Source organism: Herbidospora sp. NBRC 101105 (genome assembly GCF_030269205.1).
Classification (GTDB): Bacteria; Actinomycetota; Actinomycetes; order Streptosporangiales; family Streptosporangiaceae; genus Herbidospora; species Herbidospora solisilvae.
Map to the genome: position 1 here is coordinate 226,982 of NZ_BSSX01000010.1, position 57,671 is coordinate 284,652.

Here is a 57,671-nt window from a genome sequence, read left to right on the forward strand (position 1 = left end):
GGGCGACGGCTGGTCGCTGACGCCTCTCGGCCGGGACCTCTCGGCGGCGTACACCGCCCGGCTCGCGGGCCGCGCGCCCGAGTGGTCGCCACTGCCCGTCCAGTACGCCGACTACGCCCTCTGGCAGCGCGACCTGCTCGGTGAGGAACTGCTCGCGGAGCAGGTCGGCTACTGGCGCGAGACCCTGGCAGGGCTGCCCGAGGAGCTGGCGCTGCCCGTCGACCGGCCGCGCCCGGCCGCGCCCAGCCACCTGGGGCACGCCACCGACCTGCACGTTCCCGCCGAGGTCCACCAGCGGCTCCTGGACGTGGCACGGGCCGAGGGCGTGACGGTGTTCATGGCCCTGCAGGCGGCGCTGGCGGTGACGTTGTCCCGGCTCGGCGCCGGGATCGACGTCGCGATCGGGTCGGGGGTGGCGGGGCGGACCGACGAGGCGCTCGACGACCTGGTCGGGTTCTTCGTGAACACGCTGGTGATCCGGACCGATCTGTCGGGTGATCCGGAGTTCCGCGAGGTGCTGGCGCGGGTCCGTGAGGTGAGCCTGGGGGCGCTGGAGCATCAGGACGTGCCGTTCGAGCGGCTCGTGGAGGAGCTCGCGCCCGTCAGGTCGCTGGCCCGGCATCCCCTCGTCCAGGTGATCCTGACGCTGCACAACGTCGAGCGGGCGGGGATGGGCATGCCCGGCGTGCGGCCGGGCACCGCGCCCGCGGCGGACGGGGCGGGACTCGCGCCGGTCAAGTGCGACCTCGAGGTGATGATCGGGGAGACCTTCGACGAGCAGGGGCGTCCGGCCGGGCTGCGCGGCACGCTGACCGGCTCGGCCGACCTCTTCGAGGCCGCGACCGTGGCACGGGTCACGGGCTGGTTCGGGCGCGTGCTCGACCAGGTGACCGCGTCCCCGGCGACCCGCCTGCACGCCGTCGACCTGCTGGACGCCGGTGAACGCGAGCAGGTCGTCACCGGCTGGAACTCCACGGCGGCCGAGGTGCCGGCCTCGACGGTGGTCGAGTTGTTCGAGCGCCGGGTGGCCGAGGCTCCGGACGCGGTCGCGGTGGCCGGTTCGCTGACCTATGCCGAGCTGGACGCCCGTGCCAACCAGGTGGCGCATTATCTGCGCGGGGCGGGGGTGGGCGCGGAGTCGGTGGTCGGGTTGTGTTTCCCGCGTGGCGGCGATCTGGTGGCGGCGATTTTGGGGGTGTGGAAGGCGGGTGCGGCCTTCCTGCCGCTGGACGCGCGGCTGCCGGTGGAGCGGATCGCGTTCATGCTCGCCGACAGCCGCGCCCAACTGGTGCTGGGCACCGACGACTCTCTCGGCGATCTTCCGGCCGGGCGGGTCCGGATGGTGCCCATCGATCACCCCTTGCTGGCCATGAGCCCGGCGACCCGGGTCGAGCACGATCCGGTTCCCCATGGGCTGGCTTATGTGATCTACACCTCGGGCTCGACCGGGACGCCCAAGGGCGTCGCGGTTCAGCACGGGGGTCTGGTCAACCTGGCGGTCGCGCAGATGGCGCATTTCGCGGTGACGCCGGGTTCGCGGGTGTTGCAGTTCGCCTCGATCGGGTTCGACGCGGCGGTGTCGGAGATCGTGATGGCGTTGTGCTCGGGTGCGACGCTGGTCATGACGTCCACCGATGAGGTGCTGGCGGGTGAGCTGTCGGGGGTGACGCACGCGACCCTGCCGCCCGCCGTGCTCGGCACCCTCCGGGAGGAGGACCTCGCCTCGGTGACCACCCTCGTGTCGGCGGGTGAGGCGATCGACGCCGCTCTCGCGGCGAGGTGGTCGGCGGGGCGGCGGTTCGTCAACGCCTACGGTCCGACCGAGACGACGGTGTGCGCGTCGATGTCGCCGCCGCTCGAACCCGGCGCGGAGCCGGTCATCGGCACGCCGATCGCCAACGGCCGCGCCTACGTCCTGGGTGAGGACCTCCAGCCGCTCCCGCCCGGTGTGACCGGGGAACTGTACGTCGCCGGTCGGTGCCTGGCGCGGGGCTATCTCGGCCGGTCGGGTCTCACGGGTGAGCGGTTCGTGGCCTCGCCCTTCGACGCCGGTCAGCGCATGTACCGTACCGGCGACCTGGCCCGATGGACCCCCGACGGTCAGCTCGTCTTCCAGGGCCGGGCCGACGACCAGGTGAAGGTGCGTGGCTTCCGGGTGGAGCCCGGCGAGGTCGCGGCCGTTCTCGTGAAGTACCCGGATGTCGCCCAGGCCGCGGTGATCGCGCGGGACGATCGTCTGGTCGCCTATGTCGTCGGCGGGACCGAGGGCCTGCGGGAGTTCACGGCCGAGCGGTTGCCCGACTACATGGTCCCGGCCGTGTTCGTGCCGCTCGACGCGCTGCCGCTCACCCCCAACGGCAAGCTCGACCGCCGTGCCCTGCCCGCCCCCGAGTTCGCGGCCGGGACGGGCCGGGCGCCGGCGACGCTCACGGAGGAGCTGCTCTGCGCCGCGTTCGCGCACGTCCTCGGGCTGGAGAGCGTCGGGGTCGACGACGGGTTCTTCGATCTGGGCGGGCACTCGCTGCTCGCCGTGCGGCTCGTGTCGCGCATCCGCGCCACGCTCGGCGTGGAACTGCCGCTGCGCACCCTGTTCGAGTCGCCGACCGCGGCCGAGCTCGCCGTGCGGCTGCCGCGCGCCGGAGCGGCCCGCCCGCTGGTACGGGCGGGACACCGCCCCGAGCGGGTGCCGCTCTCGTTCGCGCAGCGGCGCCTGTGGTTCCTCGCCCAGCTCGACGGGCCGAACACGATGTACAACATCCCGATCCCGGTCCGCCTCCCCGCCGACGCCGACGTCACGGCGCTGAACGCGGCCCTGCGCGACGTGATCGGCCGGCACGAGTCGCTGCGCACCGTCTTCCCGTCGGTGGACGGCGAGCCGTACCAGCGGGTCCTGGACCTGGACGACCTCGACTGGGCCCTCGAAGTGGCGGATGCGGAGGACGTGGCGACCGCGTACACCTTCGACCTGGCGAACGAGGTCCCGATCCGGGCGTGGTTGTCCGGCGGCCGGAACCTGGTCGTGGTGATCCACCACATCGCGGGCGACGGCTGGTCGATGGGCCCGCTGAGCCGCGACGTCGCCACCGCCTACGCCGCCCGCCTCCAGGGCCGGGCCCCCGAATGGACCCCCCTCCCCGTCCAGTACGCCGACTACGCCCTCTGGCAGCGGGAACTCCTCGACGAGGACCTGCTGGCCGACCAGATCGGCTACTGGCGCGACGCGCTGTCGGGCGCGCCCGAGGAACTGACCCTGCCGGTCGACCGCCCGCGCCCGCCCGTCGCCACCCACGCCGGCTACGCGGCCCCCGTGCGGATCCCCGCCGAGGTGCACGAACGGCTGGCCGACCTGGCCCGGGCCGAGGGGGCGACGGTGTTCATGGTCGTCCAGGCGGCTCTGGCGGTGACACTGTCCCGGCTCGGCGCGGGCACCGACATCCCGATCGGCTCGGCCGTCGCGGGCCGGACCGACGAGGCGCTCGACGACCTGGTCGGCTTCTTCGTGAACACGCTGGTCATCCGGACCGACCTGTCGGGCGATCCGCTGTTCCGGGAGGCGCTCGACCGGGTCAGAGAGGCGAGCCTGGGGGCGCTCGCGCACCAGGACGTGCCGTTCGAACGCCTGGTGGAGACCCTGGCGCCGGTCCGGTCCCTCGCCCGGCACCCGCTGTTCCAGGTCATGCTGACCATGCAGAACATCGAACGCGCCGAACCGGCCGACGACCGCGCCGACGTGGGCGGCCCGTCAACCGCGAAGTTCGACCTCGACGTGGCCCTCGTGGAGACCTTCGACGAGCACGGCCGCCCGGCCGGGCTGCGCGGGGCGGTCAACGCGGCCGTGGACCTGTTCGACACCGACTCCGTCGAACTGCTCGCCCGCCGCTTCGCGGCGGTGCTCGCGCAGGTGGCGGCCGACCCTGACGTGCGGGTTCACGCGGTGGACGTGCTGGAGGAGGGGGAGCGGGAGCGGGTCCTGCGCGGCTGGAACGACACGGCCCGCGAGGTGGCCTCTTCGAGCATCGTGGACCTGATCACCCGGCAGGCCCCGGACGCTTTCGCGGTCGAGGGTGAGCTGACCTACGGGGAGTTGGATCGCCGGTCGGACGGGCTGGCGCGGCGCCTTCAGGCCTTGAATGTCGGTCCGGAGTCGATCGTGGGGGTCTGCCTGCCGCGTGGCGCGGAGATGATCACCGCGATCGTGGGTGTGTGGAAGGCGGGCGCGGCCTATCTGCCCGTCGACCCCGGCAACCCGGCTGAGCGGGTGGGTGCGGTGCTGGCCGATGCCGGGGTGGCGTGCGTGCTGGCCTGTGCGGAAACCCGGCAGCTGGTCCCCGCCGGGATGGAGATCGTCCTCGCGGGCATGTGGAATTCCGCGGTGCCGGCCTCTGCGGGGACCGAGGATGAGCCGGGCCTTGCGGCCGTGGAAGATTCGGCGGTGCCGGCCTCTGCGGGGACCGGGGCCGGGCCGGGCCTTTCGGGCATGGGGAATTCGGCGGTGCCGGCCTCTGCAGGGAGCGGGGATGAGCCGGACCTTTCGGGCATGCGGGATTCCGCGGCGTCGGCCTCTGCGGGGGATGGGTCGGGCCTGTCGTTCGCGGAGGGTCCGCTCGACGTTCGGGTGGAGCCGGATTCGCTGGCGTATGTGATCTACACCTCCGGGTCGACGGGCACTCCGAAGGGGGTCGCGGTCAGCCATCGCGGCTTGGTCAACCTCGTCGAGGTGTTCGGCCCTCTGCTGGGTGCGGGGCCGGGTGTGGGACTGTTGCAGTTCGCCTCGTTCGGGTTCGACGCCTCGGTGCTGGATGTGGTGGTCGCGCTGGCGACCGGGTCGACGTTGTGGGTGCCCGGCGAGCAGGAGCGGCTGCAGCCCCGGGCGCTGCGGGAGCTGACCGGGGTCGGGGCGGCCAGTGTGGTCCCCTCGCTGCTCAACGTGCTGGACCCGGCCGATTTCTCGCACATCGGGCCGATCGTGGTGGGTGCGGAGGGCATCACCGAGACCGTCGCCCGGCGGTGGGCTCAAGGCCGGCGGCTGGTCCACGCCTACGGCCCGACCGAGGCCACGGTCATCGTCGCCGCCGGGGAGGTCGACGCCGATGAGGAGGGGCCGATCTCGTTCGGGCGGCCCATCGCCAACTCGCGGATCTATCTGCTCGACGATCGGCTCGCGCCGGTCGCGCCCGGTGTCGCGGGAGAGGTCTATGTCGCCGGGCTCGGTCTGGCGCGGGGGTATCTCGGCCGTCCCGATCTCACCGGTGAGCGGTTCGTGGCCTCGCCCTTCGCGGCGGGGGAGCGCATGTACCGTACCGGCGACCTGGCGAAGTGGACCCCCGACGGCCGGCTGATCTTCCAGGGCCGCGCGGACGACCAGGTCAAGATCCGCGGGTTCCGCGTGGAGCCCGGTGAAGTCGCCGCCGTCCTGCTGAGGAATCCGGATGTCGCGCAGGCCGCCGTGGTCGCCCGCGACGGCCGTCTCGTCGCTTATGTGGTGGGCCAGGCGGAAGGCCTCAGGGAGTTCGCCGCCGAGCGGCTGCCCGACTACATGGTCCCCGCCGCCTTCGTCACCCTCGACGAACTCCCCCTCACCCCCAACGGCAAGCTCGACCGCCGCGCCCTGCCCGCCCCTGAGTTCGCCGCCGGTCAGGGCCGTCCCCCGGCCACGCTCAGGGAGGAGGTCCTCTGTGCGGCGTTCGCCGAGGTCCTGGGCCTGGAGCGGGTCGGCGTCGACGACGACTTCTTCCGCCTGGGCGGGCACTCCCTGCTGGCGGTCCGCCTCGTCGAACTCCTGCGGCGGCGCGGCGTCGAGGTCCTCGTACGGGCGCTCTTCGAAGCCCCCACCCCCGCCCGCCTGGCGCTGCCCACCGGCGGCGTCACGGTCGAGGTCCCCCCGAACCGCATCCCCGAGGGCGCGGAGCACATCACCCCGGACATGCTCCCGTTGGTCGACCTCACCGAGGCCGAACTCGCCCGGGTCGTCGCCTCGGTCGACGGCGGCGCGGCCAACGTCAAGGACGTCTACCCGCTGGCCCCCCTCCAGGAGGGCATGCTCTTCCACCACCTGCTGGCCGGAGACGGCGTCGACGCCTACGTCACCGTCCACGTCCTGGAGTTCGACTCCAGAACCAGGCTGGACGCCTTCGCCGCGGCGTTGCGCCAGGTCGTGGACCGGTACGACATCTACCGGACCGGCATCGTCTGGGACGGGCTGCGCGAACCCGTCCAGGTCGTGTGGCGGCGGGCCGACCTGCCGGTCGCCGAACACGCGCCCCAGGAGTCGGGCGAGGCGCTGGCCCAGGTCGTCGGCACCGCCATGAACCTGAGCCGGGCCCCGCTGACCGACCTGCACGTCGCCCCCGGCGCCGACGGCCGCTGGCTGGGCGTGTTGCGGATGCACCACATGGTCTCCGACCACCAGGGCATGGACGTGCTGGTCAGGGATCTGCGGACGGTTCTCCTGGGCGGGGAGCCGGCCCCCGCGCCGCCGTTCCGTGACTTCGTCGCGCAGGCGCGTGGCGGTGTCTCGCGGGCGGCGCACGAGGAGTTCTTCGCCGCCCTGCTCGACGGCGTGACCGAGCCGACCGCGCCGTTCGGGCTGATGAACGTGCACGGCGACGGCACCGGCATGACCACCTCGCTGGTCCCCGTGCCGCGTGAGACGGCCGCCGCGCTGCGGGAGGCCGCGCGGCGGCTCGGCGTGACGACGGCGACGATCATGCACGTCGTCTGGGCGCGGGTGCTGGCCGCCGTCTCCGGCCGCGACGACGTCGTCTTCGGCACGGTGCTCTTCGGGCGGATGAACGCGGGCGCGGGCTCCGACCGGGTGGTCGGCCCGTTCATCAACACCCTTCCGGTACGGGTGCGATCCGGCCGTACCAGAACGAAGCAGGCCGTGGAGGACATGCGGGCACAACTCGCGGCCCTGCTCGAACACGAGCACGCGCCCCTCGCCCTCGCGCAGCAGGCGGCCGGACTCGAGGGCGGAACGCCCCTCTTCACGTCGCTGTTCAACTACCGCCACACCGGCGGCGGGCGGGCCGAGCGCGCCGAGGGCGGGGAGGTCACCGGTGTCCGCACCCTCAGCACCCACGAGCACACCAACTATCCGCTGAGCGTGGCCGTCAACGACCCCGGCACCGGCGACCTGAGCGTCAACGTCAACGCTGGCGGCCACGTCGCGGCCGACATGGTCACCCGGCTGGTCCTCGTCACGCTGGAGAACCTCCTCGCCGCGCTGCCGGGCGACCGCGAACTCCGGACCGTGGACGTCCTCGACGACACCGACCGTGACCTGCTGCTGCGCGCCTGGAACGGCCCCGGGACCACGCTCCCGGCCGGGACCGTCCTCGACCTGTTCGCCCGGCGGGTGGCCGCCGGCCCCGAGGCGGTCGCGGTCGCCGCCGGAGACGCCACGCTGACCTACGCCGAACTCGACGCCGCGGCGGAACGCGTCGCCCGGCACCTGCGCGCCGCGGGCGCGGGCCCGGAAACGGTGGTGGGCCTGTGCCTGCCGCGCGGCCTCGACCTGGTCACCGCGATCCTGGGCGTGTGGAAGGCGGGCGCGGCCTACCTGCCGATCGCCCCGGATCTGCCGCCGGAGCGGATCGGGTTCATGCTGGCCGACAGCAGGGCGTCGCTGGTCGTCGCGGCCAGGGACACCGGCGCGGCCCTGACCGGCCCTGTCGTCTGGTTCGACGAGATCGGCGACGCCTCGGCGGAGCTGGTCGGGCCGCTGCCCGCGTCGGCGGCGTACGTGATCTACACCTCGGGCTCGACCGGGACGCCCAAGGGCGTGTCGGTCCAGCACTCCGGGCTGCTCAACCTGGCCGTCGCGCAGATGGACCATTTCGCGGTGACGCCGGGTTCGCGGGTGTTGCAGTTCGCGTCGATCGGGTTCGACGCGGCGGTCTCGGAGATCGTGATGGCGTTGTGCTCGGGTGCGACGCTGGTCATGACGTCCACCGATGAGGTCCTGGCAGGTGAGCTGTCGGGGGTGACACACGCGACCCTGCCCCCCGCCGTGCTCGGCACCCTCCGAGAGGAGGACCTCGCCTCGGTGACCACCCTCGTCTCGGCCGGAGAGGCGATCGACGCGGGCCTGGCGGCCAGATGGTCGGCGGGGCGGCGGTTCGTCAACGCCTACGGCCCGACCGAGACGACGGTGTGCGCGTCGATGTCGCCGCCGCTCGAACCCGGCGCCGAACCGGTCATCGGCACGCCGATCGCCAACAGCCGCTCCTACGTCCTGGACGAGAACCTGCGGCCGGTCCCGCCGGGCGTCGCGGGCGAGCTGTACGTCGCCGGCACGCCCCTCGCGCGGGGCTACGTCGGCCGCCCCGGGCTGACCGCGGAGCGGTTCACCGCCTCGCCCTTCGACGCCGGTCAGCGCATGTACCGTACCGGCGACCTGGCGAAGTGGACCCCCGACGGGAGGCTCGTGTTCGCCGGCCGGGTCGACGAGCAGGTCAAGATCCGCGGTTTCCGGGTGGAGCCCGGCGAGGTCGAGGCCGTGCTCCTGGCCTCGCCCGCGGTGGTGCAGGCCGCCGTGGCCGCCCACGGCGAGAGACTCGTCGCGTACGTCGTCGGCGAGACCGACGGCCTGCGCGAGTTCGCCGCACGGCGGCTGCCCGACTACATGATGCCCGCCGCCTTCGTCACCCTCGACGCGCTGCCGCTCACCCCGAACGGCAAGCTCGACCGCCGCGCGCTCCCCGTGCCCGGCACGGCGGCCGGGGAGGGCCGCCCGCCCGCCGACGTCAGGGAGGAGCTGCTCTGCGGCGCCTTCTGCCACGTCCTCGGGCTGGAGTCGGTCGGCGTCGACGACGACTTCTTCGCGCTCGGCGGCCACTCGCTGCTCGCCGTGCGGCTGGTGTCCCGCGTCCGGGTGGTCCTGGGCGCGGAGATCCCCCTCCACATGGTCTTCGAGGCCCCCACGGTGGCCGAACTGGCCGCCCACCTGGCCGAGGCCGAACCGGCCCGGGCGCCGCTGCGGGCGGAGACGCGGCCGGAGCGGGTGCCGCTGTCGTTCGCCCAGCGCCGGTTGTGGTTCCTCGCCCAGCTCGACGGGCCGAGCCCGACGTACAACATGCCCACGACCATCCCCATGGCCGGTGACCTGGACGTGGCCGCCCTGGACGCCGCCCTGCGCGACGTCGTCACCCGCCACGAGTCGCTCCGGACGGTCTTCCCCGCGGTCGACGGCGAGCCGTATCAGCACATCCTCGACCCGGCGGAGCTCGACTGGACGCTGCACGTGCAGCCTTTCGACCCCGCGGCGGTGGCGGCGGCCCGCGAGCACGCCTTCGACCTGTCGGCCGAGATCCCCATCCGGGCGTCGCTGTTCACCGGCGACGAGGAGCACACGCTGGTGCTGGTGCTGCACCACATCGCCGCCGACGGCTGGTCGATGCGCCCGCTGGCCCGCGATCTCTCCCACGCCTATGCCGCCCGTGTGGAGGGCCGCGCACCCGAATGGGAGCCGCTCCCGGTCCAGTACGCCGACTACGCCCTCTGGCAGGCCGATCTCCTCGGCGAGGAGCTGCTCTCGTCCCAGGTCGGCCACTGGCGGCGTGTCCTGGCGGGCTCCCCGGAAGAGCTCCGGCTGCCCGCCGACCGCCCGCGCCCGCCCGTGACCGGCCACCTGGGGCACCGCGTCCCCCTGCACCTCCCGGCCGAGGTGCACCGCCGGCTCGTGGACGTGGCCCGGGCCGAGGGGGCGACGGTCTTCATGGTCGTCCAGGCCGCGCTGGCCGTGACGCTGTCGCGTCTGGGCGCGGGCACGGACATCCCCATCGGCGCGGCCGTCGCCGGACGCACCGACGAGGCCGCCGACGACCTGATCGGCTTCTTCGTCAACACGCTCGTGATCCGCACCGACCTGTCCCGCGACCCCGAGTTCCGCAAGATCCTCGCCCGGGTACGGGCGGCGAGCCTCGACGCCCTCGCCCACCAGGAGGTGCCGTTCGAGCGGCTCGTGGAGGAACTGGCCCCGGAACGCTCGCTCTCCCGGCACCCCTTGTTCCAGGTGATGCTGACCCTGCAGAACATCGAACGGACGTCGTTGAGCATGCCGGGCGTGCGGGGCGGCGCGGCCCCGCCCGAGTCGCGGACGGCGACGGCCAAGTTCGACCTGGACCTGTCCCTGAGCGAACTCCTCGACGACCAGGGCCGCCCCGCGGGCCTGCGGGGCTCGCTCACCGCCTCGACGGACCTGTTCGACGCCGGCACGGCCACGACCTTGGCCGCCCGGTTCGCCCGCGTGCTCGACCAGGTCACGGCCGCGCCGGGCATCCGGCTCCACGAGGTCGACGTGCTCGACCCGGACGAGCGCCGCCAGGTCCTGCACGAGTGGAACGACACCGCTTCCGACGGGGTGGCGGAGCCGGTGCTGCGGTTGTTCGAGCGGCAGGTGGCACTGCGTCCGGACGCGGTGGCCGTGGTCGCCGACGGCCGCGAGCTGACCTATCGAGAACTCGACGAGTCGGCTCGGAGGGTCGCGGCGGCGGTCGTGGCCGGCGGTCGCGAGCTGACCTACCGGCAGGTCGACGAGTCGGCCCGGGTGGCGGGTGCGCCGGTGGTGGGGTTGCGGTTGCCGCGTGGCGCGGACATGATCGCGGCGATCCTGGGCGTGTGGAAGGCCGGTGCGGCCTATCTGCCGATCGATTCGGAACTGCCCGCTTCTCGGGTGGAGGCGATGCTGGCCGATGCCGGGGTGGAGATCGTGCTGGACGACCTGTCCGATCTTCCCGAAGCCGGAAACCTGACCGCAGTCGACGGTGATCTGGCTTATGTGATCTTCACTTCGGGTTCGACCGGGACTCCCAAGGGCGTGGCGGTCACCCAGACAGGACTGGCCAACTATGTCGCCTCGGTGTCGGCCCGGCTGGGCTGGACGGAGCCGGGCACCCGGTATGCGCTGCTTCAGCCGCAGGTGACCGACCTGGGCAACACGGTGGTGTTCATCAGCCTGGCCACCGGCGGCATGTTGCACATCCTGGATGAGGAAGCTGTCACCGATCCCGAGGCGGTGGCGGCGTATCTGGCTGAGCATCGGATCGACGCGTTCAAGGCGGTGCCCTCCCACCTGGCCGCGCTGACCTCGGTGGCCGGGGTCGAGCCTTTGATGCCGGCCGATTCCCTCGTCTTGGGCGGGGAGGCGGCCTCGGCGGAGTGGGTGGCCGAACTGGTCGCGACGGGCCGGCGGGTGTTCAACCACTACGGGCCCACCGAGACCACGGTCGGTGTCACCACTGCCGAACTGACCACCGGCGTCGAGCTTGGCACCCCGATCGCCAACATCCGCCTGTATGTGCTGGATGACACCCTTAGCCTGCTTCCGCCCGGCGTGGCCGGGGAGCTCTACGTGGCAGGGGCAGGTCTGGCGCGGGGGTATGTCTCCCGGCCCGCTCTGACCGCCGAACGGTTCGTGGCCTCGCCCTTCGATGCCGGGGAGCGCATGTACCGTACCGGCGACCTGGCGAAGTGGACCCCCGACGGGCGGTTGATCTTCCAGGGCCGCGCAGACGACCAGGTCAAGGTACGCGGCTTCCGCGTCGAGCCCGGTGAAATCGCGGCCGTTCTGGTGAAGAATCCGGACGTCTCCCAAGCGGCGGTGATCGCCCGGGACGACCGGCTGATCGCCTATGTGGTGGGCCAGACGGAGGGGCTGCGGGAGTTCGCCGCCGAACGCCTGCCCGCCTACATGGTCCCCACCGCCTTCGTCGCCTTGGACGAACTCCCGTTGACCGCTTCGGGCAAGCTCGACCGCCGGGCCCTCCCCGAGCCCGAGTTCGCGAGCGGCAGGGGACGCGCTCCCGCCACCGTCAGGGAAGAAGTGCTCTGCGCCGCGTTCGCCCAGGTCCTGGGCCTGGACCGGGTCGGTGTCGACGACGACTTCTTCCGCCTCGGCGGGCACTCCCTGCTGGCGGTCCGGCTCGTGGAGGTGCTCCGGCAGCGGGGTGTGCCGGTGTCGGTCAGGGCGCTGTTCGAGTCGCCGACCCCGGCGGGACTGGCGCGTGCGGCGGCCACGACCGCCGTCGAGGTCCCCGCCAACCGGATCCCCGAGAACGCCGTCCGCCTGACCCCCGACATGCTCCCCTTGGTCGACCTCACCGAGGCCGAGCTCGACCGCGTCGTCGCCTCGGCCGAGGGCGGCGCGGCCAACGTGAAGGACGTCTATCCGCTGGCCCCCCTCCAGGAGGGCATGCTCTTCCACCACCTCCTCGCCGGTGACGGTGTCGACGCCTATGTGCGCAAGCAGGTTCTGGAGTTCGACTCCCGCGACCGGCTCGACGCGTTCACCGACGCGTTGCGCCAGGTGGTGGCCCGGCACGACATCTACCGGACCGGCATCGTCTGGGACGGCCTGCGCGAACCCGTCCAGGTGGTGAGGCGGCACGCCGAGCTCCAGGTCGTCGAGCACGACCGCCAGGAGTCGGGCGTCACCCTCGTCGAGGCCGTGGGCTCGGCGATGGACCTTGGCCGCGCTCCCCTCATGGATCTCCACGTCGCCGAGACCGCCGACGGCCGCCTGCTCGGCCTGCTGCGCATGCATCACATGGTCTCCGACCACCAGGGCCTGGACGTGCTGGTCAGGGAGCTCCGCGCGGTCCTCTCCGGCGAGCCCGAGCGGCTGGCCGCGCCGTTGCCCTTCCGCAACTTCGTCGCCCAGGCCCGCGACGGCGTCTCCCGCGAGGAGCACGAACGCTTCTTCGCCACCCTTCTCGGCGGCGTGACCGGCACGACCGCCCCATATGGGGTGCTCGACGTGCACGGCGACGGGGCCGACGCGACGTCGTCGCTGGTCACCATCCCCGACGAGACCGTCACCGCCCTCCGCGCGGCGGCGCGGGACCTCGGTGTCAGCGTGGCGACGATCATGCATGTGGCATGGGCGCGGGTGTTGTCGGTGGTGTCGGGCCGCGACGACGTGGTCTTCGGCACGGTGTTGTTCGGGCGGATGAACGCGGGCGAGGGTTCCGACCGGGTGGTGGGGCCGTTCATCAACACCCTTCCGGTACGGGTGCGGTCGGGTCGCGCCGGGATCACGCAGGCCGTGGAGGAGATGCGGGCGCAACTGGCCGGGCTGCTCGAACACGAGCACGCGCCGCTGGCCCTGGCCCAGCAGGCCGCGGGCCTGGAGGGCAACACACCGCTGTTCACCTCCCTGCTCAACTACCGCTTCGCCGGGCAGGGCGGCGAACGGGACGAACGGCAGCCGGAAGTGCCGGGGATCCGCAACGTGCTGACCCGAGTCCAGAACAGCTATCCGCTGACCGTCTCGGTCAACGACCGGGGTGCGGAGGGACTCAGCCTGAGCATCCTCGCGGCCGCCGGAATCGACGGCGAGGCCGTCGGGTCGCTCATGCGGACCGCGACTGAAAACCTCACCGATGCCTTGTCGGCCTCTCCCGACCTGGCGTTGCGCGCCGTGGACGTGCTCGGCGAGGAGGTCCGCGGGCTCCTGGGCACCTGGAACGACACCGCGTCCGACGGGGTGGCGGAGCCGGTGCTGCGGTTGTTCGAGCGGCAGGTGGCACTGCGCCCGGACGCGGTGGCCGTGGTCGCCGACGGTCGCGAGCTGACCTATCGAGAACTCGACGAGTCGGCTCGGAGGGTCGCGGCGGCGGTCGTGGCCGGCGGTCACGAGCTGACCTATCGACAGCTCGACGAGACGGCCCGGGTGGCGGACGCGGCGGCGGTGGTCGCCGACGGCCGCGAGCTGACCTATCGAGAACTCGACGAGTCGGCCCGGAAGGTCGCGGCGGAGGTCGTGGCCGGTGGTCGCGAGCTGACCAAACGGCAGCTCGATGAGTCGGCCCGGGTGGCGGACGCGGCGGTGGTGGGGTTGCGGTTGCCGCGTGGCGCGGACATGATCGCGGCGATCCTGGGCGTGTGGAAGGCCGGCGCGGCCTATCTGCCGATCGATCCGCAACTGCCCGTCTCGCGGGTGGAGGCGATGCTGGCCGATGCCGGCGTGGAGATCGTGCTGGACGACCTGTCCGATCTTCCCGAAACCGGGGCCGGGGATCGTGAGGGTGACCTGGCGTATGTGATCTTCACTTCTGGGTCGACCGGGACTCCCAAGGGGGTGGCGGTCACCCAGGCGGGGCTGGCCAACTATGTCGCCTCGGTCTCCGCCCGGCTGGGCTGGACGGAGCCGGGAACCCGGTATGCGCTGCTTCAGCCGCAGGTGACCGACCTGGGCAACACGGTGGTGTTCATCAGCCTGGCCACCGGCGGCATGTTGCACATCCTGGATGAGGAAGCCGTCACCGATCCCGAAGCGGTGGCCGCGTATCTGGCCGAGCATCGCATCGATGCGTTCAAGGCGGTGCCCTCCCACCTGGCCGCCCTCACCTCGGTGGCCGGGGTCGAGCGGTTGATGCCGGCCGATTCGCTGGTCCTGGGCGGGGAGGCGGCCTCGGCCGACTGGGTGGCCGAACTGGTCGCCACGGGCCGGCGGGTGTTCAACCACTACGGGCCCACCGAGACCACGGTCGGTGTCACCACTGCCGAACTGACCACTGGCGTCGAGCTTGGCAGCCCGATCGCCAACACCCGCCTGTATGTGCTCGATGACACTCTCAGCCCGCTCCCGCCCGGCGTGGCCGGGGAGCTGTATGCGGCCGGGGCAGGTCTGGCTCGTGGTTACGTCGGCCGCCCCGGGCTGACCTCCGAACGGTTCGTGGCCTCGCCCTTCGATGGGGGAGAGCGCATGTACCGTACCGGCGACCTGGCCAAGTGGACCCCCGACGGGCGGCTGATCTTCCAGGGCCGGACCGACGACCAGGTCAAGGTGCGCGGTTTCCGGGTCGAGCCCGGCGAGGTCGAATCCGTTCTACTGAGATATCCGGATATTTCACAGGCCGCTGTCCTTGCCAGGGATGACCGCCTGATCGCCTATGTCGTCGGCCAGACGGAGGGACTGCAGGAGTTCGCCGCCGAGCGCCTTCCCGCCTACATGGTCCCCACCGCCTTCGTCGCGCTGCCCGCGCTGCCGCTGACCTCCAGCGGGAAGCTCGACCGGGCGGCGCTGCCCGACCCCGACCGGCCGGTTGTCCGCAGGGAGCCCGCCGACGAGCGGGAGGCGGCCCTGTGCGAGGTGTTCGCCCAGGTCCTCGGTCTGGAGTCGGTCGGGGTCGACGACGACTTCTTCCACCTCGGCGGGCACTCGCTGCTGGCGATCCGGCTGCTGTCGCGGATCCGGGCCCGGCTCGGCGCCGAGGTGCGCATCAGGATGTTGTTCGAGGCGCCCACCCCCGCCGGGCTGGCCGCGCTGCTGGCCGGGCCGGACACGCGGCCGGTTCTGGCGCGGCGGGCGCGTCCCGAGCGGGTGCCGCTCTCGTTCGGGCAGCGGCGCCTCTGGTTCCTCGCGCAGCTGGAGGGGCCGAGCCCGACGTACAACATCCCGGTCGCGATCCCCCTGAGGGGACACGTCGACGTCGGGGCTCTGGACGCCGCGCTGCGCGACGTGCTCGGCCGCCACGAGTCGCTGCGCACGGTCTTCCCGTCGCAGGACGGCGAGCCCTACCAGCAGGTCGTCGGCCTCGACGGGCTCGGCCGGCTGTTGGACGTCGTCCAGGTCGGCGCGGACGACCTCACCGACGCCGTCGACCGGGCCCGGTGGCATGCCTTCGACCTCGAACGCGAGCTCCCCATCAGGGCGACGCTGTTCCAGGCCTCAGACGGTGAACAGGTGCTCGTGCTCGCCATGCACCACATCGCCACCGACGGATGGTCCCTCGCCCCACTGGCGGCGGACCTGTCCGCCGCGTACGCCGCCCGGCTCCGGGGCGAGGCGCCGGTGTGGTCGCCGCTGCCGGTCCAGTACGCCGACTACGCCCTCTGGCAGCGCGACCTGCTCGGTGACGAGTCCGACTCGGCCAGTCCGCTGTCACGTCAGGTCGCCTACTGGCGGGAGGCGCTGGCCGGGGCGCCGGAGGAGCTGACCCTGCCCGCCGACCGGGTGCGGCCCGCCGTGTCGTCGCGCCGGGGGCACGCCCTGCCGATGCGGACCTCGGCCGACGTCCACCGGCGCCTCACGGAACTGGCCCAGGCCGAGGGCGCGACGGTGTTCATGGTCGTCCAGGCGGCGCTGGCGGTGACGCTGTCCCGGCTCGGCGCCGGGACCGACATCCCGATCGGCTCGGCCGTGGCCGGGCGGACCGACGAGGCGCTCGACGGCCTGGTCGGCTTCTTCATCAACACCCTGGTCATCCGGACCGACCTGTCGGGCGACCCGGTGTTCCGGGAGGTGCTCGGCCGGGTCAGAGAGGCCGGGCTGAACGCGCTGGAACACCAGGACGTGCCGTTCGAACGCCTGGTGGAGACCCTGGCGCCCGCCCGCTCCCTCTCCCGGCACCCGCTGTTCCAGGTGGCACTGCTGGTCCGCAACACGGAGCGGGCCTCGCTCGACCTGCCCGAGGTCCAGGCCGGTGGGAGGTCCGCACCGGCCGGTCCGGAGGGCCCGGCGCTGGTTCCCGCGAAGTTCGACCTCGACGTGGCGATCCGCGAGACCTTCGACGACCAGGGCCGCCCGGCCGGTCTCCAAGGCTCCATGATCGCCTCGATCGACCTGTTCGACGCCGCGACCACGGGACGCCTGATCGGCGCTTTCACCCGCGTGCTGGAACAGGTGACGGCGGAACCGGATGTCCGGGTTCACGCGGTGGACGTGCTGGAGGAGGGCGAGCGGGAGCGGATTCTGCACGGCTGGAACGACACGGCCCGCGAGGTGCCCTCTTCGAGCATCGTGGACCTGATCACCCGGCAGTCCCCGGACGGCTTCGCGGTCGAGGGTGAGCTGACCTACGGCGAGTTGAACCGCCGGTCGGACCGGCTGGCCCGGCGCCTGCAGGCCTTGAACGTCGGTCCGGAGTCGATCGTCGGGGTCTGTCTGCCGCGTGGCGCGGACATGATCACCGCGATCGTGGGCGTGTGGAAGGCGGGCGCGGCCTACCTGCCCGTCGACCCCGGCAATCCCGCTGAGCGGGTGGGGGCGGTGCTGGCCGATGCGGGGGTGGCATGTGTGCTGGCCTGTGCGGAAACCCGGCATCTGGTCCCCACCGGGATGGAGATCGTCCTCGCGGGCACGTGGGCTTCTGCGGTGCCGGACCCTGTGGGGGCCGGGGATGAGCCGGGCCTTTCGGGCAGGCGGGATTCGGCGGTGCCGGCCTCTGCGGTGGCCGGGGATGAGCCGGGCCTTGCGGCCATGGAGGATTCGGCGGTGCCGGTCTCTGCGGGGACCGGGGATGGGTCGGACCTTTCGGGCATGCGGGATTCGGCGATGCCGGTCTCTACGGCGACCGGGGATGAGCCGGGCCTTTCGGGCGAAGAGGGTCCGCTCAACGTTCGGGTGGAGCCGGATTCGCTGGCGTATGTGATCTACACGTCCGGGTCGACGGGCACGCCGAAGGGGGTGGCGGTCAGTCATCGCGGGCTGGTGAACCTGGTTGAGGTGTTCGGGCCTTTGCTGGGGGCGGGGCCGGGTGTGGGGGTGTTGCAGTTCGCCTCGTTCGGGTTCGACGCCTCGGTGCTGGATGTCGCGGTGGCTTTGGCGACCGGTTCGACGCTGGTCGTCGCGGATGAGGGCAGGCGGGCGCAGCCTGAGCGGTTGCGGGAACTGACCAGGGTGGGGGCGGCCAGTGTGGTTCCCTCGCTGCTCAACGTGCTCGATCCGGCTGACTTCTCGCACATCGGCCCGATCGTGGTGGGTGCGGAGGGCATCACCGAGACCGTCGCCCGCCGCTGGGCTCAAGGTCGGCGGCTGGTCCACGCCTACGGCCCCACTGAGGCCACGGTGATCGTCGCGGCGGGCGAGGTCGACGCTGATGAGGAGGGGCCGATCTCGTTCGGGCGGCCCATCCCGAACTCGCGGCTGTACCTGCTCGACGACCGGCTCGCGCCGGTCGCGCCCGGTGTCGCGGGGGAGGTCTATGTCGCCGGGCTCGGTCTGGCGCGGGGGTATCTCGGCCGTCCCGATCTCACCGGGGAGCGGTTCGTGGCCTCGCCCTTCGCGGCGGGGGAGCGCATGTACCGTACCGGCGACCTGGCGAAGTGGACCCCCGACGGCCGCCTGATCTTCCTGGGCCGGGCCGACGACCAGGTCAAGATCCGCGGGTTCCGCGTCGAACCGGGCGAGGTCGCCGCCGTCCTGCTGAAGAGTCCGGGTGTCTCGCAGGCCGCGGTCATCGCCCGCGACGACCGTCTCGTCGCTTATGTGGTGGGCCAGGCGGAAGGCCTCAGGGAGTTCGCCGCCGAGCGGCTCCCCGACTACATGGTCCCCGCGGCGTTCGTCACGCTGGACGAACTTCCCCTCACCCCGAACGGCAAGCTCGACCGCCGGGCCCTGCCCGAACCCCAGCAGGTCACCGGTTCCGGCCGGGCGCCCGCCACCGTCCAGGAGGACATGCTCTGCAACGCCTTCGCCGAGGTCCTGGGGCTGGAGAGAGTCGGCGTCGACGACGACTTCTTCGACCTGGGCGGGCACTCCCTGCTCGCCGCGCGGCTCGTCTCCCGCATCAGGACCGTCCTCGGGGCGGAGGTCCCGCTGTGGACCCTCTTCGACAACCCCACCCCCGCCGGAGTGGCCGCCCACCTGGTCGGGTCGGACGTGGGCCGCACCCGCCCCGCGCTGCGCAGGCGCACCAGGCCCGAACGGGTCCCCCTGTCGTTCGCGCAGCGACGGTTGTGGTTCCTCGGCCAGCTCGAAGGCCCCAGCCCGACCTACAACATCCCGATGACGATCGGCCTGAGCGGCGCCCCCGACGTCACCGCGCTGAACGCCGCCCTCCGCGACGTCCTGGAGCGCCATGAAGCGCTCCGCACGATCTTCCCGTCGGTCGACGGCGAGCCGTACCAGCACGTCGTCCCGATGGAGAACCTCGACTGGTCACTGGAGGTGGAGCAGGTCGAGCCGGACGGGATGGCGGCCGCCGCCGCGGCGGCGCGGCGGCACGCCTTCGACCTGTCGACCGACGTCCCGGTGAAGGCGTGGCTGTTCCAAGCGGGCCGGGACCAGACCCTCGTCGTGGTCATGCACCACATCGCCGGCGACGGCTGGTCGTCGGCCCCGCTGAGCCGCGACCTCACCACCGCCTACACCGCCCGGCTCCAAGGACGGGCCCCCGAGTGGACCCACCTTCCGGTCCAGTACGCCGACTACGCCCTCTGGCAGCACGACCTCCTCGACGAGACCCTGCTGGCCGAACAGGTCGGCTACTGGCGCGAGACCCTGGCCGCGCTCCCCGACGAGCTGGCGTTGCCGACGGACCGCCCGCGACCGGCCACCGCGACCCACTACGGCCACCACGTCCCGCTGCGCATCCCCGCCGACGTGCACCGCAGGCTGGTGCGGCTGGCGCGGGAAGAGGGGGTGACGGTCTTCATGGCCGTACAGGCGGCTCTCGCGGTGACCCTTTCCCGGCTCGGCGCGGGCTCGGACATCCCGATCGGCTCCGCCGTGGCGGGGCGGCTCGACGAGGCGCTGAACGACCTCGTCGGCTTCTTCGTCAACACCCTGGTCATCCGCACCGATCTGACCGGTGATCCGGCGTTCCGGCAGGTGCTGGGCCGGGTCAGGGAGGCGAGCCTGGGCGCGCTGGCCAACCAGGACGTGCCGTTCGAACGCCTGGTGGAGGAGCTCGCCCCGGCCCGGTCCCTGGCCCGCCACCCGCTGGTGCAGACGGTGCTGACCATGCAGAACCCCGAACGCGCCGGAGAGGAACGCCCGGAGGTGGGCGCGTCGGGTCCCGAGCTGGTCCCGGCCAAGTTCGACCTCTACTTCCCGATGGCCGAGACCTTCGACCGCGACGGGAACCCGGCCGGGCTGCGCGGCGCGGTCACCGCCTCGGCCGACCTGTTCGACGCCGCCACGGCGGGCCGGATCGGCGAATGGTTCGCCCGCGTGCTCGACGTCGTGACCACCGACCCCGACGTGCGCCTCCACGCGGTCGACCCGGTCGCCCCGGCGGAACGGGACCTGCTCCTCGGCGCCTGGACGGACACCGCCGCCCCCGGTGTCCCGCTTTCGCTCGTCGAGGCCTTCGCGCGTCAGGTGGCGACCGTTCCCGACGCGGTGGCGATCACCGCACCCGGCGCCCAGGTCGGGTACGCCGAACTCGACGCCCGCGCCAACCGGCTGGCCCGCCATCTGATCGGGCTCGGCGTGGGGCCGGAGTCGGTCGTGGGGCTGTGCTTCCCCGACGGGCTCGACATGATCACGGCCATCGTCGCGGTCTGGAAGGCGGGCGCCGCCTACCTGCCGCTCGACGGGACGCTGCCCGTCGAGCGGATCGCGTTCATGCTGGCCGACAGCGGGGTCAGGGTCGTGCTCGGCACCGAGGAGGTCCTCGGTGACCTCCCCGCGGGCCGGGTCCGCATGGTGGCCCTCGACGACCCGTTCACCGAGGTGATCCTCAGCACCCTCCCCGCCACGCCGCCCGACCACGACGCCGAGCCGGATTCGCTGGCGTACGTCATCTACACCTCGGGGTCGACCGGCCGGCCGAAGGGCGTGGCCGTCACCCAGGGTTCGCTGGCCAACTACGTCGCCTCGGTCTCGGCCCGGCTCGGCTGGACCACTCCGGGCACCCGCTACGCGCTGCTCCAGCCGCAGGTCACCGACCTGGGCAACACGGTCGTGTTCACCAGCCTGGCCACCGGCGGGCACCTCCACGTGCTCGACCCCGATTCGGTCACCGACCCCGAAGCGGTGGCCCGGTATCTGGCCGATCACCGCATCGACGCGCTGAAGGCGGTGCCCTCTCACCTGGCCGCGCTCGCCGCCGCGACCGGCGCCGAACGGCTGACGCCCGCCACCTCGCTCGTGCTGGGCGGCGAGGCCGCCCCGCCCGCGCTGGTCGCCGACCTCGTCGCCACCGGCCGCCGCATCTTCAACCACTACGGCCCCACCGAGACGACGATCGGCGTCACCACCGCCGAACTGACCGCCGGCGTCGAGCTCGGCACCCCGATCGCCAACACCCGCCTGTACGTGCTGAACGACGCCCTCCACCCACTCCCGGTCGGCGTGACGGGCGAGCTCTACGCGGCCGGCGCCCCGCTGGCCCGCGGCTACGTGGCCCGGCCCGGCCTGACCGCCGAACGCTTCGTCGCCTCGCCCTTCGACACCGGTCAGCGCATGTACCGCACCGGAGACCTGGCGAAATGGACCCCCCACGGCAGGTTGATCTTCCAGGGCAGGGCCGACGACCAGGTCAAGGTCCGCGGCTTCCGCGTCGAACCCGGCGAGGTGACCGCCGTCCTGCTGGCACATCCGGACGTCTCGCAGGCCGCCGTGGTCGCCCGCGACGACCGGCTCGTCGCCTATGTCGTCGGCGAGACCGGGAACCTCCGGGAGTACGCCGCCGAACGGCTGCCCGCCCACATGGTCCCGGCCGCGTTCGTGAGCCTCGACGCGCTCCCGCTCACCGGCAACGGCAAGCTCGACCGCCGCGCGCTGCCCGCCCCCGACTTCGCGGCGGCGGCCTGGGCGGCCGTGAGCCGGGGTCCCGCCACCGCCCTGGAGAACCTCGTCTCAGAGACGTTCGCCGAGGTGCTCGGGGTGCCGTCGGTGCAGGTCGACGACGACTTCTTCCACCTCGGCGGACATTCCCTGCTGGCCGTCACGCTCGTCACCCGCCTGGCCGAACGCGGGGTCTCGACGTCCGTCCGGGCGGTGTTCGCCGCGCCGACCGTCGCCGGGCTCATCGCCGGGCTCAGCCTGTCGTCCCTCGGCGACTCGCTGGGCGGCCTGCTGCCGATCCGCACCGGAGGCGGGCGTCCGCCCTTCTTCTGCGTCCACCCCGGCGCCGGCCTGAGCTGGTGCTATCGGCCGCTGACCCGGTTCGTCCCCGACGACATCCCCCTGTACGGGCTCCAGGCGGCCGGGCTCCAGGGTGGCGAGCCCGCCCGGGACGTGCGGGAGATGGCGGCCGACTACGTCCGGCGCATCCGGGAGGTCCAGCCGTCGGGGCCCTACCACCTGCTGGGGTTCTCGTTCGGCGGCATCCCCGTCCACGAGATCGCCGTGCAGCTCCAGGACGCGGGCGAGACGGTCGCCGCGCTGGTCATCATGGACGCGTACCCCTTCAAGCAGCGCCTGGCCGAACCGGCCGGGCCGCCGCCCGAGGAGACCGATCCCGAGGAGAGGCTCCGGCGGACCGCCGAGCGGTTCCGCGAGGAGGTGGGGGAGGTCCTCGGCGGGATCTCCGACGAGGAGCTGCTCCTCATCGCGAAGATCTTCACCAACAACACGGAGCTCAGGCGGGCCCACGAGCCGGGCGTGTTCCGTGGCGACGCGCTGCTGCTGACCGCCGTCGAGGGCAAGGACAACCCGGAGGCCGCCGCCCCCCGCTGGCAGCCCCACGTCGACGGCGCGGTCGCGGAGGTCGGCCTGCCGTGCCGCCACTCCGACCTGATGCGGCCCGACATGCTGGAGCTGGCCTGGCGGGCGATCGCAGAGTGGATGGCCCGGTGACACGCCCGGTGACACGAAAGAGCGGGCGCCGGTGCCGGCGCCCGCTCCCGTGTCCAACTGCTCGATCAGGCAGTTGGTCGAATCTTCAATCGCCTGACCATCGGGGCTCCCGCTTCTCGGCGAACGCCCTTACCCCCTCGGCCGCGTCGGCGCCGGCCCGGCGGCGCTCCTCCCACGTGTACGTGGTGGTGAACGCCTCCTCCAGCGGCAGGTCGAGCGAGCGCAGCACGCTCTCCTTGATCGCCCGGACCGACAGCGGCGCGCTCCTGAGCAGGTCGGAGACCCACTCGTCGACACACCGGTCGAGCTGCGAACGGGGCACCACCTCGTTGACCAGCCCGTGCCGGAGAGCCGTGGCGGCGTCCATGCGGCGGCCGGTCAGCAGGTGGCCCATGGCGACCTTCAGCGGGAGCTGCCTGGCCAGCCGGAACGCCCCGCCGGCGCCCGGCACCAGGCCGAGGCGGGCCTCCGGCAGGGCGAACACCGCGTCGTCGGCCGCGATGATCAGATCGCAGGCCAGCGCGAGTTCGAAGCCGCCGCCGAGCACGTGGCCGTGCACGCGGGCGACCACCGGTTTGGTCAGGGTGAAGCGCTCGGTCAGCCGGGGCCAGCCCGGCTGACCACGGCTGCCGAACGTCGTCGCGGGCGCGCCCGTCTCGTTGAGGCGGGCCCGTTCGCGCAGGTCCTGCCCGACGCAGAACGCCCGGTCGCCGGCCCCGCCGAGGACGGCCACCCGGACCGCGTCGTCGGCCTCGACGTCGTCCCAGATCGCGGCGAGCTCCTCGTGGGTGCGGGAGTCCATGGCGTTCAGGACCTCGGGACGGTCGAGCGTGACGCGGGCGACGTGGCCGGCCTTCTCGTAACGGACCCGGCTCATGCGAACCGGCGCACCTTCTCCAGGACGTCCGGTCCGTGCATCCGGAGCGCCTGCTGGAGGGCGAACTCGGCCATGTAGCGGCGGAACACGTCCTCGGGCTCCTCGGCGAGGTGAAGCATGCGCCGGTTCGCGACGACCGCCTCCCCGTCGAGCCGCCCCAGCGCGGCCTCGATCGCGTCGTCGAGCCGTTCGGGCTCCACGACCTCGTCGACGAACGCCCGCGCGTCGGGTTCGGTCGCCCAGACCCGGCGTCCCTGGAGGATGAGCTGGCGGGCCAGCCGTGCGCCGGTGGCCCTGGTCAGCCGCAGGTTGGCGGCCCCGGGGATGATGCCCTCGCGGGCGGCGGGCAGGCTGACGTAGGAGTCGGAGGCGGCCAGGACCTGGTCGAAGACGAGCAGCAGCTGGGCGCCGCCGCCGATCGCGAAGGTGTCGACGGCGGCCGTCCACGGCTTCTCGGCCGGGCGGCCGTCGTCGCCGCTCAGGCCGCGCACCAGCTTGGCGAGGTAGCCGAGCTCGCGCCGCAGCAGGAAGCCCACCAGGGTGATCTCCCCGGCGTGCAGCTTCTTGAGGTTGATCCCGGCGCTGAACACCCGCCTGCCCTTGTACCGCGGATGGGTCATCACGCCCCCGCGCAGCAGGCCCATCGTGACGCCCGGGTCGAGCAGCGCCAGGTCGACGGCGGTCTCCATGTCGTCGACCTGGCGTTCGTCCTCGGCGTTGAGGCAGTCGTCGCGGACCATGGTCAGCCGGGCCACCCCGTCGCGGCGCTCCAGGACGACCGACTCCATCTCGACCAGGCCGGTCCGGGTGAACTCCGGCAGCAGCGCCAGCGCGCGCTCGGTCGGGCGGCGCATGGTGTCGAGCAGGTGGGAGCCCGCGAAGGGACAGTCGAGGATGCCCCGCAGGAAGACGCCCTCGTCGATCTCGCGCCCCTCCTTGGCGGCCTGCGGCACGCCGCGCTCCTCGGGCGGGACGAGCGTGGGAAAGACCTGCCGGGCCGCGTCGACCAGCTCGCGCAGGCGAAGGCGGCGCGACCGGCCGCCGGTCAGCTCGTCGTAGACGTGGGTGGCGTGCTCGGCCATGAACCGGCCGCGCCCGTCGCGGCCGGTGACCCGCGCGGCGGCCCGCGCCAGGGTGGTCACGAGACCGCCGCCTTGCGCAGCGCGCGGTCGCAGGCGGCGAGGTGGGCGCCGAGCGCCTCCTCGAAGCTCGTCGTCGCGGCCTCCGACAGCAGCAGCCGCCGGACGGCCAGTTCCCGGTCCCCGGCCACGACGGGCGCCGGGTCGTCGGTCACCTCGTCGAGGAGCCGGGCGGCCACCGCCCGGTCGGCGTCGATCGGGGCGCCGAGCAGCACCGCCCGGCGGATCGCGCCCGCCCCCGCCTGCTGCACCAGCCGGTAGAGGGTCATGCCCGGCCACGTCGCCCCGCCGGCCATCGGCAGGATCAGCCTCGTGCCCGGTGCCGCGACCCTCACGTCGGCGGTGAGCAGCACGTCGAGGGCGGTGCCGCCGCAGTCGCCGGAGACCAGCGCGACGGTCGTCACGGGGAGCTGCTCCAGGCGGCGCACCGTGCGCTCCCACTTCGTCACCAGCCCGACCGACACCTCGCGGCTCCAGCCCTCGCCGGGCGTGCCCGACAGGGCGAACCGGGCGACGCCGGGCCCTCCGTGGTCGTGGACGCGGTCGCAGAACGCGGTCACCGTCTCGACGACGGAGGCCGACATCGGCGCCGTCCCGTCTATTTCCAGAGTCAATTCAATTGTGTTCACCATTGCACCAGCGCCGTTTCTATCGTGGACCCCGGGCCCATCGTCATGAGCACGCCGTAATCGCCGGGAAAGGTGACGTCCTCCTGCGTGAGGCGTTCATAGGAGAAAAGAAAAGAAGCGCTCGACACGTTGCCGAAGTCGCGCAGCACACCGGTCGTGTGCCGGACGTCGTGGCGGGTCAGCCCGAGATTCACCGAGACGGCGTCGATCACCTTCTTGCCGCCCGAGTGGACCAGCCAGTGGGAGATCTGGTCGCGGCGCAGCCCGTTGGCGCGCAGCAGCCGGTCGACGGCGGGCTCGGCGTGGGCGCCGACCACATAGGGGATCTGCGGGTCGAGGTAGAAGCTGAACCGGCCCAGGTCGCGGTCCCAGTCGTAGCGCATGGCGTCGACGGCGTCGGTGATGACGCAACTGGCGAAGTCGATCACCCGCGGCCCCGGCACGGACTCCCCGGCGACCAGCGCCACGGCCGCCGCGCCGTCGCCGAACAGGCTGTTCACCACGGCGGTCCGCATCGTCCCGTCGATCGCGTACGCCGCCGAGCACGCCTCCGTGCAGAGCACGACGGCGAGTTTGCCCGGGTGTGCCGACGCCCAGCCGGCCACCACGTTCAGCGCGTTCAGGCCGGCGTTGCAGCCCATGCCGACGATGTCGGTCCGGCCGCAGTGGCGGTCGATGCCCAGCTCGCGGATGAGCAGCGCGCTCAGCCCTGGGGTCAGGAAGCCGGTCGACGTCACGCAGCAGAGGTGGCCCAGATCGCCCAGGTCGGCGCCGGCGTTCTTCAGGCACGCCTCCAGCGCCTCGGCGCCCATCTGGACGGCCAGCCGTTTGTGCTTGTCGAGCAGGTCGCCCTGCGACTCGGGGAGGCGCGCGCCGGTCTCGTCGGCGGGCGGCAGCGTGAGGTGCCGGCGGTCGATGGCGCTGTTGAGGAAGACCGAGCGGGCCTTCGGGTCGTCGATCCGCAGGATGTCCAGGAGTTCGGCCTGCGCGTAGGACTCGGGCGTGACGGCGGTGCCGACGCCCGCGATCCTCGCTTCCGTCACCGTCATCGGAACGTCCACCCCCACATTCGGGGCTTACTTCTTATCAGTCGTTTCGCTGTGGACACCTTTTTCCTTTCTTATCGGAGCCACAGCAAAGTAACCCGGTGAATTCGGCGGCGGCAACGCCGTCCAAACGCGGAAAAGGGGCCGGTTTCCGCTGGGAAACCGGCCCCTCGCGAGGCGGGCGTCAGCTCGCGTACGCCTCCAGTTCGTAGATGCGGGCCGCCGTGTCGGAGTTACTCGTCGGCGCCAGCACGTTCACCCGGATATACCGGACATCGCGCGGCGTGAAGGTGTGCGTGGTGATGTTCGCCGTGTTCCCGCGCGGCTGAGCCACGTTGGTCCACGTCGTCCCGTTCGTGCTCACCTGGACGTCGAAGTCGCGGGTGTTCCAGACCGCCTGCTCGCCTCCGGCCCCGGAGTGCTTCAGCACGATCTTGCCCACGCTCTGGTTCGAGCCCAGGTCGACCCGGATCCACTTGCTCGATCCGAGCGAGCACCACTTGTCGGCGTTGCCGCCGGACACCGAGCCGTTCACGGCCTTGGCCGGGCCCTCGTTCGCGGCGCACGACGAGTCGGCGGTGGCGGTCTTGTTCAGCGCCAGGTTCGGGGTGCCGGTGGTCTGCGGCACGTACAGCCGGACGTCCGTCAGCGAGGCGCTGCCCTCGTACACGTTGGTGTAGAGGTCGCCGATCACGAAGTAGTCGGGGTAGGCGGAACCGGCCGGCCACTGGTTGGACCAGGTGGTCGAGCCGTTGTCGTCGTTCTGCACCAGGTTGCCGTTGAACTGCCCGTTGTACTCACTGGCCTTCACGTTGTAGTGCCAGATCGGGTTGTTGTTGACGACGAACGGGCGGTGCATGCGGATGGTGCGCTGGCCCGAACGGGCGAAGTTGCCGGTCACCTCCAAGACGTAACCGGTCTGGTCGCGTTCGATGGCGAAGGTGTAGAACTCGTTCGGCATCAGCTCCGGCTGGAGTTCGGCGGCCGAGGAGAGCTGCTGCTCGGCGACGCCGCCCGAGCAGGGGGTCATGAACCACTGCGAGTTGCCGGCCAGGCCGCCGGGGCCGGGGTTCCAGTTCGGCATCCCGCTGATCCACATGTTGACGGTGTTGAAGTTGCCGTCGCGGTAGTTGTAGTAGGTGTTGGTCGCGGCGTTGCAGACCCGGCCGCCGGTGCCGCTCCCCACACGGTCAGGGTGCTGGGAGAAGGCGTCCATCAACACCTTGCGGCGGTAGTGCCAGAAGTGGTTGTTGCGCGGCGCCGGGTTGGCGAAGTCGACGATCGACAGGAAGTGGAAGCCGTTGTAGCCGTAGGTGCCGCGCCGGACGTCCTGCCATTCGCAGTAGGGGGCCGAGGCGTTGCCCGACCAGCCGGGCGAGTTCTGGCCCTCGCCCCACGGGTGCTGCGTCTTGCAGCCGGTGTTGCTGTAGCCGTTGGTGCGGCCGTTGTACTCGATCGACCCGTTCCGCTTCCCGCCGAAGTCGAGGGTCTTGAGCTTGTACTCGACGCGGTAGTAGTCGGGGAGCTTCTGGGACGGCCGCAGGATGACGCCGCCCGTGTGGTCGGGCACGTTCATCACGGCGACCTTCTCGCTGCCGAGCGTCTGGGTCGTCAGGCTCGGCGGCGACTCGATGTTGCCGTCCTTGTTCCAGTCACGGGCCGACAGAGAGGCGGTCAGCCAGCCGTTCTGCCCGATCGGGAACTCCTTCCGGTACGTGTGGAAGGAGTTCAGCGCGGTCGTCCAGGCCGGGCCGTAGTCGTTGCGGTACCACTGACCCGGGTCGTCCATGATCGTGTCGAACGGCTGGGAGTAGTCGTCGCGCACCCACGGCGCGTTGCCGGTGTTGATCGGGTTGGCGAAGTTCTCGTTGTAGAGCAGCGTCCAGCCAGGCCGGGTCGGGTCGTCGGCCTGGGCGGGCGTGCTCGTCAGGGTCAGCGCCGAGCTGGTCAGCAGCAGCGCCAGCGCCGCTCGGCGTGCGGCTCTGCCTCTTCGTGTACGCAATGCGCAACCTCTCTGGGTGAGAAGGGGTGGCGTCGCCGCCCGCCACCCCGGCGGGTGAAAGGAGGAGGTCTAGAAGCTGCCGTCCGGGTTCTGGAACTGGGCGGCGTTGTCCTTGGTGACCATCGGGGAGGGCACGACCGTGTCCTTCTCGACGTTGGCCGCGCCGCCGAGGATCTCCACCGCGCGGTCCAGGCCCTTGGCGCCGATGATGTCGGCGTCGTTCAGGCCGGTCACCTTGTAGTTGGTGCCGTCGAGGATGGCCTTCAGCGCCTCGGCCTGGCCGTCGACGCCGGCGATGATGATGCCGTCCGACAGGCCGGCGTCCGCGATGGCGCGCTGGGCGCCCAGGCACATGGCGTCGTTCTCGCAGAACACCGCCTTGATGTCCTTGTTGGTGGCGAGCAGGCTCTCCATGACGGTCAGGCCGCCGTCGGAGCCCCAGTTGCCGAAGTCGGGCGCCTCGACCAGCGTGAACTTGGAGTTGGCCGACAGGACCGACTTGACGCCGTTGGTGCGGGCCAGGCCGATGCTGTTGTCGGCCGGGCCGCCCTTGATGATGGCGACCTTGCCGCCGTCGGGCAGCGCGGTCGACAGGTACTCGCCGTTCTGGCGGCCGATGGCCTCGTTGTCGGGGCCGATCCAGCTCGTGTACTCGCCGGTCTGGAACTTGCGGTCGACCAGCACGACCGGCTTGCCGGCCGCCTTGATGCTGTTCAGCACGGCGGGGGCCGACTCCAGCGGGCCGCCGGAGATGATGACGGCGTCGACGTTCTTGGTCAGCAGGTCCTCGACGTTGCTGGCGAGCTTGGCGGCGTCGCCGTTGGCGTCGGTGCTGATGATCTCGACGTTGCCCTTCTTCTGGGCCTGGGCGGCGATCGCCTTGTCCATGCCGCTGAAGTAGGGGCCGCTCAGCATGAAGTTGGCGACGCCGATCGTGTAGCCGCCGTCGCCCGACGCGGCGGCGCCGGTCGTCGGTTCCTCCGAACCCGAGGAGCAGGCGGTCAGCATCGCAAGGCAGAGGCCGGCACCGGCCAGGATCTTCTTGGAAATCACGGTGTTTCTCCTGGGGGGTTACGCGCGCACCCGGTTGGTGCGCTGGGCGAGGATGACGGCGATGATGATCAACCCCTTGAGGACCTGCTGCCAGAAGCTCTGCACGCCGTACAGGTTGAGCAGGTTGTTGATCAGGACCAGGACGAGCACGCCACCGAACGTGGCGCGGACGGAGCCCTTGCCGCCGGCGAGGCTGGCGCCGCCGATGACGCAGGCGGCGATGGCGTCGAGCTCGAACGCCACGCCCACGCTGGGCTGGGCGATGCCGACCCGGCTGGCCAGGATCACCCCGGCCAGACCGGCGCACAGGCCGGAGATCGTGTACGCCAGCACGACGTGCCGGCGCACGTTGATGCCGGCCAGGCGGACCGTCTCGGCGTTGCCGCCGATCGCGATGATCGACCGCCCGGCCGGGGTGCGGGTGAGGAAGACGCCGCCGACGAGGAAGACGGCGAACATGATGAGCGTGGAGACCGGGATCGGCCCGGCCATGGCCGACCCGAGCGTGAAGAACGCCGGGTCCTCCGGCGCGATCGGCACCTCGGAGTAGACGAACGCCAGACCCCGGATGGTGGTCAGCGACGCCAGCGTCACCACGAAGGGCGCCAGCCCGAACCGGGCCACCAGCAGGCCGTTGACCAGCCCGAAGCCGATGCCGGACACGACGCCGACGGCCATCGCGGCCGGGATCGGCAGGCTCGACACCATCCCGGCGGTCAGGATGCCGGAGAACGCCACCACCGACCCGACCGACAGGTCGATGCCGCCGGTGAGGATGACGACCAGCATCCCGTAGGCCAGCAGGCCGATGGTGACCATCTGCTTGAGCAGGTTCGTCAGGTTGGCCTGGGTGAGGAACGACTCGGTCGTCACCGCGGCCACCACGACCATCACCACGATCAGCAGGCCGAAGGCCGCCGTGACGAGCAGGTCGCGGGAGATCTTGGGCAGGGCGTTCACGCTCACGCGGCCACTCCGATCGCGTGCGCGAGCACCTCGTCCTCGGTGGTCCCCTCGGACCGCAGCTCACCGGCGAGCCGGCCCTCGCGCATGACGAGCACGCGGTCGGTGGCGCCGAGCACCTCGGTCAGGTCGGAGGAGATGAGCAGCACGGCCAGGCCCTCGCGGGCCAGCGCGTCGATCATCCGGTAGATGTCGACCCGGGTGGCCATGTCGACGCCCCGGGTCGGTTCGTCGAGGATGAGCACCCGCGGTTCGGCCAGCAGCCACTTGGCGAGCACGGCCTTCTGCTGGTTGCCGCCGCTGAGCGCGGCCACCGGCATGGTGGCGCACCGGGCGGGCTGGATGCTGAGCCGGTCGATCATCCCGGCGACCCTTTCCCTGCGCCCCGGCATGTCGATCAGCGGCCCCCTGGTGGTGGCCCGCATGGTCGCCAGGGCGATGTTGTCGAGCACGGTCATCCCGCCCACGAGACCGGTGCGTTTCCGGTCCTCGGTGACGAGGGCGAGTCCGTGCGAGATCGCGTCGGCGGGGGAGCGGAACGCCCCGCTGCCCGACGTGGGCGGTTCGGCCCCGAAGACGCACCGGGCCATCTCGCTGCGCCCGGAGCCGACCAGGCCGAACAGGCCGACGATCTCGCCGGCGCGCAGTTCGAAGGAGACGTCCGAGAACTCGCCCTGCCGCGAGAGCGAATCGATCTTCAGACGGGTTTCTCCCGGTTCGTCACGCCGGTCGGGATAGATCTGTTCGAGCCGGCGTCCGGCCATGAGCCGGATCAGCTCGTCCTCCGACGTGCGGGACGGCTCGGTCGTCTCGATGATCACGCCGTCCTTGATGACGACGATCGAGTCGGCCAGCTCCATGACCTCGGCGAGGCGGTGGGAGACGTACACGACGAGGACCCCGCGCGCCTTCAACCGGCGGATCAGGTCGAACAGCGCGTCCAGGTCGCTGCCGGCCAGGACCGCCGAGGGCTCGTCCAGGACCAGCACCCGCACCTCCCCGGCCAGCGCCTTGGCGATCTCCACCATCTGCTGCCGGGCCACCGTGAGGCGGCCGGCGACGGTGCGCGGCTCGATGGCGCCGAAACCGGCGGCGTCGAGCAGCTCCTTGGCCTTGCGGTGCGCGGCCGACCAGTCGATGAGGCCGCTCCTGCGCCTCGGGAACCGGCCCATCAGCAGGTTCTCGGTGACCGACAGGCCGGGCACGATCGACAACTCCTGGTAGACCGTGCGGATGCCGCGCTCGTGGGCGTCGTGCGGCGAGCGCAGGTGCACCGGCTCGTCGTCGATGCGCATCTCGCCGGACGACATCTCGTGCGCGCCGGAGAAGATCCGGATCAGCGTCGACTTGCCCGCGCCGTTGGCCCCGACGACGGCGAGGACCTCGCCGTCGCGCCCGACGAGGTCGACGCCGTGGAGCACCTCCACGTCGCCGTAGCTCTTCCGGACGTTCCGGAGCGAAAGGCTCATCCGAAGGCCTCCATGACCAGCACGGTCTTCTGCCGGGTGAAGTCGAGCACGGTCTCGTGCAGGCCCTCGCGGTAGCCGCCGGTGTCCTTGGTGCCGCCGAACGGCAGGTTCTCGGCCCGGATCGCGGTCGACCCGTTGACGATCACGCCGCCGACGTCGAGCAGCTTGGCCAGGGTGAACGCGCGCGAGACGTCGCGGGTGAACACCGAGGCGTGCAGCCCGTAGGGGGAGTCGGAGACCAGCGCCGCGGCCTCGCGCGGGTCGGAGAACCGGGCGATCGGCGCGACCGGCCCGAAGATCTCCTCGGCGAAGGTCGGGCTCTCGACCGGCACGTCGACGAGCACCACCGGGTCGACGAACGAGCCCCGGCGGCCACCGCCGACGACCAGCCGCGCGCCCTCGCCGACCAGCCGCCCGACGGCACTCTCGACCTCTTCGGCGGCCTGCTCGGTGATCAGCGGCCCGACGTCGGTGCCGTCGTCCATCTGGTCGCCCACGACCAGCTTGGCCGCCTGGGCCGACAGCTCCGCGACGAAGGCGTCGTGGACGCCGTCCTGGACGTACACCCGCTTGACCGCGCAGCAGATCTGGCCGTTGCCGCGGGCCAGCCGCCCGAGGGTGACGGCGGTGGCGGCGGCCTCCACGTCGGCGTCGTCGCAGACGATCATCGCGTCGTTGCCGCCGAGTTCGAGGAAGACCTTCTTCAGGGTGCCGGAGGCGAGCTTGGCGATCGCCCGGCCGGCGTTGGTGCTGCCGGTGAGGGAGATCGCGGCGACGCCCGGGGCCTCGGCCAGCGTGGTCGAGACCGCGACGCCGCCGGTGACGACCTGGTGGGCGAACTCGGGCGCGCCCGCCTCGGCGACCAGCTCGGCGACCCGGAGCAGCGCGAGCGGGCACTTGGCCGGCGGCTGCACGATCACCGCGTTCCCGGCGGCCAGCGCGGCGGCGGCCTTGTGGGAGTACAACTCGACCGGGTAGTTGAACGGCACCAGCGCGGCCACCACACCCAGCGGCTCGCGGATCGTCACCGCGAGGTGGCGCTCCATGCCCGGCACCGCGTCCATCGGCGTCTGCCGGCCGAACAACCGGGTCGCCTCGGCGGAGTAGCCGCGCCAGATGCGGATCGCGGCCTCGACCTCACCCCGGCACTGCATCAGGGGCTTGCCGTTCTCGCTCGCCAGCAGGCTCGCCAGCGACTCGGCCTCACCCTCGATCAGGTCGGCCACCCGCCGTAACAGGGCCGCCCGTTCGTGGCCGGGCATGGCCGCCATCGCGCGCTGCCCCTTCTGCGCGTCCGCGATGGCGGCCACGACCGCGTCGGCGTCCAGGTCGGGCACCTCGCCGAGAGGCTCACCGGTCCCCGGGTTCCGCACCACAATGCTCATCTGCTGCTCCTTCGATAGGGGGTTCGCCCGCCGATGCGTTTGCTGATGTCGGCGGCCATCGCGCGGGCCTTGGGGGCGAGGCGGTGGCAGTCGTCGCGGCTGAACCGCGCGGCCGGGGCCGACACGCTGAACGCGCCGACCGGCTCGCCGGAGGCGTTCATGATCGCCAGGCCGACGCAGCGCACCCCTTCCTCGTTCTCCTCGTCGTCGATCGCGAAGCCCTGGTCCCGCACCACGCCCAGCTCGGCGAGCAGGGCGTTCCCGGTGAGAGTCTTCGGCGTACGCACGTCGAGAGGCCCCGAGAGGATCTCGTCGCGACGGGTGGGGTCGAGCAGGGCGAGCATGGCCTTGCCCATGGCGGTGCAGTGGAGCGGCGCCCGCTTCCCGATGTGCGACACCAGGCGGATGGACTTGGCGCTCTCGACCTTGTCGACGTACACGATCTGCTCGCCGACCAGGACCCCGAGGTGCACGGTCTCCCCGCTCAGCTCCACCAGCTCGGCCAGGTAGGGCCGGGCGGCGGCGCGCAGGCCGTCCTCGTCGAGGTACTGCCCGGCCAGCACGATCAGGGTGACCCCGAGCCGGTAGGACCCGGCCGGGTCACGGTCGAGCACTCCGAGTTCGAGCAGGGACGTCACGTACCGGTGGGCGGTGCTGACGGCGATCCCGGCGCGGCTCGCGAGCGCGCCCAGGGTGATCCCGTCGCGCCCGGCGTCGGAGACGGCGTGCACCAGCTCGAATGCCTTGTCGACGCTTGCTGACTTACGACCACTCTGCATTCGAGTTACTCGAATCTATTTTCATATTCTTGTAACATGCTTGCGAGAGTTGCATTGCCCTTAAATCCTGTCAAGCCCCTGTTGTTTGGGGCTTATGTCGCTTATGGTGGGGTTTTCTTGCGATGACGTCCAAAACTTGCGTGTTAGTTTGTCGTTTTTGCAAACAGAGAAGGCCGGCCACGCGTGGTGACCGGCCTTCCTGGTGATCTAGTTAGGAGTGATCGAGTACGTCGCCCCCGCAACGGTGGAGAAAGTGATGACATCGTTGCTCAACGAGGGCGTCACCGAGCCGCCGCCGACCCGGACGACGGTCACGCCGCGCCCCGGCCACGGGTTCTGCAGCCGCAGCTGCGCCCCCACCGTGCTGGTGACGTCGACATAGGCCGCCTGCCCGCCGCTGCGTGCGGACGAGACGACGAAGCCGTCCTTGGCCCGCAACTTCACGAACGAGCCGTTCTTGCCCGACGGCCAGACCGGGAAGACACGCAGGATCCCGAGGTCGCTCTGCAGCAGCATGCTGTTGATCGCCTCGACGGCGCCCGACTTCTCCAGGCCGTGGTGCGGGTCGGTGACCCGCAGGTTGGCCGCCGACCGGTTGGTGATCTGCGTCTTCAGCCGGTCGATGAGCGACTGCGCCGGGTAGCCCACCCGGACCGCCTGGGCGAAGACCTTGGGGAAGGAGTTGTCCTGGCCCCAGGAGTTCATCGCGTCGAGCGTCTGGATCGCCACCTGGCGGTCGGCCGCCGGGCCGTTGATGCCGAGCGCCTCACCCGGGTGCACGAACTCCAGGTTGACGGTGTTGTCGCCGGGACGGATGGCCCGGCCGTCGCTGAGGGTGCCCGGGTCGCCGAGGGCGAACACCTGCACGCCGTTGTAGGTCGTCCGCGGGATCGGCGCGAGCCGGTTCAGCATGTCCTGCCAGGTGGCGCGCAGGCCCGAGTCGACGTTCAGCCGGGTGCTCGCGTCGATCGTGGTGGACAGCAGCGTCCTCAGCATGCCGAGGTCGGCGCTGGAGTTGCGGGCCCAGGTGCCCTCGTGCGGGCCGGAGTAGAGGTTGAACCGGTTGTTCTCCAGCTGCAGCCAGTGCTGGAAGAACGTGACGACCTCCTTCATGAAGGGGTAGCCGCGCTGCGAGAGCCACGTCTGGTCGCGGGTGTACTGCCAGTAGGCGACGTACTGGGTCGCGGTGAACAGGCTGTTGCCGACCTGCTGGTGGTAGTTGTCGTCGGCGGTGGAGCCGTTGGGCGCGATGCCGACCGGGAACAGCACGCCCGACGGCACGCCGCCGCTGGGGAAGCGGCCGTTCACGTAGCCCGTGTTCACCCGGCGCAGGTCCTGGGTCGCCCGGCGGCGGGCCTCCGGCAGGTAGGCGCTGACCAGGTCGAACACCGGCAGAGCCAGCTCGGGGCGGTTGGAGGAGTAGACGCCGTAGAAGTTGGCGATCCAGTTGTAGTTCAGGTGCATGTCCCCGCCCCACAACGGATAGTCCGTCGTGGCCCAGATGCCGAACAGGCCCGGCGCGGTCTTCCCGGCGCGGCTGGAGGAGCCGATGAAGTACTGGGCGGCGTAGTAGTAGCGCTCCAGCACGTCGTCGTCGAGGTCGACGTAGGACTTCAGCCAGTACTGCTTCCACCATTCGAGGTGGGCGTTGTACTGCGTGTCGAGGCTCGCGGCCGACTGGGCGTCGGCGAGGCTGCGCGCCGCCGGGACCGGGTCGCCCGTGCTCGTGCCGCCGCCCGCGACGCCCGTGACGACGTCGACGACGCCGCCGGCCGGGATCGAGACGGTGATCTGGTTGTTCGCGACCGACTGGGTGCCGCCGATCACCCGGGTGGCCAGCGCCGCGCGGGACGTCCACTGGCCCGAGGAGGTCTGCCGGGCGGCCCAGATCGTGCCGCCCGAGGTGCCCGACGTGCTGGTGAAGCCCGGCCGCCCGTTCTGGATCTGGGTCGTGTTCGAGACCCGGATGGTCGTGGCGGCGGCGGCCTGGACGCGGGTGACGACCAGGTTGTCGGTCGCGCCGACCCACGTCCGCATCGTGACGGGCGCGCCGCCGAGGCTCATCGTGGTGTCGACGTCGCCCTTGAGGATGTTCTGCTCCTCCAGGAACGAGGTGCTGCCGCCTCCGCCGCCGGTCCCGTTGTAGAGCTCGAACTGGCCGATGCGCGCCCGGGGGTTGTTGAGGCTGTCGGAGGTCGTGCCCTGGGTGGGCTCGCTGATGGCCAGCCGCACGTACCGGGCGGTGACGCTCCCGACGGTCCGGTCGGTCGTGGCGGCGGTGTTGTTGGTGACGGTGTCGCGGGTCGTCCAGGTCGCGTTGTCGGTGCTGGTCTGGAGCGTCCAGTTCTTGGTGGTGTTGGCCGTCTCGGCGGGCCGGGCGGCGGCGTCGTGACGCAGCAGGTAGCGCGTGAAGGTCTTCGCCGACCCGAGGTCGAGGGTGATCGTCTGCGGCTTGCCGATGTTGGAGACCCACCCCTCGTATCCGGCGCCCCAGGCGCCGTTGACGGCCCGGGAGGGCGGGAACGACGAGTGCGAACTGGACGCCGTCGCCGTCGACCCGAGCGCCAGGTTCGGCGACCCGGCGCTGCCGACCGGGTTGATGGAGACCGATCCGAGGGCGACGAGCGAGCGGTTGTCGCTGGCCGTCCAGAAGTCGCCCTTGGCGATCCGGAACGTCTTGAACCCGTCACCGCCGCCTGAGACGACCCCGACGTCCCCGTTCCCGAGGAGCGCGGTGTCCGGCATGGTGTCGGTCACCGACCCGGCGTAGGCCTGGTTGGTCCAGCGCCCCTTGACCGCCCCGACCAGCGACTGGACGGCGCTCCACTGCTGGTCGGGGGTGGGGGTGGCGGCCTGCGCGGACGTCGCCGTGGTCAGGCCGGCGAGCAGGGCGAGCGCGGAGGCCATGGCTAAGCCACGCGTTCTGATCATGGAGGTGCCTTTCCGTGGTGGCCCGGATGGCGAGATGGGATAACGTTATCCCGCACCGTAGATTGTTACCTGGAGGTTTCAAAGAGCGCCGAAAGCAACGACTTCATAACGTCGTTTAGGGTGAGACGTCGTGATCAGGCGAGTCTCAGGCGTTCTCTGGATCGACCACGGGTCGTTCTCGATCCTCGACCTCGACGGACTGTCCGATCGTCCCGACGCGCTGGATCCGTGGGATCTCTTCGAGCGCACCGACGAAGACGGCAACTGGCTGGCCGCCACTCCGAACATGGCGGCCGCGCGCAGCCGGACATATTGGCACAAGGCCGAATTCGCACTGGAACTGTGGGACGCGGAGCCTCCCGTCAGCGGAGAGAACCGCACCGTCGAACTCTTCAGCAGTTCGGGCAAGGTACGGCCGACCGGTTCCCAGGGCACTTCCGGGCCGTTGCTCGACCTCGGTGCGCCGGAACGCTCCTGGCTGATGCGTGCGTATCGCATCCCATTGCCGGGCCCCGTTCTCGGCGACGATGTCGACCCCGAGGACGACGACGCCTTCGAACTGGCGTGGCGCGACTTCGAGGAATGGCGATTCCAGTTCTGGCCGCCAGGCACAGGCCCCCGTGGCGGGCCGGTGGGAGGGGTCTGATGGGTGTGGACGTGATCGTCATGCACCTGGAAGGGGACTAATGGCGTCCGGGCTTGCCGAGAGCATGGATCGGCAGGCGCTGCGCCTGCGTGAGCGGCTGCTCTTCTGGGCAGCGGTGCTCGCCGGAGCGCCGTGCGTCTACCTCGGAGCGTTCGCGATCAGCCTCCGCGAGTACGACGAGGACCGGATCGCGGCCTTCCTCGGAACCGTGGTGACGGGCGGCGGTGTCGTGTTGTTGCTCGCCGGCATGTGGATCAGACGGAGGTCGAGGCGGTCCTGGATCGTGCCGATCGTCTACCTGGTGATGGCGGCCGTGCACCTCGTCTGGCTGGTTCTCGATCCCGCGGGAATATCCCAACTTTGAAAACGGTTTTCGATCCCGTGAAGCGAAGTGACCTCCGCCCGCTGGTCCGGCTCCGGTCCACCGCAGGTACCGGTGTGACCTATGTGACCAGGAAGAACCGTCGCAACGACCCAGACCGGATGGAGTTGCGCAAGTACGACCCCGTCGTCCGGCAGCACGTGACCTTCCGAGAGGAGCGCTAGCGCATGAAGAAGGGCATCCACCCCGAGTACCGTCCCGTGGTCTTCCGCGACCCGAGCGCGGGCTTCGCGATCCTGACCAGGTCGACGGTGCGGTCGAACAAGACGGTGGAGTGGGAGGACGGCCAGACCTACCCGGTCGTCGACGTCGACGTCAGCTCCGCCAGCCACCCGTTCTACACGGGCAAGAGCCGCGTGGTGGACTCGGCCGGGCGCGTCGAGCGCTTCCGCCGCCGCTACGCCAAGTGATCTCCGAGCCGGCCGCCCATGGCGGCCGGCTCTTTCGTTTCGCACAGTCTCCCGCCGCCGGTGATCTCGCCGAGGACCTGCTGGAGGTGGCGGATGCGGCGGTGGGCCTCGGCCACGAGGCTCTCGGCCAGGCGCCGCCAGTCGTCGGGCGACGGATCCGGGGGCAGGTCGTCCAGGACCTCTTTGATCTCCGCCACCGACAGGCCGACACGCTGGGCGACGCGGACGACCTTGGTCCGGCAGACGTCGGACTTCTGGAACCGCCGCTGGTTGCCCGCGGTCCGTTCGGCCGTGAGGAGGCCGTGGGTCTCGTAGAAACGGACCGCCGAAGGGGCCACGCCGCTCTCGCGGGCCAGCTCTCCCACCGTCAGCGTCATGCGGGCCTCCCGGGCTTGACTTCAACAAATGTTGAACTCCTAGTCTGCCGGACATGACGACACATGCGGTCATGGTGACCGGGTTCGGCGGCCCTGAGGTGCTGGAACTCGTGGAGACTGCCGATCCGGCCCCGGGTGACGGCGAGACCCTGGTCGAGGTCGGGGCCTCCGACACCCTCCTGCTGGAGACCGTCGTCCGGTCGGGGCTGGGGCGGGACTTCTGGCCGATCCGGCCGCCGTACGTCCCCGGTGGGGGAGTCGCCGGGTGGGATCCCGACGGGCGGAGGGTGGCCGGGTACACGAACGGCTACGGCGGTTACGCCTCCAAGGCCGTGGCCACCTCGGTCGTGGAGGTGCCCGGCGGGGTCTCCCTCCAGGCCGCCGCCGCCCTGCTGCACGACGCGACGACGGCACTGGCCCTGTTCGAGGCGACGAGGATCGGGCCGTCGGACACGGTGCTCGTCGTGGGAGCCAGTGGCGGACTCGGGGTGCTGGAGATCCAGCTCGCGCGGGCTCGCGGCGCCAAGGTGATCGCGGTCGCGCGGGCGGCCAAACTGGCGAGGGTCGAGGAGTTCGGCGCCGACGTGCTGGTCGACGCCGCCGACCCGGAATGGCCCCGGGCGGACGTCGTGCTGGACAACGTCGGGGGCGCGCTCGGCGCCCGCGCCGTCCCCCTGGTCAACCCCGGGGGCAGGTTCTCGGCGCACGGCGCGGCCGGTGGGGCGTTCACCCCGGTCGACCGGCCGGACGTCGCCGTGACCGGCATCGAGGTGGCGCAGCTCTCCGCGGACGACCGGGTCCGCCACCTCACCGAGGCGTTGCGGCTGACCGCCGAGGGCACGCTCCGGCCGGCCGTCGGGCAGACGTTCCCGCTGGCCGAGGCCGCGTCGGCGCACGCCGCCATGGAGGCCAGGCTCGTCTTCGGTAAGACGCTGCTCACTGGCACACTGGGCGGGTGATCTTTCTCTTCTCGTACGGCACCCTCCAGCTCGAACGGGTCCAGCTCGCCCAGTTCGGCCGCCGCCTGGAAGGTCGCCCCGACGCCCTCCCGAACCATCGCCTGACCACGATCACGATCCCCGGCGGCACGTTCCCCATCGTCCAGCGGTCGCCCGGTGACGAGGTGCTGGGCCTGATCTACCAGCTCAGCCCCGCGGAGCTGGCCGCCGCCGACGCCTACGAGGGCGTCGAGTACGCCCGCCGGCTGCGCACCCTCAAGTCAGGGCTCACCGCCTGGGTCTACCTCTCCAACGAGTCGGTCTGACGGATCACCGGGTCGACTCGCGCACGACCAGTTCGGGCTGGAACATGATCTGCTGGTGGGCGTGGGTGGCCGGGTTGTCGCACTCGTCGAGCAGCAGTTCGGTCGCCGCCCGGCCCAGCTGGTGGGTGGGCTGGCGGACCGAGGTCAGCGACACCGCCGAGGCGGCCGCGAAGTCGATGTCGTCGTAGCCGATCAGGGCGACGTCGTCGGGCACCCGGACGCCCGCGTGGGTGAGCCCGCGCATCAGGCCGAGGGCGAGCAGATCGTTGGCGCAGAAGACGGCGTCGGGCAGGTCGCCCTCGCCGAGCAGCTTCTCGGCGGCCTGCTGGCCGGCGCGGGGGTTCATCGCGCCCATCTCGACGACACGCAGCGGACGGCCGAAGGCCCGTTCGGCGCCCGCCCTGCGGTCGAGGCACTGGCGGATGGTGAGGGGGCCCGTGACGTACACGATCGACCTGGCGCCCGTCTCCAGGAGGTGGCGCACCGCCGTCATGCCCCCGCCGACGTCGTTGACCGCGACCGAGCACTGGTCGGGGCGGTGGGCCGGATGGTCGACCAGGACGACGCTGATGCCCCGCGCGCGCAGCCGGTCGAGCCGCGCCGGGTCCTCGTCGGACGGGGTGATCAGCACCCCGCGCACCCGCTGCTCGGCCAGCACGAGCAGGTTGCGCTCCTCCTTGGCGCGGGACCCGGCCGAGTTGCTGAGGATGACGGCGTAGCCGAGATCGCTGGCCACCTCCTCCACGCCCGCCGTGACGTCGGTGAAGAACGGGTTGCCGATGTCGATCACCGACAGGCCGATGGTCTTGCTGTGCCCGGCGCGCAGCGTGGAGGCCGACCCGTGGCGCACGAACCCCAGCTCCCGGACGGCCGCCTCGACCTTCTCGCGGGTCGCGGGCGACACCTTCTCGGGTCGGTTGAGCACGTTGGACACGGTGCCCGGCGACACTCCGGCTCGCGCGGCGACATCCTTGATGCCCACGTCGCTCATGGACGTTGATTAAAACGTAATAAGCGCCAAGAGGCAACGCAGGGTGGTCCATGGTGCGAAATGACCTGGAAACTCGTTATTGACGGCACAGTAACGCTCATCTGCCGTCCGGAAGAACTTGAAACGTTTTTGGAGGTTGGCCTCTGATGGTCGGAACCGGCCCCCGGACGATCTCCGGGGGCCGGCCGGTCACGCTAGCTGATCCGGGTCAGCGACCACTGCTGGCTGCTGGCCGAGGAACAGGTGTTCTGGCGGAGCTGGGTCAGGTTGGCGGTGTCAGGCACTTCCAGGCACAGGTTGCTGTGCCCCGCCTGGATCCGCCAGTTCGACCCTTGCGCCGTGAACCGGTACGACTGGTTCGAGTTCGTGTGGCAGGCCCACTGGACCACGAGCGCGCCCGCCGCGGTCGACGCGCCCGACACGTCCAGGCACTTGCTGGAGTGCGTCGCCTGGAGCCGGAAGGCCCCGCTGCCCGCGTCCACGAACCGGAACCGCTGGTTGGTCCCGGTGCCGATCGTCCACTGCACGGCCCTGGCGCCGTCGGTCGTCGACTGGCCCTCGATGTCCACGGCCTTGCCGGAACCGACGTTGACGATCTGGTAGACGCCGTTCGCCACCGGTCCGGTCGTCGAGGTCCCGCCGCCGACGCCCTGACCCTGGAGGGTGAAGGAGTCGAGGTCGAACTGGTTGGCCGTCGGGTGCTTGAACACCAGGTAGAACGTCTGGCTGCCGCTCACCCCTGTCACGCTGGTGACGGGCGTCGAGACGTAGTTGTCCCAGCCTCCCGTCGAGGGCACCGACGTCGTTGCGAGCAGGGTGCCCGTCGCCGAGCCCGCCCGCAGCTCGATCGAGCCGCCCGTGGAGATGGAGGACAACCGGTAGGAGATGCCGGTCACCCCCTGGGTCGCCATGGGCGTGAACGCGATCCAGTCGTTGTTGGAGATGTCGCCGACCCGGTTGCCGTTCTCCGCCGCGGCCTGCGCGACGACCCGGACCCCGGAGGAGTTCGTGAAGTGCTCGGCCTGCTTCTGCTTGGGCTGGAGGATCAGCTCGGCGCCCTTGGTGAGGCCGCCGCTGTCGGTGTACGTCGCCGACAGGACGTAGAACACGTTCTGGGTCGGCTCGTGGCCCGACTGCCCGGTCGTGATCGTGGCCGAGCAGCCGGTGCGCTGCTCGACGTCGTGGCTGTGCGTGTCGTGTCCGAGGGCGACGATGACCTGCACGCGCGAACAGTCGATCGACCCGTCCTCGGGGTCGCTGCCGGTGATCGTGTAGGAGATCGTGTCCCCGAAGTTGAACGCGCCGCCGTTCGGCGGTGCCGAGAACTGCAGGGTCGGCGCCGTGTTGCCCACGACGACCGGCACGGTGGCGGTGCCGGTCTTGCCGCCGGCGTCCCTGACGGTCAGGCGCGCGGTGTAGTTGCCGTTGGAGGTGTAGGTGAAGCTCGGGTTGGCCGACGTCGAGTCGACCGAGCCGTTGTCGGTGAAGTCCCACGCGTACGTGATGGCGTCACCGTCGGGGTCGGCCGAGCCCGCCGACGAGAACTGCACCGTCAACGGCGCCTGACCGGAGGTCGGCGTGCCCGACGCCCTGGCGATCGGGGCCCGGGAGCCGTTGATGTAGTCGATGCGGTAGACGCCGTCGTCGGTGTTGGCGCCGCCGAAGCCGGTACCCCAGTCGATCATGTAGAGCGACCCGTCGGGGCCGAACTTCATGTCCATCGGGGAGCGGAACTGCATCGACGACAGGAACCGGTTGATCTTCAGCAGGTTGCCGGAGTTGTCGAGACGCATCTCGGCGATGAAGTTCCGGCTCCACTCGTAGAAGAACGGGGTGTCGTCGAAGTACTGCGGGAACTTCGTCTCCGAGGTGTTGTTCGGGTCGAAGTGGTAGAACGGGCCGCCCATCGGGGCCGCGCCGCCGCTGTTGCCCATCTCGGGCCACTGGGCCGCGCCGCTGTAGGTGTACCAGACGTTCGCCGCCCGCGCGGCCGGCAGCGTCTGGAGACCCGTGTTGTTGGGCGAGGTGTTGGTCGGCGATGAGCAGTTGAACAGCGGTCCCGACGTGTTGGTCGCGAAGTTGAAGTCGTTGTACGGGGTGTTGTTGCCGGTGCAGTAGGGCCAGCCGTAGAAGCCGGGCGACTTGATCAGGTTGTACTCGACCGTGCCGGCCGGGCCTCGGCTGGAGTTGGCCGAACCCGCGTCGGGGCCGTAGTCGGCCATCGAGATCCAGCCGTTCTCCTTGTTCACCGCGAACCGGAACGGGTTGCGGAAGCCCATGGCGTAGATCTCGGGCCGGGTCTGCGCGGTGCCCGGCGCGAACATGTTCCCGCTCGGGATCGTGTACGTGCCGTTGGCCTCCGGGTGGATGCGCAGGATCTTGCCCCGCAGGTCGTTGGTGTTGGCCGCGGTGCGCTGGGCGTCGAAGTGGGCGCGGCCCGAGCGCTCGTCGATCGGCGCGTAGCCGGACGAGGCGTTCGGGTTCACGTCGTCGCCGACGCCGATGTACAGGTTGCCGTTCGGGCCGAACGTCAGGTAGCCGCCCGTGTGGCCCGGCTCGTCGATGCGCTCGGCCGGGATGGTGAGCAGGACGCGCTCGTCGCTCAGGGCGCTGGGCGCGGCCGAGGCGGTGTACGTGAACCGCGACACCCGCACGATCGACTGGCTGCCGGACGGCGAATAGTAGAGATAGAGATAGCGGTTCGTGGCGAACGCCGGATCCAGTGCCAGGCCGACCAGGCCGTCCTCACCGCCGGTGTAGACGTTGAGGGTGTGCGCGGTCGAGATCTGGCCGTTGGCCGGGTTGATCGTCTTGAGCTGGCCGGCCCGGCTGACGTAGAACACCGTCTTGTCGGGCGCGATGTCGAGCTGCATCGGCTGGTTGGGCGCCGAGTCGAGGGTCACCTTCTGGAACCGGTTCCAGACGGTGCCGCCGCAGCCGCCGGCCAGTTCGCCGCCGGCCCAGCGGATCCCGCCCAGCACGTGCTGCTGGAAGTAGGGCTCGCTGTACGTCGAGGCGGTGTGCCCCATCGCCGTCGCCCAGACCTTGGCCGTGCCGACCTCACGGCACCACGAGATCGGGTGGTCGTGCCCCATGGCGTTGCCGCCGGGGGAGTAGGTCGTCTCGTCGGCGGTCACCAGGATGTGCGCGTCGCCGCGGATGCTGCGGTCGAAGTTGTACCACTCCTCGGTCCGCGTCCAGCGGTCAGGCAACCCGGACGTGGACGGATGAACGTCGTCGGCCACCTTCGCGGTGCCCTGGACGATCGCGGAGTGGGCCGGCATGTGCGCGCCCGCCTGGATGAGGTTGTCCCAGTACGGGAACGTCGCCTCGATCCCCATGTCGGTGGCGTTGTGGATGGCGACGATGCCGCCGCCGCCCTCGACGTAGCTCTGCAGGGCCTGGCGCTGGGAGTCGTTGTCCCAGACCATGCCCGAGTTCTGCAGCATGATGATCACGTCGAAGGTGGCCAGGTTGGACGTGGTGAAGGAGCTGGAGTTGTTGCTCTGGACGACCTCGAAGTTGTTCGCGGCCGCCATGTTGTTGACCATCGTGACGCCCGCGGAGATCGAGTCGTGCACGTACCCGGCCGTCTCGGTGAACAGCAGCGCCCGGAAGACGGGCGCCGCCGCAGCCGGGGCTGGTAGCGCTAACAGAATCAACAGCGGGGTCATCAATGCGATGAAGTACCTGCGCATGGCGCTCCCTGGGAGGGTGCGGGATGTGTCAGAGAGCCCGGAGGAACGCGAGCCCGTCGGTTGCCAGGGCGTCCTGGCTCCGGGCGAGGGGCCGCCAGATGGAGGCGGCCGTGGCTATCGTGCGGTTCTCCGCGGTGAAGGACTCGATCACGAGCGGCCCTGAATAGCCGATCTCGTGCACCGCGTCGATGAAGGATTTCCAGTCGAAGTGGTCGTCTCCGGGCGCCCCCCTGTCCGTCCCGCACACCTGGATGTGCGCGACCCTCTCACCGGCGAGGCGCACGGCCTCGGCGGGACTCTTCTCCTCGATGTTCATGTGGTACGAGTCGAGCATGATCCCGCAGTTCTCCGGGATGGCCTCAAGGACCTGCTCGACGGTGTTGACCAGGCTGGTCTCGTACCGGTTCAGCGCCTCGACCCCGACCCGCACGCCGCGTTCGGCGGCGTAGTCGACGACCGGCGCCAGGTTCTCCCGGAGCTGCCGGTACGCCGCCCGCCGCTCCTCGGCGGACAACAACCAGGTCCGGCCGACGGAGGCGTACGCGGGCCCGCCGATCGCCGGGGCGCCGACGCGGACGGCGACGTCGACGACGTGCCGCAGGTAGTCCTGGGTCCGGCGGACCACGTCGGCCGAGGCGTCCACGAGCTCACGGCCCGGCGGCATCACCAGCGCCACCGACGCCCGCAGGCCGTGCTCGGCCAGCACGTCGGCGGCCCGCCCGGGATCCCAGTCGCCGGGGTTCTCGACGGGGAGTTCGAGCACGTCGAACCCCCAGCCGGCGACCCGGGGCGCGAGCGCCGCCAGGTCGCCGTCGGTCAGCGGCGACACCCAGACCCAGGTGTTGACGCCGATGGGGAGCATCTACTTCCCGCCCCACTTCCCGGGGAAGCCGGGCATGGACTCGCAGCCGCACAGCGCGTAGTGCAGCAGCGGCATGTTGGGCTGCAGGTAGGTGCCGAGGTTCTCCTGGGTGATCTTCGGCTGCGGCAGGTTCCACATCTTCGGCACCTCCTCGCCCTTGAGGATCTTCAGCGCCGCGATGATCGGGGTGCGCCACTGGTAGGTCGGGTAGGTGGGGGCGACGGCGGTCAGGTTGCCGTCCTTCCACTTCTGCAGGAAGTCCTGCTGGTCCTCGCCGACGAAGGCGGGAACGGGCACCCCGGCGTCCTCGAACGCCTCGATGGCGGCCACGGCGGTCGCGCCCGCGTCCATCCAGACGCCGTCGATCTTGCCGTGCCGGGCGATGTAGTCGGACACGATGCTCTTGGTCTTGGCGGCGTCGCCGTCGGTGAACTCCACGCCGATCACCTGGAGCTGGGACTTGTCGAAGGCGACCTTGGCGGCCGACCACCGGGTCTCCAGCACGTCGACGCCCGGGAGGATGCGCAGGGCCAGGATCTTGCCGCCGGCCGGCACCTTCTCGATCAGGAACTCGGCGCCGTCGGCGCCGAAGGCGTACCCGCCGATGGGCTTGATGAAGGTGACCGGGCAGTCGGTCTCGACGCCGCGGTCGAAGACGATGACCGGGACCTCGGGGCAGGCGCCCGAGACGGCCGGGGTCAGCGTCGCGGTGGTGTTCGGGGAGATGATCAGCGCGTCGCAGCCCTTGGACTGGAGCTCGGCGATGTCGGAGATCTGCTTGTCGTCCTTGCCCTCGGCGTCGAGAGCGGTGAACTCCTTGATCTCCTTGTGCAGCGCGACCTCCTCCTGCATGGTCGTCCAGCCGACCTGCCGCCACGGGTTGTTGACCGCGGCGTTGGAGAAGCACAGGTGGTAGGGGCCGTCCTTCTTGTACTTGGCCGTGTCGACCATCTGCGGCGCGATCGCCTGCTCCCACGGCTTGTCGCCCGGCCCCTCGGCCGTCTGCGTCCGCATCGCGAGCTGGGCGTCGTAGTCGGCCTGGACGAAGAAGTCCGACTGCTCGCCGGTCCCGGCGGAGGCCGCCTCGGAGGCCGCGGCCGACGTGGCGGGCGCGGCGCTCGGCTGGGCGCTCGCCCCGGTCGGCGGCAGGTCACTGGCGCACCCCGCGGCGGCCAGTGCCAAGGCGGCGACCGCCACCAGTAAACGACGCATGGACGTCACTCCTTACACTTTCGAAGGTGTCAACCGCAGGGCCGGGAGCCGCAGGCCCCCGACCGCCACGGCGGCAATGATGATCACTCCCTGTACGGCGTACTCCAGCGCGCCGGAGATGCCGTGCAGGTTGAGCAGGGTGAAAAGGGCTTCGAGGGTGAACGCCCCCGCGATGGCGGCGACCACGTGACCGCGCCCGCCGCCGAGCACGACCCCGCCGAGCACGACGGCGGTGATCGCCTGGAACTCGAGGCTCTGGCCGACCTGCGCCGACACCCCGGCGAACCCGCCGAGCAGGATCCCGGCGACGGCGGCCGACAGTCCGGACAGCATGAACGCGAACACCCGCACCCGGTCGACCCGGACGCCGCTGAGCCGCGCGGCCTTCTCGTTGTCCCCGGCCGCGACGAGGGTGCGCCCGAAGTCGGCCCGCATCAGCAGCACGGCCGCGACCACGACGACGGCCAGGATCGCGACCGCCCACACGCCCTCGCGGCCGAACACCCGGAACCCCTGCGAGAGCGCGCCGCGCGGGGCGCCGCCCGTCCACAGGAAGACCGCGCCCGAGAGGATGAGCATCGCGCCCAGCGTGGTGATGAAGGAGGGCACCCGCAGCCTGGTGGTCACCAGCCCGTTGACCAGGCCGACCAGCAGCCCGATCACGACGAGCAGGGCCAGCACCGGCCAGGTCATCGCCTCGTCGCCGTCGATCAGCCGCGCCGCGACCACCACCTCGACGGTGACCAGCGACCCGACCGACAGGTCGAACTCGCCGGAGACGATCACGAAGTACTGCCCGGCGGCCAGGATGGCCAGGGGCGCGACCCGCTTGAGGAACGCCAGGAACCCGGCCGGTTCGAGGAAGAAGGGGTTGGCGGCGGCGATGGCCACCAGCAGCCCGGCCAGCACGACGAAGATGGGGATGGCCCGTTTCACGACGCCCTCCTGCCGGTCCGGCGGGCGTAGACGGCGACCGCGACGACGATGACGACGCCGCGCACGACGTCCTTGAAGAACGAGTTGACTTCGAGCTGGTTGAAGACGCTGTCGAGCACCGCCAGCAGGAGCACCCCGCCGACGGTCCCGGCGACCCCGCCCCGTCCGCCGGCCAGCGCGGTGCCGCCGAGCACCACCGCGGCGATCGACTCCAGGTCGTAGCCGCCGTCGGTGCCGACCGTGGGCGCCCCGGCGCCGAGACGGCTGGCCAGCAGCAGCCCGGCCACGCCCGCGCACAGGGAGCACAACACGTGCGCCGCGATCACCACGCGGTCGGTGCGCACGCCGGAGAGCCGCGCGACCTCGACGTCGCCGCCGACGGCGTAGACGCGGTTGCCGAACCGGGTGCGCCGCAGCAGGAACCAGACGCCGACCGCGACCGCCGCCCACAGGATCGCCGCGACCGGAACAGGGCCGACGCGGGAGTATCCGAGCTGCTGGAACTCGACCGGCACCCGCCCGGCGGGCCCGTCGTAGAGGTGGTCGAGCACACCCCGGATCACGAGGGCGACCCCGAGGGTGGCGATGAAGGCGTGCACCTTCAGCTTGGTGATGACGACGCCGTTGACCAGCCCGACCAGCGCGCTCACCCCGAGCGCGACGACCACGGCGGTCAGGATGTTGGACGACTGCCCGGCCATCGTCTCGGCCGCGACGAGCGAGACCAGGCTGATCAGGTACGCCACCGACAGGTCCAGCGACCCGGCCAGGATGGCCAGCGTCTGGCCGACCGCGACGATGCCGAGGGCGGCCGACCGCTGCTGGATGCCGACGAGGTCGTTGAGGGTGAAGGTGCCGCCGTCGAAGGCGACCAGGGCCCAGCCGATGGCGAGGGTGGCGATGAGGGCGGCGTACACGGCCCGGGTGGGGTTGGCGACCAGGGCGACCACACGACCGGTCATGCGGCGGCCTCGTCGGCCGCGGCCAGCGCCATGACGGCCTCCTCGGTCGCCCCGGCCGGCAGGTGACCGGCCACGCGGCCGTCGCGGAGCACGACGATGCGGTCGCTCATGCCGATGAGCTCGGGTAACTCGGAGGAGATCATGAGAATCGCGGTCCCGGCGCCGGCGATCTCCCGCATGAGGTCGTGGATCGCCGCCTTGGCGCCCACGTCGACCCCCCGGGTGGGCTCGTCGAACAGCAGGACCTTGGGGGCGACGGTCAGCCACTTGGCCAGCACGACCTTCTGCTGGTTGCCCCCGGACAGGTACTTCACCTCGGTCTCCTCGCGGGGTGGTGAGAGCTGCACGCGTCGCAGCAGGTCGGAGACGGCGGTGCGGGAGCGGTGGCCGATCGCGCGGGCCACCAGGAGGGCGTTGTCGCGGACCGGCTGGTTGAGCGCCAGGCCCTCGGCCTTGCGGTCCTCGGTGACCAGGCCGATCCCGGCGGCCACGCCCTCGCGGACGCTGGTCGGCCGCACCGGCGTCATCTCGCCGCGGGTGAACGGCTCGGCCCCGAAGATGGCCTTGGCCAGCGACGACCGGCCCGACCCCTGGAGGCCGGCGACGCCGACGATCTCCCCGGCGCGCAGTTCGAGGTCGATGCCGTCGAGCTTGGCGTTCCCGGCCTGGGCCAGCGTCAGCCGGACCTCCCCGACGGCCGAGGCGTCGGCGCGGGGCGGGAAGTAGGCGTCGAGCTCCCGCCCGACCATCATCTTCACCAGCTCGGCCGTGGTGACGTCGGCGGCCGGCACGGTCGCGACGTGCGCGCCGTCCTTGAGCACGGTCACCCGGTCGGCCAGGTCGAACACCTCGCGGAGCCGGTGGGAGATGTAGAGGACGGCGATCCCGCGTCCCTGCAGGCGCCGGATCAGCCGGTAGAGGAGCTCGACCTCGTGCTCGGCCAGGGCGGCGGTGGGCTCGTCCATCACGACGATCCGGGCGTCCACGCTCAGGGCCTTGACGATCTCGACGACCTGCTGCTGCGCCACCGACAGGTCCTTGACCAGGTCGCGCGGGCCGAACCCGTGCTCGTCGAGTTCGTCGAGCAGCCGGGCCGTCGCCTCCTCCATCGCGGCCCGGTCGACCAGCCCGCGCCGGGTCGGCTCGCGGCCCAGGAAGACGTTGTCGGCCACGCTGCGCTCGGGCAGCAGGTTGAACTCCTGGTAGATGATCGCGACCCCGGCGCGCTGCGCCTCCACGGGATGCGCGAACGACCGCGTCGTGCCGCCGATCTCGACGGTGCCCTCGTCGGGCTGGTGCACCCCGGCGAGGATCTTCATCAAGGTGGATTTGCCGGCGCCGTTCTCGCCGACGACGGCGTGCACCTCTCCGGCATTCGCCGACAGATCGATTCCGCGCAGGACGCGGATCCCCAGAAAACTCTTGCCGATGCCAGTCATACGCAGGATGACCTGCGCGGACTCAGCCGGTTTCTGGTTTGTGTCCTCCATATTGCCGGATGTTAAGCGGGACTTTTGACGGCTGCAAGGCAAAAGTCGGCACGTTGATAACCTTTTTAGGGGTGCTTTCGAGTGCCTTCCGGCGTCTGGTGCGCGCTTCTGTCTGACTTTTGCGGGTTGACAATCGAAACTGACGTGGGCGATCGGACCGGGTGGAACGGACCATGAATTTCAGGGGTTAGTTCAAGGCGCTAACGATCCGACCGTAGCCAGATTTAGGTATGGCCCAAATCGTGATTTAGGGCTCGATAACGATTTTGAGACCCTGCCGTGACTGCGCTTCGCCGAACGCCTTGGCCGCGTCCTGCAACGCGAACCGGCCCGACACCAGCGAGACCAGGTCGACCCTGCCCTGGGCGACGAGCTTGATCGCCCGCGGATAGACGTCGTTCATCCGCCGCGCCATCGCGATCGTCAGCCCCTTGCGCCGCGCGGTCGAGGCCCGGAAGACCGTGCGGTCCTCGTCGGGGATCCCGGCCAGCACGACCCGCCCGCCCGGCCGCGCCATCTCGAAGGCGGTGTCGACGGCCTGGTCGGTGCCGGCCACCTCGAACACCACGTCGAGGTCGCCGTGCGGGTCGGTGTCGGCCCCCAGCTCCCGCGCCTTCGCGGCCCGGTGGGGCAGCGGCTCCACCGCGGCGACCATGGAGGCCCCGGCGATCTGCAGCAACTGGATCAGCATCAGCCCGATGGGCCCGCACCCGACCACGCCCGCGGTCCCGCCGAGGGGGAGATGCCCCAGGTCGAACGCGTGGATGGCGACGCCCAGCGGCTCCAGCAGCGCGCCTTCGAGGTCGGACACCGAGTCGGGCAGCGGGTGGAGGTGGGCGCTCGGCCAGGCCAGGTACTCCCGCAGGGCGCCGTCGGTCCGCCCGTGCCCGGCGAACCGCACATTGGGGCACAGGTTCCGGTAGCCGCGCAGGCAGGAGGGGCACGCCTCGCAGGGCACGGCGGGATCGACGGCCACCCGCCGCCCGTCGAGCGTCACCCCCGCGAACTCGTGGCCGACCACGAGCGGCTGCGTCAGCTGGGCGTCGCCGATGCCGCCCTCGCCGAACCAGTGCAGGTCCGACCCGCACACCCCGACCGAGGTCACCCGGACGACGGTCTCCCCGGCCTGCGGCACCGGATCGGCCTCTTCGTGGATCCGCAGATCGGCCGCCCCGTGGAGTCGTGCCACCAACATGGGAATCTCCCCTTGAATCGGACGTTACGGCAGGTCGTACGGTTGCCGCATGTGGACGATCGGCCAGCTCGCGCAGGCGACCAGAACGACCGTACGCGCGCTGCGTCACTACGACGAGATAGGTCTCCTGCGCCCGACGGAACGAACCCCCAACGGGCACCGCCGTTACGGCCCGGAAGATCTGCGGCGACTCTATCGCATCCGGTCATTGCGGACATTCGGCATGTCCTTGGAGGAAATCGCCGCGTCGCTGGAGGCTCCGGAGGCCATGGAAACACTTCTGTATGCGCAACTGGCTTTTCTGTCGAAACGCGCCGCCGAACTGGACGCCCTGAAAGCGCAGCTGACCCGCCTGCTCGACCACGACCACCCCGACGACTACCTGAAAGCGCTGGAGCTGATGGCCGTGTTCGACGCCTATCTCACCCCCGAACAACAGGACTCCCTGGCCGCCCGCCGCGAGGCCCTCGGCCCCGAAGCCGTCGAATCGGCCAAAAAGGATTTCCGGACACTGGTCGAATCCCTGCTCGCCTGTGTACGAAACGACGTCGCCCCCGATTCGGACCAGGCCCGCGACGTGGTGGCGAAATGGGACGCCCTCGGCGCCGCATTCCACACGGCCGGCACGGGCACCGAGGCCGCCACCCGGAGAATGTGGGACGAGAACAGCGAGGAGATCAGCGCCCGCCTGCCGTGGAGCGCGGAGGAACTACGGGCGATCGTGTCGTATGCGGACACGGTGCGGGCGGCTCGCGATTGAGGGACGGGATTGTCGTCCGGGCTCGTTAGGGTGTGCGGGTGGCTTCCCCCGACGAGCTCGTCCCCTGGCCCGACGCCGAGGCCCCCGACTGGGACGACGAAGACGAACCGCGGCTCGAGATGGCCCCCTGGGCCGAGGAGACCCGGTTCACCGATCCTCACGACGTGCTGAGCCGGGTGTTCGGCTACGACACCTTCCGTGAGGGGCAGCAGGAGATCATCGACCACGTCGTCGCGGGCGGCGACGCGCTGGTCCTGATGCCGACCGGGGGCGGGAAGTCGCTCTGCTACCAGATTCCCGCCCTCGTGCGGCCGGGTGTCGGCGTGGTCGTCTCGCCGCTGATCGCGCTGATGCAGGACCAGGTCGACGCGCTGACCGCGCTCGGCGTCCGGGCCGGGTTCCTCAACTCGACGCAGGACATGGGGGAGCGGCAGGCCATCGAGGCCCTGTTCGTCGCCGGTGAGCTCGACCTGCTCTACCTCGCGCCCGAGCGGCTGCGGTCGGAGCAGACGATGAACCTGCTCGACCGGGCGAAGATCTCGTTGTTCGCGATCGACGAGGCCCACTGCGTCTCCCAGTGGGGGCACGACTTCCGGCCCGACTACCTGGCCCTCTCGGCCCTCCACGAGCGGTGGCCCGACGTGCCCCGGGTGGCCCTCACCGCCACGGCGACCCCGGCCACCCACACCGAGATCGCCGCCCGGCTCAAGCTCGACGACGCCCGCCACTTCGTCGCCAGCTTCGACCGGCCCAACATCCAATACCGGGTCGTGCCGAAGAACGAGCCGAAGAAGCAGCTGCTCGATCTGCTGCGCAACGAGCACAAGGGCGACGCCGGCATCGTCTACTGCCTGTCGCGCAACTCGGTGGAGCAGGTGGCCGCCTTCCTCGCCCAGAACGGCATCCCGGCGCTGCCCTACCACGCCGGTCTCGACGCCCGCACCCGGGCGGCCCACCAGGCGCGGTTCCTCCGGGAGGAGGGGCTGGTGATGGTGGCGACGATCGCGTTCGGGATGGGGATCGACAAACCCGACGTCCGGTTCGTCGCCCACCTCGACCTGCCGAAGTCGATCGAGGGCTACTACCAGGAGACCGGCCGCGCCGGGCGCGACGGCCTGCCGTCCACCGCCTGGATGGCCTACGGGCTGCAGGACGTCGTCCAGCAGCGCCGCATGATCGACACCTCCGAGGGCGACGACGCCCACCGGCGGCGGTTGTCCCGCCACCTCGACGCGATGCTGGCCCTGTGCGAGTCGGTCGGCTGCCGCCGCGTCGGCCTGCTCGACTACTTCGGGCAGAAGTCCGGGCCGTGCGGCAACTGCGACACCTGCCTGACCCCGCCCGAGTCCTGGGACGGCACGGTCGCCGCTCAGAAGGTCCTGTCGACGATCCTGCGCCTGCACCGCGAACGCCGCCAGAAGTTCGGCGCCGCCCACATCACCGACATCCTGCTCGGCCGCGACAACGAGAAGATCCGGCAATACGGCCACCACACGCTGAGCGTCTACGGGGTGGGCACCGACCTGCGCGAGCCCGAATGGCGCGCGGTCATCCGCCAGCTGCTGGCCCTGGGCATCCTCGACGTCGAGGGCGGCGATTACCCGACGCTGATCCTCACCGACGCCAGCGCCGACGTCCTGCGCGGTCAGCGGACGATCGAGATGCGCAAGGACCCCGAGCGCAAGGCGTCCCGGGTCTCCGTGGCCAAGTCCGCGCCCCAGGCGGCCGACCTGTCCTCCGAGGCCAGGCCGCTGTTCGAACGCCTGCGCGCCTGGCGCGCCGCCACCGCGAAGGAACAGGGTGTGCCGGCCTACGTCGTCTTCCACGACGCGACCCTGAAGGAGATCGCCACCCGCCTGCCGTCGACCCTCGCCGAACTCGGCACGATCAGCGGCATCGGCGAGAACAAACTGGCCAAATACGGCGAGTCGGTCTTGGAGGTGGTGGCGGGGGAGCCCGCCGACGCGGCGGAGTGAACCGGGGAGAGCGGTCGGGTCCGTTCGTCGGGCAGGCCGCCGACGGGGCCGAGGGAACCGGGGAGAGCGGCCGGTTCGGGCGCTCGGCCGATGATGGCCGGGCCGGGTCACCTGAGGCAGTTCCTCGGGCAGGCCGCCGACGCGGCCGAGTGAACCGGGAAGCGACGATGGCCGGGCCCGGTCACCTGAGGCAGGTCGTCGGGCAGGCCGCGCTCAGGGCGTGCACGACCTGAAGCTCCGGCGCCCCCACAGGCCGGAGCCGGGGCCTCTTTACTGCTGGGCGAGCCGTTCGAAGAGTTCCAGGGCCGCGGCCCTGACCTCCTCCGGCGACACCCCCTCCAGCACCGATCGGGCCTGGTCCTCGTCTCGCGTGGTCGCGCAGGTGATCGCCACCGAGGTGGCGGCCGCGTGCTCCAGGGTGCCGGCGGGCTGGTTGTCGGCCAGTTCGCGGGCGCTGAGGGCGAGGTCCAGGATGTCGCGTGAAGTGCCCAAAGTGATCTCCTCGGCCAGTGGGGGGTTTGACGCCATTCTGCGGTATGCGCTCCCTCACGCGACGGAAATCCGTAAGGTCAGCGCGCCGAACTAGCTTACGGCGGGCTCCCGCGACACTGACGACGAGGTGGTGCTGAGGAGGAATTCGTCGACCACCAGGGTGGCCGCGCCCAGGGCGACGGCGTCGGGGCCGAGCCGGCCGAGCACGATCGAGGCGGTCGAATAGGGCTGGGTGAGGCAGTTCTCGGCGGCCTTCTGCTTGATCGTGGTCAGCAGGTGCTGGCCGAGCAGCAGGCCGGCCCATCCGCCGACGACGATGCGCTCGGGGTTGAACAGGTTGATCAGGTTGGCCAGGCCGGCCCCGAGGTATTCGACCGTCTCCTCGACCACGGGGGAGCCCGAGGTCACCAGTTCGGCGAAGGCCGCCTGCTCGGTCGAGGTGTCGACGTCGATTCCGGCACGTTCCAGCACGGCCTCGGCGCCGATGTAGGCCTCCAGGCACCCGCGCCCGCCGCACCGGCAGGACCGGCCGCCGATGGCGATCTTGGTGTGGCCCCACTCGCCCGCGGAGCTGTTGGCGCCCCGGTAGGTCATGCCGTCGGCGATGATGCTGGCGCCCACACCCGACCCGATCAGCGCGATCACCGCGTGGCGGGAGCCCCGGCCGGCGCCGAACCACATCTCGGCCTGGCCCATCGTCTTGGCGCCGTTGTCGATGTGCAGCGGGAAGGGGGTGCCGGCGCGCAGGAGGGTGCCGAGCGGGACTGAGTGCCAGCCGAAGGTCTGCGCGTGGATCATCGCCTCGGGGCCGCGTTCGACGATGCCGGGCACGCCGACGCCCACGCCGAGGACCTTCGACGGCGGCACCCCGCTGTCGGCCACGACGGCGTCGATCCCCGACAACACGTGGCGCACGACGACGTCGACGTCGTGGGCGCCGGGGCGCAGCGCGAACTCGCTCTTGGCCAGTTCGTTCATGTCGAGGTCGAACAGCTCGACGCGCACGTGGGTCTCGCCCACGTCGACGCCGATCGCGAAGCCGTAGGTCGGGTTGACCCGCAGCAGCACCCGCGGGCGTCCGCCGTCGCTGTCGACCAGCCCGGCCTCGACGATGATGTCGTCGGCGAGCAGGTCGCCGGTCACGTTGCTGACGGTGGCCGCGCTGAGGCCGGTCAGGGCGGTCAGCTCGTGGCGGCTCGTCGGGCCCGCGAAATAGAGGGCGCGCAACAGGACCGCCCGGTTCCCCCTTCGGAGATCGCGGACGGTGCGTCGCTCGGGCCTCACCATGATCTTCCTTCCCCCACGTCTGCGCCCATGTTAGATCAGAGCCAAAAATAAGTCATCCGACGTGGTCGGAGCGTTACCAATGATCCATGGGTGACTTTTTTCAAGATATAGACTATGTATTAGAGCAATACGGTGTACCAGCGAAGGAGTGAGCGTGGCCATCGAGGTCCGCGACGGTGTTACCGTCATCGACGGCGAGCCGCAGGTGCTCGTGACGGCCGACTATCCCTACTACCGGGACGACCCCTCGGTGTGGCGTGACCGGCTCATCGCCATCCGCGACGAGCTGGGCATCCGCGTGATCACGTGTTACCTCCCGTGGCGGCACCACCAGCCGACCCCGGACGGGCCGCCTGACTTCTCGGGGGAGAGCCAGGGGAACCGTGACGTGGTGGGATTCCTGGCGCTCTGCCATGAGCTCGGGATCCAGGTGGTGGCCAAACCCGGCCCGTTCATCCACGCCGAGACCAACTACGGCGGTCTGCCCGACTGGGTGTGCCCGAAGCACAACCCGGCGATCGAGGCCGTGCTCGACTCCGCCGGCGAGGCCTCGAACTGGCTCGGCGACCCGCTGCCCGCGCCGCTCGCGCCGCTGTTCGACGGCATGGTCACCCAGTGGCTCAACGCCACCGGCAAGGAGGTCATCGAGCCGGCGACCTGGCCGAACGGGCCGATCATCCTGATGCAGATCGCCAACGAGGGCATCTACACCAGCGGCGCGCTCCCGCTGAGCGCCTATGACTACAGCGCCTCGGCGCTGGCCTTCTACCGCGACCGGCTGAAGGACTGGTACGGCACCGTCGAGGAGTACGACCGCCTCCACGGCACCGCGATCGGCGACTGGTCCGACATCGAGCCCCCGAGGGAGTGGACCGGGCCTGCGCGATCGGAGGAGCTGCAGTCCTACGCCGACTGGGGACGCTTCCACGCCGAGTACATGGCCGAGGTCTACCACCGCTGGAGCGCCGCCGTCGCCGCGCGCGTCCCGGTCGTGGTCAACCTCAACCCGCCGGCCGAGCACCACCATTCGTTCGACGACTGGCTGGCCCGCGTCCGCCCCGAGATCTGGGACGGCATCAACTACGGCTTCACCAACTGGATGGGCGTCGTCTCGGCCAACCGCGACTCCCACGCCCGCTACGTGACGGCCGCCAAGCGCGCCCCGGGCCCGAACCTGGAGGAGAACTGGGGCTTCTCCAAGCTCTACGACCCCGCCTACGCCGACGGCACGACCTCCTACCACCAGACGCTGCTCGCCCTGGCGGCCGGCGCGACCGGGTTCAACGTCTACACCGGCGTCAACACCTCGGGCTGGACCGACGACCTCGACGACGTGCACGAGTCGCCCTACCCCGACTGCGCCCCCATCGACGAGAACGGCGAGCCCACCCCGAAGGCCCACACGCTGAAGTCGATGTCCGACTTCCTGACGCTGCACGGCGCCGAGTTCCTGGAGTCGCGCCCCGAGCGGGCCGGCGCCTACGGCCTCTACCTGCCCTACGCCGGGATCGCCGCCTTCTCTCCCGAGGGCTCCGACGCCCCGCAACTGGGCCGGTCGCTGCGCGCCTACCACGAGCGCTGCCGCGCCGAGGGGGTCGACTACGCGCTGGTCGAGCTCCAGGGCGCCACCGTCGACGACCTCGCCGTGCACGGGAACGTGACCGTGCCGGGCGGCCCGTTCATGCACCGCCACGTGCAGGCGCTGCTGGCCGCGCACATCGCCGCGGGCGGCTCGGTCGTCGTCGACGGCCCGGCGCCGTCCCTCGACGAGGACCTCCGTCCCTGTACGGTCCTCGCCGACGCCCTCCCCTCGGCCCCCGCCGCCGTGGAGTCGCGGGTCCGGGTCACGCACGGCCACGCCGACGCCTACCTGCGCGTCCACCCCGACCGCGACGTCGCCTACCTGACCGTGCTGACCCAGAGCGACCACGAGGGCGCCGTCTGCCTCGAACTCGACGGGCGGCCGATCGAGCTGATCACCGCCAAG

The 57,671-nt window shown here is 71.1% G+C and carries 32 protein-coding genes (2 of these 32 running past the window's edge); 10 read left to right on the top strand and 22 right to left on the bottom strand.

The features are described 5' to 3' along the window. A protein-coding gene (locus QSK34_RS35660; RefSeq protein WP_285591170.1) for a non-ribosomal peptide synthase/polyketide synthase crosses the window boundary here: on the top strand, window positions 1-22,471 show its 3' portion. The gene continues 3,431 nt to the left of window position 1, outside the view; 22,471 of the gene's 25,902 nt are visible here — the last part of the coding sequence; its start codon lies off the left edge, out of view; its stop codon occupies window positions 22,469-22,471. 85 nt (window positions 22,472-22,556) lie between these two features. On the opposite strand, the gene dpgD is transcribed toward QSK34_RS35660, so the two are convergent. The 11 genes from dpgD to QSK34_RS35715 all read right to left on the bottom strand — a co-directional run bounded on the left by dpgD (window position 22,557) and on the right by QSK34_RS35715 (window position 36,744). Beyond that, window positions 22,557-23,348: an enoyl-CoA-hydratase DpgD gene (gene dpgD / locus QSK34_RS35665; RefSeq protein ID WP_285590950.1), complete on the bottom strand. Its 792-nt coding sequence runs from the start codon at window positions 23,346-23,348 to the stop codon at window positions 22,557-22,559. Then, window positions 23,345-24,490: a (3,5-dihydroxyphenyl)acetyl-CoA 1,2-dioxygenase DpgC gene (gene dpgC / locus QSK34_RS35670; RefSeq protein WP_285590952.1), complete on the bottom strand. Its 1,146-nt coding sequence runs from the start codon at window positions 24,488-24,490 to the stop codon at window positions 23,345-23,347. Before dpgC ends, dpgD begins: the two co-directional genes overlap by 4 nt. Next, complete coding sequence (gene dpgB / locus QSK34_RS35675) at window positions 24,487-25,119, bottom strand: enoyl-CoA-hydratase DpgB (RefSeq protein ID WP_030456823.1); 633 nt, start codon at window positions 25,117-25,119, stop codon at window positions 24,487-24,489. The genes dpgC and dpgB overlap by 4 nt, the downstream gene beginning before the upstream one ends. After that, window positions 25,113-26,165, bottom strand: coding sequence for a 3,5-dihydroxyphenylacetyl-CoA synthase DpgA (dpgA, locus tag QSK34_RS35680; protein WP_285590955.1), 1,053 nt, complete (start codon window positions 26,163-26,165; stop codon window positions 25,113-25,115). Before dpgA ends, dpgB begins: the two co-directional genes overlap by 7 nt. A gap of 181 nt (window positions 26,166-26,346) precedes the next feature. Then, window positions 26,347-28,164: a discoidin domain-containing protein gene (locus QSK34_RS35685; RefSeq protein WP_285590957.1), complete on the bottom strand. Its 1,818-nt coding sequence runs from the start codon at window positions 28,162-28,164 to the stop codon at window positions 26,347-26,349. A 69-nt stretch (window positions 28,165-28,233) separates the two neighbouring features. Continuing rightward, window positions 28,234-29,217, bottom strand: coding sequence for a substrate-binding domain-containing protein (locus tag QSK34_RS35690; protein WP_285590958.1), 984 nt, complete (start codon window positions 29,215-29,217; stop codon window positions 28,234-28,236). Between the two features lie 18 nt (window positions 29,218-29,235). Beyond that, window positions 29,236-30,183, bottom strand: a complete 948-nt coding sequence (locus tag QSK34_RS35695) for an ABC transporter permease (protein WP_285590959.1) — start codon at window positions 30,181-30,183, stop codon at window positions 29,236-29,238. After that, entirely contained in the window at window positions 30,180-31,649 is a 1,470-nt protein-coding gene (locus QSK34_RS35700; RefSeq protein ID WP_285590961.1) for a sugar ABC transporter ATP-binding protein, read from the bottom strand. Before QSK34_RS35700 ends, QSK34_RS35695 begins: the two co-directional genes overlap by 4 nt. Further along, window positions 31,646-33,034, bottom strand: a complete 1,389-nt coding sequence (locus QSK34_RS35705; RefSeq protein ID WP_285590963.1) for an aldehyde dehydrogenase family protein — start codon at window positions 33,032-33,034, stop codon at window positions 31,646-31,648. Before QSK34_RS35705 ends, QSK34_RS35700 begins: the two co-directional genes overlap by 4 nt. Continuing rightward, a complete protein-coding gene (locus QSK34_RS35710; protein ID WP_161483879.1) occupies window positions 33,031-33,813 on the bottom strand; it encodes an IclR family transcriptional regulator in 783 nt (260 codons plus the stop codon). The genes QSK34_RS35705 and QSK34_RS35710 overlap by 4 nt, the downstream gene beginning before the upstream one ends. A 207-nt stretch (window positions 33,814-34,020) precedes the next feature. Next, window positions 34,021-36,744, bottom strand: coding sequence for a discoidin domain-containing protein (locus QSK34_RS35715; protein ID WP_285590965.1), 2,724 nt, complete (start codon window positions 36,742-36,744; stop codon window positions 34,021-34,023). Window positions 36,745-36,874: 130 nt separating this feature from the next. Between QSK34_RS35715 and QSK34_RS35720 the strand changes: the two genes are divergently transcribed. From QSK34_RS35720 to QSK34_RS35735, 4 genes are read left to right on the top strand one after another with little or no spacing between them, the layout of a single operon-like run. Then, window positions 36,875-37,390, top strand: a complete 516-nt coding sequence (locus QSK34_RS35720) for a hypothetical protein (protein ID WP_285590968.1) — start codon at window positions 36,875-36,877, stop codon at window positions 37,388-37,390. 40 nt (window positions 37,391-37,430) lie between these two features. Further along, a complete protein-coding gene (locus tag QSK34_RS35725) occupies window positions 37,431-37,754 on the top strand; it encodes a hypothetical protein (RefSeq protein ID WP_285590969.1) in 324 nt (107 codons plus the stop codon). 17 nt (window positions 37,755-37,771) lie between these two features. Next, a complete protein-coding gene (gene rpmG, locus QSK34_RS35730) occupies window positions 37,772-37,936 on the top strand; it encodes a 50S ribosomal protein L33 (RefSeq protein ID WP_062354197.1) in 165 nt (54 codons plus the stop codon). A gap of 3 nt (window positions 37,937-37,939) precedes the next feature. Then, window positions 37,940-38,182 carry a type B 50S ribosomal protein L31 gene (locus QSK34_RS35735; protein ID WP_062339748.1) on the top strand — a complete coding sequence of 81 codons (243 nt, stop codon included), beginning with the start codon at window positions 37,940-37,942 and terminating at the stop codon, window positions 38,180-38,182. Here QSK34_RS35735 and QSK34_RS35740 read toward each other — a convergent pair. After that, window positions 38,170-38,559 carry a MerR family transcriptional regulator gene (locus QSK34_RS35740; protein ID WP_285590976.1) on the bottom strand — a complete coding sequence of 130 codons (390 nt, stop codon included), beginning with the start codon at window positions 38,557-38,559 and terminating at the stop codon, window positions 38,170-38,172. The genes QSK34_RS35735 and QSK34_RS35740 overlap by 13 nt on opposite strands. Before the next feature lie 53 nt (window positions 38,560-38,612). Here QSK34_RS35740 and QSK34_RS35745 point away from each other — a divergent pair, with 53 nt between their 5' ends. Both QSK34_RS35745 and QSK34_RS35750 read left to right on the top strand, forming a co-directional pair. Then, window positions 38,613-39,518 carry a zinc-binding dehydrogenase gene (locus QSK34_RS35745; protein ID WP_285590978.1) on the top strand — a complete coding sequence of 302 codons (906 nt, stop codon included), beginning with the start codon at window positions 38,613-38,615 and terminating at the stop codon, window positions 39,516-39,518. After that, the gene (locus QSK34_RS35750; protein ID WP_285590980.1) at window positions 39,515-39,823 is read left to right on the top strand and encodes a gamma-glutamylcyclotransferase family protein; all 309 of its coding nucleotides are present in this window, start codon (window positions 39,515-39,517) and stop codon (window positions 39,821-39,823) included. Before QSK34_RS35745 ends, QSK34_RS35750 begins: the two co-directional genes overlap by 4 nt. Before the next feature lie 4 nt (window positions 39,824-39,827). Here the strand turns inward: QSK34_RS35750 and QSK34_RS35755 are convergent, their stop codons facing one another. The 8 genes from QSK34_RS35755 to QSK34_RS35790 all read right to left on the bottom strand — a co-directional run bounded on the left by QSK34_RS35755 (window position 39,828) and on the right by QSK34_RS35790 (window position 51,169). Further along, entirely contained in the window at window positions 39,828-40,814 is a 987-nt protein-coding gene (locus QSK34_RS35755) for a LacI family DNA-binding transcriptional regulator (RefSeq protein WP_285590982.1), read from the bottom strand. Between the two features lie 194 nt (window positions 40,815-41,008). Next, the gene (locus QSK34_RS35760) at window positions 41,009-44,512 is read right to left on the bottom strand and encodes a ThuA domain-containing protein (RefSeq protein WP_285590984.1); all 3,504 of its coding nucleotides are present in this window, start codon (window positions 44,510-44,512) and stop codon (window positions 41,009-41,011) included. A gap of 28 nt (window positions 44,513-44,540) precedes the next feature. Next, window positions 44,541-45,374, bottom strand: coding sequence for a sugar phosphate isomerase/epimerase family protein (locus QSK34_RS35765; RefSeq protein ID WP_161483888.1), 834 nt, complete (start codon window positions 45,372-45,374; stop codon window positions 44,541-44,543). After that, a complete protein-coding gene (locus QSK34_RS35770; RefSeq protein WP_407929445.1) occupies window positions 45,375-46,595 on the bottom strand; it encodes a substrate-binding domain-containing protein in 1,221 nt (406 codons plus the stop codon). A 3-nt stretch (window positions 46,596-46,598) separates the two neighbouring features. Continuing rightward, entirely contained in the window at window positions 46,599-47,522 is a 924-nt protein-coding gene (locus QSK34_RS35775; RefSeq protein WP_161483890.1) for an ABC transporter permease, read from the bottom strand. Continuing rightward, on the bottom strand, window positions 47,519-48,484 hold the full coding sequence (locus QSK34_RS35780; protein ID WP_030456843.1) for an ABC transporter permease: 966 nt from the start codon (window positions 48,482-48,484) through the stop codon (window positions 47,519-47,521). Before QSK34_RS35780 ends, QSK34_RS35775 begins: the two co-directional genes overlap by 4 nt. Continuing rightward, entirely contained in the window at window positions 48,481-49,923 is a 1,443-nt protein-coding gene (locus tag QSK34_RS35785; protein WP_285590988.1) for a sugar ABC transporter ATP-binding protein, read from the bottom strand. Before QSK34_RS35785 ends, QSK34_RS35780 begins: the two co-directional genes overlap by 4 nt. A gap of 298 nt (window positions 49,924-50,221) precedes the next feature. Next, window positions 50,222-51,169, bottom strand: a complete 948-nt coding sequence (locus QSK34_RS35790) for a zinc-dependent alcohol dehydrogenase (RefSeq protein ID WP_285590990.1) — start codon at window positions 51,167-51,169, stop codon at window positions 50,222-50,224. A gap of 49 nt (window positions 51,170-51,218) precedes the next feature. Between QSK34_RS35790 and QSK34_RS35795 the strand changes: the two genes are divergently transcribed. Together QSK34_RS35795 and recQ are read left to right on the top strand one after the other, a co-directional pair. Beyond that, window positions 51,219-51,929 (top strand): MerR family transcriptional regulator, encoded by a 711-nt coding sequence (locus QSK34_RS35795; protein WP_285590992.1) that lies wholly within the window; start codon window positions 51,219-51,221, stop codon window positions 51,927-51,929. 38 nt (window positions 51,930-51,967) lie between these two features. Beyond that, the gene (gene recQ, locus QSK34_RS35800) at window positions 51,968-53,905 is read left to right on the top strand and encodes a DNA helicase RecQ (RefSeq protein ID WP_285590994.1); all 1,938 of its coding nucleotides are present in this window, start codon (window positions 51,968-51,970) and stop codon (window positions 53,903-53,905) included. A 270-nt stretch (window positions 53,906-54,175) separates the two neighbouring features. On the opposite strand, the gene QSK34_RS35805 is transcribed toward recQ, so the two are convergent. Together QSK34_RS35805 and QSK34_RS35810 are read right to left on the bottom strand one after the other, a co-directional pair. Further along, window positions 54,176-54,397 carry a hypothetical protein gene (locus QSK34_RS35805; RefSeq protein WP_030456848.1) on the bottom strand — a complete coding sequence of 74 codons (222 nt, stop codon included), beginning with the start codon at window positions 54,395-54,397 and terminating at the stop codon, window positions 54,176-54,178. A gap of 90 nt (window positions 54,398-54,487) precedes the next feature. Next, window positions 54,488-55,684 (bottom strand): ROK family protein, encoded by a 1,197-nt coding sequence (locus QSK34_RS35810; RefSeq protein WP_285590996.1) that lies wholly within the window; start codon window positions 55,682-55,684, stop codon window positions 54,488-54,490. Between the two features lie 154 nt (window positions 55,685-55,838). Between QSK34_RS35810 and QSK34_RS35815 the strand changes: the two genes are divergently transcribed. Further along, window positions 55,839-57,671: the 5' portion of a beta-galactosidase gene (locus QSK34_RS35815; RefSeq protein ID WP_285590998.1), read on the top strand. It continues 177 nt past the right edge of the window; the window shows 1,833 of its 2,010 coding nt (coding positions 1-1,833); it begins with the start codon at window positions 55,839-55,841; the stop codon falls past the right edge of the window.

Bases quoted from the DNA above. Each gene is read 5' to 3' on its own strand.
- dpgD (WP_285590950.1), bottom strand. From the start codon at position 23,348: ATGAGCCGGGTCCGTTACGAGAAGGCCGGCCACGTCGCCCGCGTCACG.
- dpgB (WP_030456823.1), bottom strand. From the start codon at position 25,119: ATGGTGAACACAATTGAATTGACTCTGGAAATAGACGGGACGGCGCCG.
- dpgA (WP_285590955.1), bottom strand. From the start codon at position 26,165: ATGACGGTGACGGAAGCGAGGATCGCGGGCGTCGGCACCGCCGTCACG.
- QSK34_RS35700 (WP_285590961.1), bottom strand. From the start codon at position 31,649: ATGAGCCTTTCGCTCCGGAACGTCCGGAAGAGCTACGGCGACGTGGAG.
- QSK34_RS35705 (WP_285590963.1), bottom strand. From the start codon at position 33,034: ATGAGCATTGTGGTGCGGAACCCGGGGACCGGTGAGCCTCTCGGCGAG.
- QSK34_RS35710 (WP_161483879.1), bottom strand. From the start codon at position 33,813: ATGCAGAGTGGTCGTAAGTCAGCAAGCGTCGACAAGGCATTCGAGCTG.
- QSK34_RS35715 (WP_285590965.1), bottom strand. From the start codon at position 36,744: ATGATCAGAACGCGTGGCTTAGCCATGGCCTCCGCGCTCGCCCTGCTC.
- QSK34_RS35725 (WP_285590969.1), top strand. From the start codon at position 37,431: ATGGCGTCCGGGCTTGCCGAGAGCATGGATCGGCAGGCGCTGCGCCTG.
- QSK34_RS35735 (WP_062339748.1), top strand. From the start codon at position 37,940: ATGAAGAAGGGCATCCACCCCGAGTACCGTCCCGTGGTCTTCCGCGAC.
- QSK34_RS35740 (WP_285590976.1), bottom strand. From the start codon at position 38,559: ATGACGCTGACGGTGGGAGAGCTGGCCCGCGAGAGCGGCGTGGCCCCT.
- QSK34_RS35745 (WP_285590978.1), top strand. From the start codon at position 38,613: ATGACGACACATGCGGTCATGGTGACCGGGTTCGGCGGCCCTGAGGTG.
- QSK34_RS35755 (WP_285590982.1), bottom strand. From the start codon at position 40,814: ATGAGCGACGTGGGCATCAAGGATGTCGCCGCGCGAGCCGGAGTGTCG.
- QSK34_RS35760 (WP_285590984.1), bottom strand. From the start codon at position 44,512: ATGCGCAGGTACTTCATCGCATTGATGACCCCGCTGTTGATTCTGTTA.
- QSK34_RS35765 (WP_161483888.1), bottom strand. From the start codon at position 45,374: ATGCTCCCCATCGGCGTCAACACCTGGGTCTGGGTGTCGCCGCTGACC.
- QSK34_RS35780 (WP_030456843.1), bottom strand. From the start codon at position 48,484: ATGACCGGTCGTGTGGTCGCCCTGGTCGCCAACCCCACCCGGGCCGTG.
- QSK34_RS35785 (WP_285590988.1), bottom strand. From the start codon at position 49,923: ATGACTGGCATCGGCAAGAGTTTTCTGGGGATCCGCGTCCTGCGCGGA.
- QSK34_RS35790 (WP_285590990.1), bottom strand. From the start codon at position 51,169: ATGTTGGTGGCACGACTCCACGGGGCGGCCGATCTGCGGATCCACGAA.
- QSK34_RS35795 (WP_285590992.1), top strand. From the start codon at position 51,219: ATGTGGACGATCGGCCAGCTCGCGCAGGCGACCAGAACGACCGTACGC.
- QSK34_RS35810 (WP_285590996.1), bottom strand. From the start codon at position 55,684: ATGGTGAGGCCCGAGCGACGCACCGTCCGCGATCTCCGAAGGGGGAAC.